Here is a 56,734-nt window from a genome sequence, read left to right on the forward strand (position 1 = left end):
ATTTGAATCTTCGGGGTATCGGCATATCGACATAAACTCAGATCAATTGTGGAGCCTATTTCCAGTGCAATTCAAACAAAATGAGGAGCTATCTATTTTTTCAAACCATCTCTTGCAGAAAGAAATTTTAAGTAAAAAGTATTACTCACCAAGTATGAGCAAAGGTTACAAGGGTAATGCAAAAATGCTACTTACTGATGACCTGCGAAATTCTGAAAATGCAGCAAATACGGTTCTTTGTTTACCGGTCTACTCGACTTTTACATCAGAAGAAACCGAGTACATCCGAGAAAGCGTTAAGGAAGCATTTGAAAAAGTAATGGATTTATGAATTCAATAAATAAACTTTCAATTGTTGTACCTATTGGTAAAATGGCAGGCAGGCTTGAGAATCTGGAACGAACCCTCAATTCAACCAAATCTAATGAGATAGAATGGCTACTCGTTCACGACCATTTCGAAAACAAAACGTGTATAGAGATAGATGAATTAATTCAAAGATGTAAACCATCTGGAGAAGTAGTTCGCCTAGAAACGAACCATAGAGGTGTGGGTAATGCCAGGAACACAGGACTGAGGGCCGCAAGTGGAAACTGGCTTTGTTTCGTAGATTCAGATGATGTTGCTGATATCTCTAAGTACTTGGAAATGCTTAATAAAGCTGCTCTGAATAGAATGGTGTTTGGAGTGGGTGGGTATATTCATGTTGAAATCAAAAGAGCCGAGTATAAAAGAATCATTGATGTCAAGAAATCTAACGCGAAAACGTTGAAGGAAATTGCAAAGCATCCAGGTCTCTGGCGCTGGATTGTTCGCCGTGATCGTATTGCAGAAACTGAATTCTACGATGTGCCAATGGGTGAAGATCTTCTTTTCATAAAAGATCTCAATCCAGATTTTAACGAGATTTTCTTTTCGCAAGACGTTATATACACGTATAAAGTTGGAGATCCAGAGCAGGCCACAAATAATGCTGCCTCACTGAAGTCAATTAGTTCAAGCCTCAGGATTGCTATCCAAAATGACAGACAAAATGGAGATCTCAAATACTTATCAAAGAGAATAACGTTTCGGATCGGTATATCTACATTGAAGAGAAATCCTGTGAGTTTGTTCAACTTGAAACTAATTTTGGAATCAACAATCAATTTGAAAAAATACCTATTCAAATGAGTCAACTAGAATCTTGCCGCGTTTTGCTATTTGGTGGTTTAGGAAATCAATTATTTCAAATAGCCGCTGGATTACACGCGGCTAATGGACGGCCATTGGTGATCGACACCTCCTTTATTGATAAAAAAAATAATAAGAATTGGTTTTACGAACATAGCAAATTTGCAAAGATTAATGAGGTAGTAATTGACAATTCGTCTTCATTAAACTGGTTTTCGAAAAGACTAATCGGATTAGCAATTAGAAGCAGTACCAGGGAGGTAATCTTCGACAAGCAAAAAGTTAAGCTACTTAATTCTAGAAGAGTTCTATCTAAGTTTCTTGGCAATTTAGTTTTCAGCAATTCAAAAGTATATATTGCAAATGGTATTGGTTTTGATTCAGAAGTTCCAACCAACTCGAAAAATGCAACCTTAATCGGATATTTTCAAAGTTATAGATGGATTGAATTAGATAAGAGAACTTTAACCACAATCCAAAAATTAATTGGCTATAGATCTGATCGTCAAAGAAGTTCAGGCGAAGTACTTTTGCAAGTAAGACTTGGAGACTTTGAATCTACACCGGGTTTTCAGGCAATAGACTTTTCGTATATTAACAATGCTATAAAACAAATTCGCGAAAACCTCGAAATAACATCTATCGTGGTGTACTCAGATGATTCTGTACGTGCAAAAAATCTATTACAAGATTGGCGAGATATAGAGTTAATCTTTGATGAATCTGATCAGTTGCATCCCTTGACTACTTTGAATGAAATGACTTCCTTTCAAAACCACGTTATCTCAAGTTCCACTTTTGGAATATGGTGCGCCTTCCTAGCGCCGGAAAGTCAAATTGTTGTAGCCCCGACTCCCTGGTTCCCTAAATCGGTTGAACCAAGAGACTTGTTACCTCCAACTTGGTTCAGAGTGGAAAGGTAAAAGTATGATTACATCATGCATATCTGTCGATGTATTTTGGAGCTGACCATTGAATAAATCAAAGTTGAAGAACAGCTCAATCTATAGATCCTTAAGGCTACTCAGCCGCAAAGAGATTAAGAAGTTGATCTATGTCTTGATAATTCAAGTATCTCTGGGCTTCTTAGATTTGATCGGGGTTGCTCTAATCGGTGTCCTAGGAGCACTTTCGGTTAGCGGAGTCCAATCAAAGCAACCAGGTAACCGAGTATCTCAAGTGCTGAACACTTTGTTTATAGGAGAACTTACGTTTCAACAGCAGGTAGCGATATTAGGAATACTGGCTGCGACGATTCTAATAATTAAAACTATTCTTTCGGTTATATTCACCAGGAAAATTCTGCATTTCTTAAGCCAACGTTCCTCAGCCATTACAAATCGACTGCTATCTAAATTTTTCAATCAAGATCTAGTGAAAATACAAACAAATTCGTCACAGGAGAATTTGTATTCAATGACTGTTGGCGTGCAATCAATAACCGTCGGATTAATTGGATCGACTATCTCTTTGTTGTCCGATTTTTCTATGTTGATGATTCTGTTTATTGGACTATTTGTCGTTGATGCTTATTTAGCAATCTCAACAGTTTTGCTCTTCGCGATAATTGGTTTTTTTCTTCACTATGTTATGCAGAAGAAAGCAAACAATTTGGGGCAGAGGAATTCTGAATTAACGATTGAAAGTAATATGAGAATTTTAGAGATAATCGAATCATTCAGGGAAATTTCAACCCGAGATAGATCTAAGTATTATACAAATCTCATTTCTAAATTACGCCAAGAACTAGCAAGTGTAAATGCTGAACTGATGTTTATGCCCAACGTAAGCAAGTATGTAATTGAGACTTCTCTGGTGATTGGTGCAATCGTAATTGGAGGTGTGCAATTCGCGACACAGGACGCCTCTCATGCGGTTGCAGCACTTTCGGTATTTCTTGCTGCTGGAAGCCGCATAGCGCCTGGAGTCCTTAGAATTCAACAAGGTTTCATCTACGCCAAATCAAGTTTGGGAGCTGCGAAACCGACGTTGTTATTGATTGAGTCGCTAGAGAGTTTTCCTGAGCTCGATGAAACAAAAGACCAACTAAATACATCCCATACAGGATTCGATGGAAGTTTGAAGATACATAAAGTTTCATTAAAATATCCAAATCGTGATACGAGGGCTGTTGACGATTTATATCTAGAAATAGATTCAGGAACAACGTTAGCGATAGTCGGACCATCCGGTGCAGGCAAAACTTCTCTAGTTGATTTGATACTAGGAGTTATTCAACCTTCAGAAGGCGAAATTATTTTATCTGGCTATAGCCCTCGAGAAGCCATTTCCAAATGGCCGGGTGCGGTTGCTTATGTTCCCCAAAATATTTCAATTATAAACGATTCAATTAGACAGAATATTCTTCTGGGTTTTCCACGTGACTCGCTAAACGATGATCAACTATTAGAAACACTTAGATTCGCTCACTTAGAGACAATGGTTCAAAACATAGATGGTGGGCTTAATGCCCTGGTCGGAGATAAAGGTTTAAAAATTAGTGGTGGTCAGCGCCAAAGATTGGGAATCGCTCGTGCGGTTGTAACCTCCCCAAAACTTTTAGTCTTAGATGAAGCGACGAGTGCGCTGGATGCTCAAACTGAGTTTGCGATAGCTGACTCAATTCAAAAGATGAAGGGCAAGGTTACTTTAGTAATTGTTGCACACCGACTTTCAACTGTAAAGAATTCTGATGTGGTTATTTACATGGATAAAGGAAAGATTATTGCTAAAGGAAGTTTTGATGAAGTTCGAACTTTAGTTCCTGACTTTGATCTTCAAGCGAAGCTTATGGGCCTCTAGTTTTCTAAAAATATAAAGAAATATCTGGCCTAGTTGGGTTACATGGAAAATTCGCCGGCGAAGAATAGTTTCGCACTAGCGAACTAGATTCAACGCTTGGCGAAAGGACTTCTTCGCGCTTAACGTAGGTTACTTCCAATACATCAGGTACGGGTACTCCATGAATCAATGAATATCTAGCCCAATTATTTGCATGGCGATTCACGATTTGATGTGTTGCCTTTAAATTTTTCAAGCTCCTCACCACTGAATCGAAAAAATCTTTATCATTTAACTGATGAAAATGATGCAATTCAAGAACAATTTGATCAAATCTTAATAAAGTAGACTCCGTTATGTTCTCAAGAATTTCCCATTCGAATCCCTCAATATCCATTTTCAGGATTAATGGTGAATTAGACGGAAATTGAGCGACCATTTCTTCCAATGTAATGAACGTTTCACTCGACTTTTTACCCAAGCCCTTATTGAAGAAAACTACATTTTGAGGCACGTCTGCCGGAAGGCCTGAAACTGTGTGGTCATATAGGTGAACCGTAGAGAGTCTCTTTGAAATATGAATGTCAAAACTTACATTTGTTCCTACTCCAACTGAGATGCAATTTGTACTTGGATGAATAATTGGGGAGATAGCGTAACCGCCATCGAACTTGTCGCCAACTCTAATTAAGTTGGGTTGGTTATCCTGCACCAATAAATGGCGAATTAGATCCAAATTTTCCCTTGATAATTTTGAGTACTCTAAGTCAACTGCGATCGGATATAACTTTTGAATAAAGCCGCCAAATTTAAATGCCGATAAGAAAAAAATAGCTAACTTACGCCTAAATGTCATCCCCATAGTGCAATAATAGCCTATGACGTCAGATAATCATTCGGATAATTTTCCCACTGAAACACGTAACAATAGACCTGATTGCTAGTTGAATAAAATGAATCGAATTAATGTCACATACGATAGAGAAATATTCTTGATACAAAAATATGGTGGGGTATCAAAGTATTTTTCCAATTTAATTTCGAAATTTTCAAACGATAGTTCGTTTGGAATAAAACCCCATATGACTTTTGACAGAACTGACAATTACCACCTAAAAAAAACTTTTTCAGTCTTTAAGCCTCAAAGAAAATTCTTGCAAGCGAATACTGGTTGGAGCACTTTATCCACTTTAGGTCCAGTGCGCGAATATTCTTCTCACTGGGCTGGAGGAAAGTGCAAAAGGGAACCATCTGAAATTTTCCATGCCACCTATTACCGGCCTACAAATACGGAAATGAAGTACGGGAAAAGACTTGTGGTCTCGGTTCATGACTTCATCCCTGAAAAATTAGGGTGGAACGGAGTAAGAAATCCACATATAGGGAAGGAAAAATTAGTTCGAAAATCCGACTTGGTAATCTGTGTTTCCAACGCCACCGCAAGCGACCTCATGAAATTCTACGGAATCAGCAATTCGAAAATCAGAGTAATTCACCACGGGGTGGATCTAGTAGAAACGGCGGCGGTCAAGTCTGTTCCAAGTAGGCCATCGATACTTTATGTAGGCAATCGAGGAGGTTATAAGAATTTTGAGGTTCTTGTTGAGGCGATGAAACGCGCAAAGGAATTAAATATAGATTTGCAACTGATTACAGCTGGGTCACCCTTGTCTAAATTAGAGGTTTTAGGTAATCGAGAGCTAATAGAAGGCAACCATTGGATACATTCAGACTATCCTTCAGAATCGGAACTAGGAATGCTTTATTCAAATAGCACTTTACATTGTGTGACTTCAAAAATGGAAGGCTTTGGTATGACAATTCTCGAATCTATGGCCCATGCTACACCGGTTGTTGTGAGCGATATTGATGTCTTTCGAGAAGTCGGCGGTGAAGCGGCTTGCTATTTCGACCCGAACTCCAGCGAAAACTTACTTGAGAAAATTTTATGGGCGTTAGGTGATAACACTTATAAATCTCTGAGCAACCGCGTACTCAAATACGCCGAACTAAATACTTGGGATAAAGCTGCGCAACTCCATGCGGCAGCTTACAAAAGCATCGTATGAAGAATCGAGTCTGAAAAATGGGTCTCTTAAGAAGAGTTTTGTATTTTTTTCGCGAAATTGGGGTCGATCCGTTTAAAACAGTTAATTCAGTGAAATTCTTTCCAAAATTTCTGAAAAACCTAATTCACTTTCTAATCCAATCAAGGCAGTTTAGAATTAAATTGTCTCCAGCGCTTAATGATTTTCAATCAGATTCAGGTACTGCGAAGGGCCATTACTTTTGGCAAGACTTGATTTGTGCAGGATGGATTTTTAATGAAAAACCAGATTTTCATTTTGATGTGGGATCTAGGGTTGATGGATTTATTGCTCACCTAACGGTATTCATGAAAGTTTCTCAATTAGATCTGAGGGGTTTGAATTCTAAAGTACCCAACTTGACGTTTCTCAAGGGTGATGCGCAGAAACCGCTGAGTCAATTTTGGAGGCAATTCGATTCCGTTTCCAGTTTACATTCAATTGAGCATTTTGGATTAGGACGTTATGGTGATGAAATTGACGTAAATGGTCACGTTCGAGGATTAGTTAACATTTCTGAATGTGTGAAGGCCAACGGTTTGCTTTATGTGAGCTTTCCAATCGGAAAACCGAATGTTGAGTTTAATTCCCAAAGAGTTATTCACCCAATGTGGCCGATAAATCTTCTAGAAGATTTTAAACTGGAAAAATTTATCCTTATTCCCTGGAGTGAAATTCCAATTAATGATGTGCTTCCAGGGGAAGTGAATCTTGATATAAAGGGCCAGGCGGGCTTGTATTGCTTCCGACGGGTTAGGTGACTTAACCCGAAGTTTCTAGCGGGGTCTGCGTCGACGCTCAGATGAGTTGGGACGTGGCTTTCTAGAACCTCGATTTGGGCCTTTGTTTTCAACAATTGGAGCAATATAGGGAATCCCTGAAGGTTCTTGCGCTCCCGTGATTCGCATCAAATCTTGATCTAGAGGTTTAACCCCAACAAACTTAGGCGTTACTCCCGCTCGTGACGTGAGCCCTCCAACAGATTTCTGTTGTTTTGTGGTCGCCAGAGTTACCACCGCTCCTGCTTCACCCGCGCGTGCTGTACGTCCTGAACGGTGTAAGTAATCTTTATGATCCGTTGGTGCATCAACGTGAACAACTAGTGAGATTCCATCGACGTGAATACCGCGAGCAGCAACATCTGTAGCTACTAGTGCTGCATTTGCTTGCTGCTTAAACAATGCAAGAGTACGCGTGCGAACTGCTTGTGATTTTCCACCGTGTAAAGCGCCTACTGGAACACCCGCATGTGCAAGTTTGTCAGCAAGGCGATCTGCACCGCGTTGTGTTTTTACGAAGAGAATTGTCTTTCCGTTACGAGCTGCAATTTGATTTGTGATGTCATCTTTATCGCCAGGGTGCATGACGAGTACATAGTGCTCCATTGTTGATACTGATGCGCGATCATTTTGGAGTGAATGTGTCTTTGGGTTATTTAGGTACTGGCGAACTAAAGCATCAACGCCGCGATCGAGAGTTGCAGAGAAGAGAAGGCGCTGGCCATTTGGCTTTGCTTGATCAAGGATTTCTTTAACGACAGGCAAGAAGCCCATATCTGCCATTTGATCGGCTTCATCAAGAACTGTGATCTCTAGATCATCAAGTTGTACTTCGCCCTTATTAAGCAAATCGATTAAACGTCCCGGTGTTGCAACAAGAATTGCTGTTGCTTTACGCATCGCCGTAATCTGCTTTGCGTAGGGCATTCCACCTGCGATAACTACAGAATCATGACCAATTGAACGTGCAAGAGGAGTTAGAACCTCATCAATTTGCTGTGCAAGTTCGCGTGTTGGAGTTAGAACTAAAGCCAGCGGCTTATGTGGTTTAGCCGCTTTTCCACTGATATTTGTGAGCAACGCAAGGCCGAAAGCAAGAGTTTTTCCTGATCCTGTTTGTCCGCGACCAAGGATGTCATGGCCAGCAAGGGCGTCAGGAAGTGTTGCGATTTGAATTGGGAATGGACTCGTAATGCCTTGTGCATTAAGTGCGTTGGCAAGTGCTGGCGCTATACCAAGGTCACGGAAAGTAGTTGTTACTTCGGATAATGGAGTTGCATCAATCAAATTTGCGTCAGCCAAGTTTGCTGAGATGTAATTGTCATCTACACCAAAATCCACCGCTGCATTGTTATGAGTCTTGAAAGCCTTGCGATCATCGCGAGCATAAGCAGGTGACTCGTTACGACGATCACGAACTGGCTTTGCAGGTCGCTCTGCACGGTAATTTGATGCTGAAACATCTGGTGCTGATTTATGTTTTACAAAAGTTTGCTTTGAAGGTGCACCTGGTTTGTATTTCTCGCGCTTGCCAGGGATAAAGTTTGGGCGACCATCATCTGTGCGAGCTACGCGTTCTTTAGCTGCATCACGACGAGTTGTCGGACGAGTATCTGGCTTTTTGAATTCTGGACGTGCTGTGCGTTCGTTGCGATCTGAAACAAATTTCTTTGCGCGCGATTCTGGCTTAACTATTTCGTCACGAACTTCGCGTGGCTTTGATGCTGTCTTTTCCTGATAACGCTTTGCACGCATCTTTGAACGCTCTGTTAAACGTGCATCCTTCTTAGAAAGAGTTGATGTATCGATATCTGAATAACGTTTTGTCGCTGGCTTGCTAGCTGGCTTTGAAGAAGCTGCTTTGAATGGCTTTGCCGCTGTGCCTTTACGTGCTGATTTTTCTGCACTTGTATGGCGTGGCTTTGAAACTGGTGTTCCAGCAGAAGACTTCTTTGCGCGGGGCTTACCGGCTTTGGCAGATGCTGCTCTGCGGGCTTTTCCGGGCGCGGTTGTACGTGGCTGTAAAGACATAGAAATGCATACCAATCGAGACGACAAGCGCGTCTCGGGTATGGCCTCGAATGGGCCAGGGCGTTGATAAGACTCGCAAGTAAGTGGCCACTCGGCTCACTTTGGGGGGAAGTTCATCGATGCGGGGTGCGTCGACCATCTTAGTTTATCAGGAATTTCCAAGAGCAACTACCAGCGGCCCATTTAACGCAATAGTTCTGATTTAAGGGCTCATTCGCGCGGGGGAAGTCAAACTCAAAATTAACGTTTATGGTTAGTCGTTATTGCGTAGTATCTGCGAATGAGCGTTAACATAAAGGAACTTAGATGCGACTCTCTGTATTAAAAAAGATTGTAATTAAATCATTTTCATGGTTGCGCCCAGCGATGAGTGGACAATTCATTAAATTGCATCAGCAAAGTATTGGATTCGGTTACGACTCAGGTATTGAAAATGAAGTTAAAGTTTTTTCGAATGAGCTTTCTAAATTAATGATTGAAGAAATAATAATTCTTGATGTTGGGGCCAATTCAGGAAATTGGACCCGAAACTTAAAAAATTATTTTCCTGATTCTGAAATCCATGCTTTTGAACCTTCAAAATCAACTTACGCCGTTCTTCTGGCTTCAACTAATAATTTAGAGAAGGTTTCTACCTATAATTTTGGCTTTGGAGATCTGGAACAATCGCAACAGCTTTTCTACGAGCAGGAGAAAAGCGGTATGGCAAGTTTATACAAAAGAGATTTAAGCCATATCTCAATAGACTTTAACAAGTTCGAAGAAGTTCATATTAAGCGTTTGGATAACTGGTTGACTGAATCAAAGGTTCGCGCAAATGTATTGAAAATAGATGTAGAAGGTCATGAGCTTGCCGTGCTGAAAGGTCTTGGGAGCTACTTAACCGAATTCAAAATGATCCAGTTTGAATTCGGTGGCACAGATATTGATTCCCGAACCTTCTTTCAAGACTTTTGGAACTTTTTTAAAGATACAAATTTCAGACTTTATAGATTAAGTCCACGTGGAAAAATCCCTATCCTGACGTACAAGGAGACGGACGAAGTCTTTAGTTTCACTACCTACTTCGCGATTGCTCAAAGATAGTAGTTTCATTTTCGCAAACTGTTCTGCGCTGAAGTTTGGCGCAACCGAACACCTGGATAATTGACATCCTTTGAGGGTGGGCAGTTGAGTGATTTCCCCTCTGGATGCTGCTAAGTTGCCATATTTGGCAAAATGTCCGTTTTGTTCCTTCCCCGCTACATCTGGGGCTAGGATTCGTAGAAGGTTATAGAGGCACCGACGGGTGTCGCTGAAGTACAAAACCGGTTAAGAAGGAAGTCCCAAAGTGGCATTTAAGAAGTCTGCAGCCTCTGCAGGTCCTCGCGTGTGGACCGTCGCAGAGCTCGGTGCTTTCTACACAGAGCACCGTTCAGAGCTTCTCGCCCACGCTAATCGCGTCCTAAAGGATTCCGCTAAGGCTGAAGAAATCACCCAAGATGCCTTGATTAAGTTCATGCTTGCAGCACCAGAGCTTGAATCAAATGATCATGCACTTTCTTATTTGCACCGCACTATCGAAAACCTCTGCATCGACTTGTTCCGCCTAGAAGGTCGTCGTCCTAACCTTGTGGTTATCGACGATGCCCAGGCTGAAGTTGAAGCTGCATGGCAGGTAGACGGTGATCACTCACAAGCACTTTCTGCTGCTGAAGATGCAGCAATTATTCGTCAAGCACTTGCACTTCTTTCTCCTGCAGAGCGCGCAGCGCTTGTTATGTGGGAAATGGAAGGCCGTTCAACCGAGGAAATCGCAGCAGAACTTGGCATCAAGGAATCTGCAGTGCGCCACACTGTTTCTCGCGCTCGCGCTTCCCTTCGCCGTGTTCTTTCAGAACTCGTTATCGACGAAGAGCGTGGCCTAACAGCGCTCGACATGCTTTCTACTACCTATAAGAAGGCAGCAGAGCTTGCTCAGAAATCTTCGAAGGTGGCTCTTTCTCTTCTTCTAGTTGTGACAGCTTTCCTTGGCTTTAACTCAATGACCGGCCGCGAAGGAGTAACAATTACTCCTTCTGCTCCATCAGAGATCGCATCAGGCCCAGTTGCTGGATCATCTGATGCCGTTGCTCCAGTTGAGGCAAGCACCCCAACACCTTCTATTTCAATGCCAGCTAAGAAGTCCAGCACCATGGTCTCTGGCGTGGCAATCAAGTCAGCCAAGCTTGTTTTCCCAGGCTTGGACGAAAAAGGCATCCCAACAGGTTTCACTGTTGCGAGCCAAGACGGCACCCCAGGCACCATCCGCGTTAATAAAAATACGCCGGTTGCCACTGAAGCCGGAACAGAGTTGACCACCCAGGCCATAACAGCGGTCGGTGGCCCAAATGTGATGATCTCTCAGAGCATCACAGTGGATGGCAACGGCACCACTTACCTCGTAAATGGGGTTTCAGCTGGTGTTGCAGGAAGCTGGACCCCTCTCAACCTAGGCGCCACAACTGCCGATTTTGAGCGGATGTCCAACGGGCAGTACCTTGTGACCGTTAGAATTCTCGTAGTCTCAACCCCAACTTCAGAGTTCTTTATCCCCGTGGGCAACCGCGGCTTCGACCTAACAGGTCCTATAAAGTCGATTACAACTCGACTAGTTCTCAATGCAGGCAAGACACAAATTTTGGCTCAGTCAGTACTTGTGACTGAAGACAAGAAGTAAAAGGTAAAACGGTGAAGCACGTGAAATTTCACCTAAATAGATTTCTCCGTCGCGTCCGGATACACGGCGGGGAATTTGATACATCAGCACGTGCGATGTATCGAGTGAGTGAAAAAGGCTCTCTCATGTCATATGAGAAGGCATTTAACACTCGAGCCGACCTACGGATCGTCCGTGGTTCGACTATCGAAAGGAAACAAATGTCTACAAAGACAACTTTCAAGCGCGTAGCGCTTGTAACTGTTGCTGCTTTGAGCTTCGGTACGATGGCATCAGTATCGCCAGCGTCTGCAGCTGGAGCAACAGTTCTTACAACAGTGAAAGTTTCTGACGCAACCGTTTACGGTTATGTTGGCGAAACTTTGACAGCAAAAGTATCGGTTACTGCAGTTGGTGCAACAGGTGGCGCACTATCAGCAGATGATTCAATTACTTTGACCGCTGCAATCACAAGCATTTCAGGTTCAGCAGTCGCTGCCCTTACAACCACAGGTGCAACACAATCTGTTGATTCTGTTAACGCAGATTCATCTACAGGAACAAGCCAGCTTGCGGTCGACAAGTTCCGTTTTGTTGAATCTACAACAGCCGGAATCTTGCTTTCTGAAGGATTTGCACCATCTGTAAAAACTTCTGTTAACTTGAGTGGACTTGATACGAAGACTGCATTCACTGCGGCTTCACTTCATTTCCGCCCATCAACAACAGGTACCTACAAAATCACAGTTACCCCAAGTAACCGCCAAGCTGGTGGATCAGTTACTCACACAGCAGGCGTAATCACATTCGTGGTTCTCTCAGCTGGTGCAGCTACATCTGATGGTGCCCTAGTTACTTCACGTGGCACTGCAAACGGTGTTGCTGGTGCAGGTAACTACAACCAGGTCAAGGTGACTGGTCAATCTGGCGCAACAGCGCTAGGAATGCGTGTTGTTGTAACTGGTTCAGTAATTGAAGCAGCAGCAGCAAACGGAACACTTTCAACCGATAAGACCACATTGACAATTCCTGGTGTTACATCAGGCGCGATCAACCAAGGTCTAATCAACGTTCTAACACCAACAGTAGGAACTGTCACAGTAAATACTTACCGCGAAACAGCAGTAGGTACTTACTCAGCTACAGCTGATTCAACTGTAACAATCACAGTTCGTGCAGCTGCACTTACAGGTACAGCAACAACTAGCACGACATACATGGCAGAAGGAGAAGCAACAGAACCTGATGAAGATACTGATGCTGCTGTTGTTGCTCTAACAACTGTGCCTTCAATCTCAAACACAGCTGATCTAACCGCTGCAGTGGCTCGTATTCAGGTAATTCAATACGATGCTCTCGAAGCAGTAGCTTCTTCATCAAAGACCTTGGCTGTTACAGCTGAAGTCACTGGTGCAGGACGTGTCGGTTCAACTGCTGATGCTGTAGGTGCGACTTCAGTTATCGCACACCCAGCAGGTACTTCAACAACTACTCAGGCTGCAACTAGAGACTTCTACGTCTTCGCAGACGGTCGTTCAGGTGAAGCCACAATCACAATCAAGGTTGGCGGAGTCACAACGTTGACTCGTAAGGTTGCGTTCTTCGGAGCAGCAACACAGTTGAAGCTAAAGGCCGCTACAGCAGCAGCTCCAAACCCTTCAAAGTCATACCTAGCAGTCGGCGGAACAATGACAATCTCTGTAGTTCCTTATGACGCTAATAACGTCAAGTTGTCTACAGTGGCTGTTACCGCAACAAGCGAAACAACAACAATCGCAACAGTAGTTGCTTCAGCTACAGCTGGAGACGTAACTGTTACAGGTGTTGCTGTCGGTAAGACAAACATCACTATCAAGAATTCAACTCTTGGTACTTTGGTTGTTCCAGTTGAAGTTACAAAGTCAACAGGTGTTGCAAAGCTAACACTTGACAAGACTTCAGCTCAGCCAGGCGAGAAGGTCACATGGACTATCACAGCTACAGACGTCAACGGACGCCCAGTTGCTGATGGAACAAGCATTGCGCTCTTCTCATCTATCACAGCAAACATGTCAGTTACAGGACTTCCAACAGGTAGCGAAACGCTTACCGGTGGAATTTCAACAGGTTCATTCTTTGCACCTACATCAGGTTCAGGAACACTGACAATCACTGCTACACAAGGCACAGCACATGACACATACATCGCAGGCCTAAAGGCTGCAACAGCTGCTGGTACTACATACACAGCTGTTAAGGATGTTGTGGAAATGTCTGTTGTTAACGCAGCAGTAGATGCAGCAGCAGCTGCAGCAGAAGAAGCAACAGCAGCAGCAAATGATGCTACTGATGCAGCTCTATCTGCAGCAGAGGCAGCAGAGGCAGCAACAGCTATGGCACAAGAGGCCGTAGATGCAGTTGCTGAGCTTTCAGCATCAGTCACTAAGTTGATCTCAGCACTTCGTGCACAGATCACTACATTGACTAACCTCGTAGTAAAGATCCAGAAGAAGGTAAAGGCTTAATTAGCCTTGATCTTCTAAAGATCTAGAACCGAAACCCGGCTCCCTCTTCGGAGGGGCCGGGTTTCGGCCTTTCTAGGCAAGTTTGTGGGTAATAAATAGTTAAGTAGAAAGTAAGATTGGGGTTATGTTGAAATTAGAAATTGAGAAACCAGTTGCTCGCCTATTAGCCTTTGGCGCGCCATTCATTTCGATATTCCTTCTGATCGACCAAGTATCTGATCCGGTCAACGTCACGAAGATGGCCGCCTTATCCGTAGTGGCATTTGGTCTGGCTGCGGCCGTGTTGGTGAAGTCTCCGCGAATGCTCTGGTCTGATGCAAAGTTACAGGTAATCGCTGCGCTCGGTTTCATAGTTTTCTCGATCAGCGCCGTATTAAATAGTGCATCTCCGTTGGGGCAAAACTTTTATGGAACCTACGGTAGAAATACTGGATTTCTAACTTATTTTTCTTTAACGCTAGTTTTTCTAGCGACGCTAGTTCTGCGCCGCGCTGAATCATTTAGAAATATCTTGTACGGGCTACTCGCTGCAGGATTGATAAATGTTGCATACGGCGCTTGGACGATTACTTTCGGCGATTTTGTCTCCTGGAACAATCCATATAACCGAATCCTTGGAACATTTGGAAATCCAAACTTTATCGGGGCATTCTTAGGAATTTTTGCATCAGTTCTGGTTGCATATCTATTAACCCCTGGTACCAAGATTGCGGTACGAATAGCTGGAATCGTGATTCTGATTGCCACATTCCTTGAAATTAAATCCTCACTTGCGGTTCAGGGCATAGTCGTGTCAGGTGGCGGAATTGCGCTAGTTATTTTTTATTATTTAAGATATAAATTTACAAAGTGGACGGTTCCATTTATCTACCTAGGATCCGTTGCCGTAGTGGGCATTTTTGCACTGATGGGTGCACTTCAAAAAGGACCACTAACCAGCCTTGTGTATAAGACTTCTGTCTCTTTGCGCGGTGAATATTGGCAAGCCGGAATCAACATGGGTAATTCACATCCGCTAACGGGTATTGGCATGGATTCATACGGTGATTGGTATCGCAGATCACGGGATGCCCAAGCTTTGATATTACCTGGACCAAATACGACCACGAACGCTGCGCATAACGTATTCCTTGATGTCTTTGCGTATGGCGGATACCCGCTGTTTATCGCATACATGGCTTTTTTTGTCATGAGTTTGATTGCCGCGATTAAGTTGACGTTTATTCAAAAGGAATTTAACTTCGTAAAGGTTGGACTAATTGTTGCTTGGATTTGTTATCAAGTTCAGGCTCTGATTAGTATCAATCAAATTGGACTCGCTGTTTGGGGTTGGGTCACAAGTGGCGCACTCATTGCCTATGAATTCTCGACTCGAATCGCCCAAAGTGAGTCAACTTCTAAAGTGAGCGCTCGGAAAACTGTCAAGAATAATCCTTTAATTTCACCACAGATGTTGATTGGGCTAGGCATGGTCGTGGGAATAATTATCGCAATTCCACCGCTAAGTGGAGACATCAAATGGAGGGAAGCGCTCAAAGCACAAAACGCCGATTTGGTGACTGTTGCCCTCACTCCTTCTTATATGAGTCCGTCTAGCAGCAATTTGTATATAAACGCTACCCAAATTTTTGAACAAAATAATCTTCCAGCTATGGCGTACAAATACGGCAAGCTGAATACCGAATATAACCCTAATTATTTCGATGCATGGCGTCTTTTATACGCTTTGAAAAACGCCACCCCCGAAGATCGAAAGCTAGCAAAAGAGAAGATGATTGAACTTGATCCACTAAATGAGGAATGGAAGAAACTTCCTTAATGGCCAAAGTTGCAATCATTGGTCAGGGCTACGTTGGTCTAACTATCGCGGCGTTCGCATCCAAGGCGAATGAAGTGGTGGGATTCGATAACAATCAAAGAGTCGTTGACCAGCTAAATCAAGGCATTTCGCATATCGAAGGCGTTGATAGCGCAGCGTTAAAGTCTGCGATTGCAGCCGGAAATTACCGAGCATCGACTAGCGGATCAGATATATCAGAGGCCGAAATAGTTGTGATTGCGGTTCCAACACCGCTTGATGCAGACCGAAAGCCAGATCTGGCGTTCATTGAGTCAGCATGCAAAACAATTGCAGAAAACATTACACATCCTGTTTTGGTGATTAATGAGTCAACTTCTTTTCCGGGCACGATTCGCAATTTTATTAAGCCGTTGATTGAGAAGTTATCGGCAAACAAAATTGAGCATTTATATGCGATTTCACCTGAGCGTGTAGATCCTGGCCGCGTAGATTGGGATCAGAAGAACACTCCTCGTTTGTATGCGGGTTTAACACCTGAGGCCTCGAAAAAGACTAGAGATTTTTATTCAACCTTTTGTGACAACCTGGTTGAAGTTTCATCGCCTGAAGTTGCAGAAGCGGCAAAGCTTTTTGAAAATACATTCAGACAGGTAAATATTGCCCTTGTAAATGAATTTGCTCAGATCGCACATGCCCTGGGTATTTCAGTCCACGAGACTTTGGAAGCCGCAAATACGAAGCCGTATGGATTTATGAAATTCAATCCAAGTGCAGGAGTTGGCGGCCATTGCATCCCGGTGGATCCTTCTTATCTTGCTCATGTCGCTGAAGGTTTAGGTGTGCCCGCGACATTTATTGAGCGCGCAAACGAAGTAAACCTCGAGATGCCTAAATATGTTGTCGCTCGAGTTGCTGCAGATAATGGTGGATCTTTAAATGGCAAGAACGTGCAAGTAATAGGTGTTGCCTATAAACCAAACGTGGCTGATACCCGCGAGACCCCAGCAGAGTTGGTTATTGAAGAACTCAAGCGCCAAGGAGCGAAAGTTACTTGGCATGATGCAGTTGTTGGCTCTTGGCACGGGGAAGAATCAACTGGTTTGGGTGGCTCAGAGATCGCAATAGTTGTTACTTTGCATGATGCGGTTGATAAGAAAGCCGTGCTTGCAAGTGCTCCGTATGTTTTTGATACAACCGGAAAGTTAACCGGCGCTAAAGGTTTGTAGTCTTACTTCTTCATCTCAGCAGCAACATCATCAATAATCGAATCCAGAGTATTTTCTGGTGACCAGCCGATTGCGTTTTTGATCTTGGTGATATCTGGAACGCGGCGCTGCATATCTTCATAGCCAGCGGTGTATGCCTGATCGTATGGAGTGTAGGTCAGCGTTGAATTTGAATTAGTGCGCTCAATAATTTTTTCAGCAAGTTGTTTGATTGTAGTTTCGCCAACTCCACCGATGTTGTAAACCTCACCGATTGTTGAATCCGTCTTTGCAATTGTGATGATTGCGCGCACAGCATCGGAAACGTGGCAGAAGACGCGAGATTGGGTTCCATCGCCGTAGATTGTGATTGGCTCGTTCTTAAGTGCTGATTGCACGAAGCGCGGCAGAACCATTCCGTAGCGGCCGGTTTGACGTGGACCAACCGTGTTAAAGAGGCGAATAGTTGTAACTTTGAGTTGCTTGGTTAGAAAGAGCGCGTGAGCGATCGCTTCTTCAAGCGCTTTGGCATCTGAATAAGTCCAGCGGATCTTTTGTGGAGGACCGACTACGCGGTCATCTGTTTCAGATAAAGGTTGCTTTGGATTCTTTCCGTAAATCTCAGATGTACTTGCGATGATGATTCGCTTTTTTAATTTGGTGGCAGCGTTTAGAACTACTTCAGAACCTGTGAAGTTGGTTGAAACTGATTCGATTGGGTTTTCAAGGATTGTGTTTACGCCAAGAGCTGCGGCCATGTGCAGAACGAGGTCGGCAGGGGCCATGGCTTTTTCGACGAGGGCGACATCGCGGATATCGCCTTGGTGGATTTCGATCTGATCTTTGATGTGGGCGATATTGGCTGCAGATCCCGTGGACATGTTGTCGAGGATCGAGACCTGGTGGCCTTCCTTGAGCAGGGCATCACATAGGTGAGAACCGATAAAACCGGCTCCACCGGTGATGAAAACGCGCATGAGGTGAAGTCTATCGGGGCAGGTGTGGAAATTTAGGGGCTGGCTCTCTGTAAGGGCTCAGATAGTTCACAGATAGATAGGGCAAGGTTTGGGTATGAAATCGGTTGCGGGCGTTCGTAAGTATTCGAGTGCAGGCACCGATTGGGCTGCCTGGTTGTTGGGTATTGGGTTGGGGCTCACCCTGGCGTTGCAGTTAACGACGATGAGCCATAGCGATATCACTTCGGTTTATGCAGTGATTGCTTCGGTGTCGCGGGCGGCAGCGCTGGTTGGTACTTACTTTGCGATTGTCGGCATTTTCTTGGTGGCGCGAATTCCGTGGGTAGAACGCGGGGTCGGGCACGATCGTTTGGTTACATGGCATCGCAAGTTGGGGCCATGGAGTTTGTATCTAATTGGTTTTCACGTGCTGTTTATAGTTTTGAGTTTTGCTGGGCAAGATCATGTGGCGTTGGCAGTTGAGATGTGGCGGATGCTCGGTAACTTCGAGTGGATGTGGTGGGCGCTCGCCGGATTTATTTTGATGGTGGCAGCTGGAGTTACGTCTTATAAGAAGGCGCGCGCCAAGATGAGTTATGAAACTTGGTGGACGGTTCACGTTCTTACTTATTCAGCGATTGCGGCATCGTTTATGCACCAGGTGATTAACGGGCAGATGTTTATCGATCATCCGCTTAATCGCGCGTACTGGACGTTTCTATATGTGGCGATGGGCTTTTCGATTTTATGGTGGCGTATCGGTATTCCTTTGGTGCGCTCGCTGCGCCATAACTTGCGCGTTGAGAAAGTTGTTGTTGAAGGACCTGGCGTTATCTCGGTTGTGATGAAGGGGCGCAAGCTCACTGAACTTGCAGCAGAAGGCGGACAGTTCTTTGGTTGGCGCTTTGCAGCTAAGGGACATTTCTTGATGTCGCATCCTTATTCTTTGTCGGCAGCTCCTACTGCGCATTACCTGCGAATCACCGTCAAAGATTTAGGTGATCATTCAAGATCACTTGCTTCGCTTAGTGCGGGGACGCGAGTCTTTGTGGAAGGGCCATATGGCGCCTTTACTGCAGGGCGCGCGACTATGCCGCATGTGGTGTTGGTGGGTGGCGGTGTTGGAATCACGCCGGTGCGCGCATTGATGGATGAGTTTAAGAACGGTGTGCAGATGGATGTTATCTATCGAGCATCGCGTAAAGAAGATTTGGTTTTAAAGGAAGAGCTCGACTATTTGGAGTATCACTCAAATGGTTCTATTCGGGTGCATTACTTAGTTGGGTCGCGTAAGGAGCATCCGATGGATGCCAAGGCGCTAAAGGCTTTGGTGCCGCGGATTGCTGATGCCGATATCTATATCTGTGGCCCTGGGCCGTTGGTGGAGGCGGTAAAGGCTGCAGCAGATGATCTGGGTGTGCCGAAGAATCGATTCCACGATGAAGCGTTTGCATTTCATAGTGAGTAAAAGTTTGGCGATAGTCGCAGTCGAAGTTGTGGCTTCGTTAAGGGTTTTCACAGGAGAGCACGGGAAGGTTTGCATATGAAACGCGCGATACTGATTGCAACCGGAACCGTTGGTGGGTTGGGTGCGGTCTTGGCGATTACGCCGCCGACATTTACATCTACTGAAAGTTCTTCGATGGCGCTGCCGGGGGCTGCGGTTGATCCTGCAAGCACTGCATCGACACCTGCTGCAACGCAGAGCGCTACGCCAACAATGTCTGCGACTGCCGCTGCGACTGCGAAAGCAACTCCAAGTAAATCTGCGGCGACGAATAATTCACAGAGCCAAACTTCGGCTGCGACTCCAACTAAGGTGGCAGCTGCACCGGCAGCGAAATTGGTTAGCGGAACATTTACTGGTGATTCAGTTGATGTGCGCTACGGATTTGTTCAGGTGAAGATAACTGTTGAAAACGGCAAGATCACTGATGCGCAGGCTGTCACGGCGCCATCAGGGCGTAATGATCGATGGACGCAGATGTCAGTGCCGGTACTGCGCCAGCGCACCTTGGCTGCGCAATCGGCGAATATTTCGGGAGTATCCGGTGCATCATTTACTTCATACGGTTGGTACACGTCGCTGGCTAGCGCGCTGGCAAAGGCGGGGATGTAAGTTAACGACGTGGTGCGTAAGCGATATGAGATAGACGTTTGGGGCACCGTTCTCTTTTTAGATTTGGGTTCGAGCAAAGTTGACGAGGCTGCGATTGATGCGGCGGTTGAGGGCGTTAAGAAATTTGTTCACGGGCTTGATGAGGATTTCTCGACCTATAAAGATGGTTCGTTTGTATCGCGTTTGCGACGTGGAGAAATCTCGATTGAGCAATGTCCGACTGATGTGCAAGAGGTTTGGCAGCTATGTGCGGTTGCGCGCGATTTAACGGGTGGGGCATTTGATCCGTGGGCGGTTGCGGGTGGTTTTGATCCATCTGGTTATGTGAAGGGATGGGCGGCAGATCGTGTTGCTTTGATGTTGATGGACGCGGGCTGCGAGAACGTGCAGGTAAATGCCGCTGGTGATTTAACGCTGCGTGGTGGTGTTGTTGAAAAGGGTGTGGCGGGGCCGTGGAAGATCGGTGTTGTTAATCCCGATAATCGCCAAGAAGTTCTGCGGATATTTGAGATAAATGATGGCGCGATTGCGACGAGCGGAACATACGAACGCGGGGCGCATATCTTCGATCCGCACTCCGGCACGATTGCAATCGGTGCGAAATCAGCGACGGTGCTTGGGCCAGATGGTGGGTTAACGGATGCGCTGGCTACGGCGTTGATGGTTGCAGGTGAAGATGGTGCGGGATGGTTTGGACAGCCCGAATTAGCGGAATATTCAGCGTGGGTTATCGATCGCCATAGCGGTGGCGCTTGGGGCGTAGGGCCAGCAATTAGATAGGGCAAGATAAGCCAATGGTCGAAACTACTGGGGGCTTTACCAGCGCAGGTCTTGCGCGAGAGGCCGAGGCTTTGGTTTTGCCGTCGTTGACGCAGGCGCAAGCGATTGAAATTGGCGAGATTGGTTTTGCTAAAGCTAGTGCACGGGCGTTGCCGATAATTGTGGAAGTTCGATTAGGTGACTGGACTGTTTTTAAAGTTGCCCTGCCGGGTTCTAAACCAGATAACGATTCTTGGGTGGCGCGTAAGGCGCGCGTTGTGATGGCGACAGGTAAGTCGACGATGCATGTACGAGTAGATGCTGAAGAACGTGGCGTTGATTGGTATTCAGAAACAGGTTTGAGCGAAGAGCTGCATGCTATTCACGGTGGTGGACTTGCTTTAAACGTTGCGGGTCAAGGTTTGGCAGGAATATTGCTGATTAGCGGTTTGCCGCAAGTTGAAGATCATTTATTAGGCGTTGAAGTAATTACCGAATACTTGGCACGTCAAGGAGAAAATGCATGAGCATCTGGGTTTGCGGAGAAGTTTTAATTGATTTGTTGCCGGGCACACCAGAGCGCATTGCTGTAGTTGGTGGCGGACCTGCAAATACCGCAAAGGCGCTGGCGCGACTTGGCCACGATGTTCACTTCATTGATGGAATCTCAACCGACGATTATGGAGTTTCTGCTCGCGCAGAACTATTGGCAGATGAAGTAAAACTAGATTTAGCTTTGACGAGTGATAAACCAACTTGTTTGGCGATTGTGTCAATCGGTGCCGATGGTGGTGCGACGTATGAATTTAAGATTGATGGCACATCAACATTTGATTTTGGTTTGAACTGGTTGCCTGATCCTTCAGTGCATAAGCCAAATGTGCTTCACATCGGCACTTTGGTAACGATTATTGAGCCTGGGGCAAGCGTTTTATACGATTGGGCGCTGCAGGTGGCTGAGTTTGCACCGATCGTCTTTGATCCAAATATTCGCCCATCTGTAATGGGAGATCGCGATCTTTATCAGGCAGCCGTTGAAAAATGGGCGGCAATCTCAAGTGTTATCAAGGTCAGCGATGATGATTTAGCTTGGTTATTTCCTGATCAGAAGTATGAAGATGTGGCCAAGCGCTGGGTTAAAGATGGTGCAGCACTCGTTGTGGTTACACGTGGTGCAAATGGTTCGATCGGCTTTACCGAAGGTGGAAGTGAAGAAGTACCTGGAGTGAAAGTTGATGTAGTTGACACTGTTGGTGCCGGTGACACTGTGGGTGCGATCATTGTTGAAGCGATGGTGCAAGATGGAATTTTATCTTTGCAGGGTGAAGGTCTAAAGAAAGTCTTGGCGCGCGCCGCAGCAGCTGCCGCGATCACGTGTTCTCGTGCGGGGGCGCAACCTCCTTACAAGCACGAGCTCGCAAAACTCTAAGAGGGTGTGCAATGCAATATATCGATGATGCAGAATTTCAAATCGCAATTGATCTAGATAACGGCGCGCGCATTACATCGATTACTTGGCGAGATATGCAATTTGCAGTTCCTTATCGTGGAGACCCACTAACTCATGGTTGGTATGCAATGGGTCCGTGGGCTGGGCGAATTCGTGACGGAATCATGTTTGGCGCAGATGGTGAAGAGATTCAATTACCAACAAATGTTGTGCCGCCGCATGCGATTCATGGTTATGGATTTACTTCTTCGTGGCAAGAAATTGGTCCGGGGCGTTCTTTGCTGCATCTACCAAAGCCTTACGGTGGCGCAACTATCGAACAAACCATTGAAGTTTTAGATGATGCTGTTCGTTGGTCACTTGAATATGACCCAGGTGATTGCAAGTTGCCGGCATGGCTTGGAATGCACCCTTGGTTTCCGCGCGATCTCGATCGTGGCGGCAGCGCAGAGATCGAATTTAAAGCTGCGAAGATGCTCAAGCGCGATGAAGATGGAATTCCCACCGGTGAATATGTTCCGCAACCTGTGGGTCCTTGGGATGATGCATTTACTGAAATTCAGGGCGTCCCAGCGATTGTCTGGGAAGACTGCGCGCGCATTGATGTTGAATCCGATGCGGCTTGGTGGGTTGTCTATAACGAAGATCCCGAAGGTGTTTGCGTAGAGCCACAGACGGCGCCACCTGATGCGCAGAACTTAGGCATAAGTGGTGAGCATTACATCGAAGCGCTCTTCGTATTTTCCGAAGCGTAAAAAGAGAAAACATAGGATTGGGTTATGTCTACACAAATCGATCGTGGCCGTTTAGCCGAGCTTCGCAAAGTTGAAGAAGAGCGCTTCTTAGCAAATCACAAGAAGAGCGCGGAAGCATTTGCTGATTCGCAGAAAGTGATGCACGAAGGTGTGCCAATGTCGTGGATGGCTAAGTGGCCAGGTGCGCATCCGGTTTTCGTAAAGGAAGCAAAGGGCGCGAAGTTCACCGATATTGATGGCAACACTTATATCGATTTCTGTTTAGGCGATACCGGTTCGATGACTGGTCACTCTCCAGATGCAACGATTGCTGCGATAAAGCGCCAGGCAGATATCGGAATCACTTCGATGTTGCCAACTCTTGATGCCGCTGTAGTTTCTAAGGAACTTGCCTCACGTTTTGGTCTGCCAAAGTGGCAATTCACAGTCACCGCAACCGATGCGAACCGCCACGTTATTCGTTACTGCCGCCTGATTACTGGGCGTAGCAAGATCATCGTTATCGATCGCTGCTATCACGGCAGCGTTGATGAAACTTTTGCAACTTTGGATGATGCAGGAAATACAGTAAAGCGCGAAGGAAACCTGGGCGCACCTGTAGATCTTGATGTAACAACTCGCGTAGTTGAATTCAATGATTTGGCTGGCATGGAAGCGGCGCTAAAGCACGGTGATGTTGCGGCAATTTTGATGGAACCTGCGATGACCAATGTCGGCATTGTTCTGCCTGAAGATGGCTATCTCTACGCGGTGCAGGATCTTGCCAAGAAGTACGGCGCACTGTTGATCATTGATGAGACTCACACAATTTCTGTTGGTCCTGGCGGAATGACGCTAGACCTTGGACTAAAGCCTGATTTCTTAACTATCGGCAAGGCCATTGCTGGCGGTATTCCAGTTGGCACATTTGGAATGACCGATGACGTCGCGAATTCAATTAAGAAGTTAGTTGAACTAGAAATTATTGACACTGGCGGAATTGGCAGCACCTTGGCAGGCAATGCAATGTCACTTGCTGCTATGCGTGCAACGTTGAGCGAAGTATTAACAGCTGCGGCATTTAAAGAGATGATCGCACTCGGTGATCGTTGGAGCGATGGTGTTGATGCTGCGATTGCCGAATTTGATTTGGATTGGCACTGCAACCGTTTAGGTGCGCGCGGTGAGTACATCTTTAAAGGTAAGGCGCCGCGCACTGGTCGCGATGCTGCTGAATCAGGAGATTTCGAACTCGAGCAATACATTCACTTGCGCTTGCTAAACGATGGTTTCTTGTTGACGCCATTTCACAATATGGCGCTGATGTCACCGGCAACAACCGCCGCTGACGTCGATGCGCATACTGCGGCATTTCGCGCCATGTGCGCTGAATTAGTCGGCTAGTTTCTCTAACAAAAGAGAAAGCCCCACATCACTGTGAGGCTTTCCCATCCCGCTTAAGTCATCTGATTCGCAGAATAAGACTTGAGCTTATTGATTCGAGCGATTTAGCTTTCGCCAGTGATCTCACTCCCGAACCGTTGAGAAAAGTATAAAGATCGGGGCTGTGGATCACAACCTAATTTTGTCTGTGGTGTGGACGAAGGTACGCGAATGGAAAAATTCTTAATTCGCTATAGCCAGACCTACATTTTGATTGGACAACTTGAATTGATTTTGCGTTCAAGGCTAGTTAAAACTCTCAGTACTTTTTCTGAAGAAAAAGGTTACGCAGAGTGGCATCAAGTCCTTGATTCAAAAACCACCTTCGATGTAAACAGCCCGAATCCAGGTTTTGGTCTTTGGAGAGATGTTTTATCTCAGCGAAATTTCACGCGCCTCTGGCTGCCATGCACCAGACACGCCTTCTTGGATCTGCCCTTCCCAGAATCCTTTAAGACTTATCAAAAGATCGATAACCGGATGCACTATGCGACCGGGACAAGAAATCGCGCTTGTCACTTCAATTTTGCGAATGCCCGCAACGTTAAACATGAAGAAGCCAATTTAAAGTGGTTAATAAATGCCCTGGGGTAGCGATTTCCCTAGCAATAGTGGTGCCGAGCGCATAAATTTAGCCTGAACTGGCGGACTACTGAGTAGTCATACTGAGAGGCGGAAATGAAGAAAAGTTGGAAGCTGATCCCAATCGTGGCTCTTGCCATTGGTTTGATCATTCCTGTTTCCGCACCTGCCGCTGAAGATACAGAGGCATTTTTTGCAGCGTCAATCACCAGAGAAAACCCTAGTGACAAGATATTTTCTATCAGCGATGATGTTGGAATCAATTTTTCGCAACTTGGTAACTGGCCTGACAAACTATGTAGTTCTACCAAGGATCCCAAGTGTAATTTCAACGCCGTCGATAACCGTGAAGAAAACAGAATATCTGCAACCCCAATGCTAGGCCTCTGTGAGGCAGCGGCTAATGATGACTGTATTGAAAGTATCGAAATTAGTAACGATGCAACATCATTTAGAAATCTAACTTTCGAAAGATATATGCCCGATGGATTTTCAAGTCCGCTAGATGGAAATACTTTTCCTTCTGATTATTCAAAGAACTTGCCGCGCGGTGCAAATGCATCAATCTGGGTTGATAAAGAAGATGTTTCGGTATCGCCACTGAAGTACATTGCTTACTTTTCTTACGGTATGAACTACTCACCCGCATCAGGAAAATTCGAGGTAACCGATGTAAATCTTGCGATTAGACCGTTTAAAGAGATCAACGGTTTTAGGTGGGATGCTCTTTGGACAGGTAGTGGGAAGAGTGGAATTCTTTTTGACTTTAAACCCAATTCGACATTTAGAGTGGCTGTTCACGTGTCGAATGAGACTTCAGGATGGTTTAAAGCAAGATTAAAAGACTTATCAATAGAAATCACGAAACTGAATCCTAGAAACAATCGCTTAGTAGTTGCCGGGACTTCCGTGACAGTTCCGAATTTTGGAGTCGCTCGTCAAGCGGAAGGCTTAGCAAGTAAAGAGGCTGAACTCGCGCAATATTTTGGCTATTTGAAAGGTGTAGTTAGCGCTGCACCAGGGAATGAAAGAATCTTTGAATATTTAGAGTATTGGCGTCCCATTCTGAAAGATATTGCTCCGAAGACAAACACTTTCTGGACCTTAAACTCGACGCGCTGGACGAGTTCGAATAAATGCCTGAGTGATAAAACGCGCGTCTTAGGTGTCGTATCAACCAACTCGATGGGTTATGACGGCAACGCCCCTAAGTTTGTTGACGGATTCCTAAACTATCGCGTTGCGGGACTTCACTTTGCAGCAGATGGAAAGACTCTAAATCTTGGCACCTATGACCTTGTCATGCGCAGTGATGCAGCTCGTTGTCTCTACGGATTTTCAAACGCTCCAGTTTCTGCAACAGTTTCAATTGCTGGGGCTGATGGCGCACAGAACGTTGCGACAACTGTTGTAACTGAAAAAGATGGCTGGCTAAAGATGAAAGCTGCCGGATTTACATTCAGCGAGAAGCAGATAAAGGTGAAGATAACTCAGGAGCCTTCTGCGGGTGCCACTCCTGCACCAGTTGCGTCTGCAGCCCCTGTTGCAGTTGCGAAGAAGAAATCCACGATCACTTGCGTTAAAGGCAAGACAACAAAGAAGGTAAGCGCTGTTTCGCCAAAGTGTCCGGCCGGATTTAAGAAGAAGGCTTAGTCGATGAAGAGAGCTTTGGCGGCAATAGTGATTGCCTTGTTTGCTTTGGCACATCCTACGGTTACGACCGCCGCGGGTGTTATTGATGAACAATATTCGCTTAACGGCCAAGGTGACAACAGAAATAAAGTTGGCGTGTTTTTTGAAGAAAGCGTCGATACGTTGCGTATGCCTACGTTGCTCTTCGCTAATGCTATGGATAAAGATAAACCTTCGCAGGGAATCGATTTCTGTTCAAGTTTGGAAGATCCAAAATGTAGCACTGCGCAATCTGTGCTTTATTACGCACTTCTACCGCCATGCAAATCACTTTTGGAAGCGGATTGCATCGAAAGTATTTATGCAATTGTTCCAGGTTCACCCGCTCGAATTAGGGGTGTATATCGCGAATCGGTACCAAATAAAGTTGCCAATCCATATAAGGCGGATCCTGAAAATGGTTTGCCCCAAGGTTCGGTTGCAGGTGTCTGGGAAATTCCAAATGTAAAACATGGTGGAAACACAGCAGATTATGTGGCAATAGTTTCCCGTGTAGGAGCGATTAAGCGCGAAGGAACAAAATGGGTTGCAACATCAAACGGGAAAATCTCCAGAGACGGAGATTTTAGAGCTGCGATTTTTCCAACAAAAATAATCAGAGATGCGCGCTATAAATCCAATACTGCAAAAATAAGTCCAAGGTTAGACGCCAACTTTAATAGCGTACAGATTGGCCATCCAAGTCAGCTCCCATTCGATGTATGCGCTGTAGTTGGAGATGGCGTTTGCGCAATGCGTCAAGCATTCCCAGGAAACATCAAATTTGGAATGGTAATTAGATTCTCAAAGGTGATTAATGGGTGGATGCATGGACGTATTGATTCACCTGAAATTGATTACGAACTGACTAGTTACGGAACTCGAATTGATATGAAAGGAGAAGCTACCCGAGTACCTATTTTAGCTGGTTGGGCTATTCCTAGTGATTTTTCTGAGTCTGACCGCCGCCAGCACTCATACCTAAACAATGCTGATGGTTCAGGTATTTATCCTGGCGCTAGCGGGGATTACTCAATGGATCAGTTAATCATCTGGTCGAAAGTATTGAAAGACAAGGCGGTAGCAAATCCAACACAATGGATTTTCTACGATCTTTCAGAACGTGATATTGCTAGTTCCAGCGCTTGTATAAAGTCTTCAAAAACGCTTGCAGGTTTTGTAACAACAAACTCAACGACTTATACAGCTACTCCACCGATTTATAACGAGCAAACCGGAACTCTGGACTACAAAGTAGCCTCTCCGCATTTTCTTGCCGATGGAAAAGTCTTCCAAGGAAAGTACAACCTGTATATCGATTCAAAGGTTGCACGTTGTATCTATAAATTTAGTAACGCCCCAATCTCAGCATCGGTGAGTATTACTTCCTCAGATGGAGGCCAGCAGAACGTAGCGACAACAGTTGTAAATGAAGATAACGGTTGGCTCCATTTAAGTGCGACAGGATTTACATTTTCATCACCGACTTTGAAAGTAAAGCTGACTCAAGATGGATCAATTGGAACGCCAACTCCACAACCGAGTGCGGAACCTTCGGCTAGCGCTGAACCTCAAGTAGCTGCGATTCCGGTGATGAAGAAATCCACGATCACTTGCGTCAAAGGTAAGACAACAAAGAAGGTAAGTGCTGTCTCGCCGAAGTGTCCAGCTGGATTTAAGAAGAAGGCTTAGTTAAAGCCCAGGCTTGTATAAAGCGCTAAACCTTTTTCGTTATCGGCATCGACGTAAAGCATCGAGTGCTTTAAGCCTTTTGCAACGAGGTAATTAATCGCAGCAACAGAAACTGCGCGGCCGATGCCTTGATGTGCATGATCTGGATCAACTCCGACAACGTAAAGCTCGCCAACTGGCTCTTGATTTACGAAATCTTGATGGATCTTGGTCCAGCAAAAGCCAACTACTTCTTCACCTTTTACCGCGAAGAAAAAGCCTTCGGGATCAAACCAATTTTCGGCCATGCGGTTTTCTAGATCCTGCATCGCCCAATTTCCCTGATCTGGGTGGTGGGCAAATATCTTGTTATTTAGGTCGAGCCAACGTTCTTTATCGAGTGCAGGATCAAAGGTGCGAAGTGCGTATTCGCGTTTTGCAGTTGGGAGTGGATCGGTTAACGAGCGGTGGATCTTGAGAATATGGCGCATGGTGGTTAGACCCGCTCAGTAATAGGGCTCTCTTTGCCACCGTTAGGAAGTGTGAAGCGATAACCAACGTTACGAACTGTTCCGATAATTGCTTCGAATTCTGGGCCGAGTTTGGAACGCAGGCGACGTATGTGAACGTCGACAGTGCGTGTGCCTCCGAAATAATCATAACCCCAAATTTCTTGCAACAACTGTGCGCGAGTAAATACGCGTCCTGGATGCTGTGCGAGATATTTAAGAAGTTCAAACTCTTTAAATGTTAAATCAAGTGAACGGCCCTTGATCTTTGCGGTGTAAGTGCTTTCATCAATTACAACATCGCCTGTGCGAATTTCACCGGCGGTTGGATCTGCTGCAGTTAGCGCGGCAAGGTGAGTACCAATACACATACGGATACGTGCATCGACTTCGGCAGGGCCTGCGGTATCGAGCATGACATCGTCGACGCCCCAGTCTGCGCTCATCGCAGATAGGCCACCTTCAGTTGTAATTGCAATTACAGGTGCACCAACGCCGGTTGATGTAAGTAAACGTGTGAGGTTCTTTGCAGCAGGCAGATCGCGACGCGCATCAACAAAGACGATATCCATAACTGGCGAATCGATTAGGACGCTGGCTTCAGCCGGCAAGATTTTTACTGTGTGCTGCAAGAGAGCAAGTGATGGAAGAACTTCCGCGCTCGCGCCATTGGTGTTTGTCAGTAACAACACCTTGGCCATGGGATCTAGACTACCTTTGTGAAAACATTCGTTCCACTTCTTATTGTGCTGGCTGGCGCCACTGGCTTTGGCATCTGGTTTCAGCGCACGCGTGGGGAATTTCGCAAGAAGAAGACGGTAAATGGGCCGAAGTTAACGGCTGCGATCGTGGGAACCGAGCTTGGGTCGCGGGCAACGATGGTGCAGTTTTCATCAGCGTTCTGTACTCCATGCCGGGCCACTAAGGCGTTGCTCGAAGATATGGTCAAAACGATGCCAGATGTTCGCTATGCCCACATCGATGCTGAATCGCACCTCGAATTGGTGCGTGAGTTAAATATCTTGTCGACGCCAACCACTTTGTTTCTAAATGGTGCAGGCGTTGAAGTTGGTCGCGCTATGGGCACGCCTAAGCGTGCACAAGTGCATACCGCGCTCGCTGCTATTCATTAACGCCAGTTATTGCGAAATATTCGCAAGTAGCGTTTAGCGCTGATGCTCTTTATCCTTAATGAATTCAAGTAAAGGAAGAGAATATGTCAGTACAAATAGATGCAAGAGGACCAAGATTTTCGGCGGCGATTACAACTGTGGTTTTAGCAGTCGCGCTAGTTACATCAAATATTTGGGTGGCTGCATTTCAAGCAGTTGTCTTTGCGATCGGTGCAATCCGTGGTCCGCAATTTACTCCTTACGCAGTTATCTTTAAGAAGTTAATTAAGCCGCGTCTAAAGTCAGAAACAACGTTTGAAGATGTGCGTCCTCCGCAATTTGCACAGAGCATTGGTCTTGCTTTTGCACTTGTTGCCGTGATCGCATCTGTGACCGGTGCCGATGGGCTCTTTACAATCGCAGTTGGATTTGCACTTGCCGCAGCGTTTTTAAATTCAGCATTTAACTTCTGCTTGGGCTGCCAGGTATATCTACTGCTCGTACGCGCACGCGTAGCCAAATAAATCACTTAGAAGGTAGGCTCTAGCCATGGCAGATCAACACGAACTCCGCGATAAAGGCTTGCGTTTAACACCTCAGCGCGAATTAGTTCTCTCTGCGGTACGCGAACTCGGACATGCAACTCCTGAAGAAGTTGCTGAAAAAGTCCGCACGACACATCCCGGTATCAATCTTTCAACTGTCTATCGCAACCTAGAAACCCTCGAAAACGTTGGACTTGTCCAGCACACTCACTTGGGCCACGGTGGCGCGACTTATCACGCAGCTGAAGAGTTAACTCACCTTCACTTGGTTTGCGGAACTTGCGGTTCTGTTGGCGATGCGCCAATCGATGTTGCCGCAAACTTTGTTCAGAATTTATCTGATGATTACGGCTTTAAGACAGATGTAACTCACTTTGCAATTTACGGCACCTGCGCAGCCTGCGTAAAATAACATGACTGCGGTATTTGTCGAAGATGGCGTCGATAAGGGCGCCATTTGGCATTTTGGCGAACCGAATAAAGAACAGAAGGCTCTGCTTGAAGGCAAAGCGTGGGCTGATCTTTCACACCTGCAAATAATCGCAGTCAGTGGCGTTGATCGCCTGAAGTGGTTACATGATTTAACAACCCAGCATTTATCTGAACTTCCGGTTGGCCAATGGACTTCAGCGCTGATCTTGGATCCGCAAGGCCACGTCGAATATCAATTTAACTTGGTTGATGATGGCGAAACATCTTGGTTGGTTTTAGATCCTGGTTACATCGAAACTTTGATTGCTTATCTGCAGAAGATGAAATTTATGTTGCGCGTTGATGTTCGCGATGCAACAAGTGAATACGTTGTTTTGCGCGCTCCCGGTTTGGTCAATGAAATTGGTGGACCGTTTGCACTTGTTCCACGTGCCGAACTTGGGCAGATGCAAGAAACTTTTGGTGCAACCGCGATGCAGGTTGGCACTTGGGCACTTGATGCCGAACGCGTTGCGGCAGGCCGACCACGAATTGCCTTTGAAACCGACCATAAATCAATTCCAAATGAGCTTGGCGTACTTAACAAATCAGTGCATATGAATAAAGGTTGCTACCGCGGCCAAGAAACTGTTGCGAAGATCTTTAACCTTGGAAACCCACCACGTCGTTTAGTTCTGCTGCATTTAGATGGCAGCCAAGTTGTTATGCCTGCGCCAGGAACGCCTGTTATAAATGGTGAAGTACAAGTAGGTTTTCTTGGCACAGTTGCGCGCCACTTTGAATTAGGGCCAATCGCTTTAGCAATTGTTAAGCGCAATACCCCGGTTGATGCGCAGTTAACTGTCGAGGGTGTGGCCGCTTCCCAACAAGTGATTGTGCCTGCGTAAATGGCCACGATTGCACAGGGTTTAGTTGTCTTCGCCGCGATGATGGTCATCATCTGGACGGTTAGCAAGCTTTAAAGGCCGTAAGATTAAGGCGTGGAAATCGTTAGCGCCGTCTTATTGGGTTTAATCTCATTAGCAATTGGCGTCGGACTTTTAATTTACGGTTTCCGAGGACGTCGCGAATCTCAAGCACGTGATTCGCGTACATATCGAAGGGGCAGACTCTAAGTGGCTTTTACAATTCCAGAAGGTCTGCATGCAGATTTAAATCCACTTGCCTGGTTGGTTGGCACTTGGCGCGGTAAAGGGCGCGGTGAATACCCAAATATTGAAGGCTTTGAATACGCACACGAAGTTGTCTTTAACCATGATGGTCGCCCATTTCTTAACTATTACTCACGCTCTTGGATCATCGATGCCGAAGGCGAAATCATTCGCCCGGCTGCATCTGAAACAGGTTTCTGGCGCGTTAAGCCAAACAATGTTCTAGAAGTTTTGATTTCACATAACACCGGAATCACCGAAGGTTGGGTCGGGCAGTTTGATGGTCCAAAGATTCAGTTAGTTCTTGATCAAGGTTATTCAGCGCCATCTGCAAAGATTGTTACAGCGGGCGTGCGTTTATACGGTCTTGTTGCTGGCGAACTCTTCTTTGCTTACGACATGGCCGCTGAAGGACAAGAACTTCAGGCACATATCTGGTCATCGCTCGAACGTCAGTCTGAGTAAACGGTAAATAAATTATGTTTAATGACGCTGTTTTGGCCGAATACGTTCGCGATGGATTTGTAGAGTCCGAACACCGCGGTTTCTTGGCGATGTTAAATTCTGATGGTTCACTCTTTAAATCATTGGGCGATATCGATACTCAGATCTTTCCGCGTTCGACAGTTAAATGCGCACAAGCATCAGCGATGGTGCGCCATGGTCTGCAGTTAGAACCACGTTTATTAGCACTTGCCGCGTCTAGCCATTCAGGCGCTGCAATGCACATCGAAGGTGCACGCGAAATTTTGGCGAGTGTTGGACTAGGTGAAAACGCACTGCAATGTGCACTCGATCGCCCACTTGGAGAAAACGAACGTCGTGCTTGGGGAGATAACCCACCAACTCGTATCGCCATGAACTGCAGCGGAAAACATGCGGCTATGTTGGCTACTTGTGTGAAAAATGGTTGGCCTATTGAAAGTTATTTAGAACAATCTCATCCGCTGCAAGTTGCAATCAAAGAAGAGCTTGAAAAACTAGCTGGGGAAAGAATTTCTTTTACTTCAACTGATGGCTGTGGTGCACCGTTGTTTATGCTTTCGGTAATTGGTTTAGCTCGCGCAATCCGTGCGATAACTATTTCAACGGATCCAATCCATCAAGATGTTATGGATGCAGCTCGCAAATTTCCAGAAATGGTTGGTGGCGCAGGTCGCCATAACACTGAGATGATGCAACAGGTGCCTGGCTTATTTATGAAAGATGGCGCAGAAGCGGTCAATGTCTGTTCATTGGCTGATGGGCGCACATTCGTATTTAAAGTAAGCGATGGCTCACTCCGTGCATTCCGAACGATCGTGCATGCCTGTTTAAATGAATTTGGAATCGATACACTGCTAACCCCAGAAAAAGTCATGGGCGGCCCGCGTGTAATCGGCACTATTCGCGCAACGATTTAACTAGCCATAACAAAGAGGCGTACCCTAGCAATTCCTTCGCTCGGCATACTGGCGTATCCTTCGAGTATGCAACGCCGCGTAGCCATGTTGATGGTTCACACCTGTCCGCTAGAACAAGCGGGAATTGGTGATGCCGGTGGCATGAATATTTATGTTGCTGAAAGTGCAGCACGTATGGCGGCGCAAGGTGTGGAAGTAGATATCTTCACGCGCCGCGATCACTTAGATCTTCCAGCAGTTGTTGAACTTTCACCCGGTGTAAATGTCCATCACCTAGATGCGGGCCATGATCTGCATTTAACTAAAGAGCAAGTTCCACAGTATTTTCCTGAGTTAAGCGCCGAGCTTAAGAAAGCGCTATCTGGCGATCGCCACTACGACCTGATCCATTCGCATTACTGGTTATCCGGAAAAGTTGCGATGCCAGTTGCTAAAGATTTAAAAATGCAGCTAGTGCACACCATGCACACTATGGCGCGCGTAAAGAATTTAAATCTCGCTGAAGGTGAAACGCCAGAGCCGATGATCCGCGTGCAAGGTGAAACACAGATCGTTGCTGCAGCAAATGCGTTAACGGCTAATACCGATGCAGAAGCAGCGAGCCTAGTTTCGCTCTATGAAGCTTGCCCTGACATTGTTCACGTGGTTACGCCAGGTGTGGATCTATATAACTTCACACCGGGTGCGGGTCGTCAGGATGCTCGCAAATCACTCGGGATTGATGCCGATGCCCAAGTAATCACTTTTGTTGGGCGTATCCAGCCACATAAGGGCCCTGAACTATTAATCCGTGCAACATCCGAGATGCTTTTGCACTCTCCACAGCTGCGTCCAAAGCTTCGCGTTTACATAGTTGGCGGAGCATCTGGTGCAAATGGCAGTGAAGTAGAACGTCTAAAGGAACTTGTTGTTTGGCTTGGAATTGATGATGTTGTGAGATTTAATCCACCAGTTCCACGCGCCGAACTAGCTAACTGGTATCGCGCCGCTGATTTAGTCTGCGTTCCAAGTTACTCTGAAAGTTTTGGACTAGTTGCACTTGAAGCACAAGCTTGTGGTACACCAGTTGTAGCAACTGCTGTTGGTGGACTTCGCACCGCAGTTGCCGACGGTATCTCTGGCGTACTTGTAGATGGCCACGATCCACGTGCTTGGTCATCTGTTTTAGCGCGTTTGCTGCAAGAACCACAGCGTCGCGTACTGCTATCTATGGGCGCGATTGAACATGCATCTCACTTCGGTTGGGATGCCACCGCTCGTGGCACTTTAGATATTTATGACCAAGTTATCTCTGATGCAGCTCGCTCTGCCAAGTCGATTGGTTAATAGTGGCTGCTATTGATCCACGGATTGTGATTGAAGAATTTCTTGATTCGCACGATCTCGAATTCGATCAGAAAGATGCCAATACCTTTCTGATAACGCTGCCAGGTGAGAAGAAGTTACAGACCCACTGTGCGCTAATTGTTGGTGATCATTCTTTAAGCATTAACGCATTTGTGATTCGCAAACCTGATGATAACGAGGCCGCAGTTCATGCTTGGTGCATGGCAAAGAATGCAGGAATGTACGGAATCGCATTTGCCACAAACGAGCTTGGCGATATCTTCTTAGTTGGGCGATTACCACTAGGTGCAGTAACCGATCGCGAGATTGATCGTTTAGTTGGCGCAGTGCTGCAGTATTCTGATTCTTCATTTAATCCACTGCTTGAACTTGGCTTTGCGACTGCCATCCGCCGCGAATGGGCATGGCGAGTAAATCGCGGTGAATCACTGGCAAATCTCGACGCCTTTAAGCATCTGATTTAAATATTTGCACGCAACATGGCAAGATAAGCGCCATGTCGAACTACGAATTAATCCTGCTGCGCCACGGTGAATCCGAATGGAACGCCAAGAATCTCTTCACCGGTTGGGTAGATGTGCGTTTATCTGCAGCAGGTGAAGCCGAAGCTGCTCGTGGCGGAAAGCTATTGGTAGAGCGCAACCTTCTGCCTGATGTAGTTCACACATCTCTTCTACGCCGTGCAATCCATACTTCACAGCTGGCACTTGATGCATGTGATCGCCACTGGATTCCGGTTCGTCGTTCTTGGCGTTTAAATGAACGTCACTACGGTGCTCTGCAAGGCAAGGATAAGAAAGAGACTCTCGCTAAATACGGCGAAGAACAATTCAAATTATGGCGCCGTTCTTACGATGTGCCGCCTCCGCCAATTGAAGCCAGTGATCCTTACAGCCAAGCAAACGATGCGCGTTACGCTGATTTAGGTTCAGATTTGCCTGCGACAGAGTGTCTAAAAGATGTAGTCACGCGCATGATGCCTTATTGGCAAGAGTCAATCGTTCCTGATCTAAAGGCTGGAAAGCGGGTACTTGTTACTGCGCACGGTAATTCACTGCGCGCACTAGTGATGCACCTAGATGGAATTTCACAGTCAGATATTGCTGAGCTAAATATTCCTACTGGAATTCCGCTGCTCTATAACTTGGATGCAGACTTTAAGCCCGTTAAAAAAGGCGGAGAGTATTTAGATCCAGATGCTGCGAAGGCTGCTATTGAAGCGGTTGCGAATCAGGGGAAGAAGTAGGCGCTGGCGTAGCAGCACCTGAAGTTACGTTTTTATAGTCATCGCGCTTGTCGCGAATGATTACTTCTGCGGTTACATAACCAGCGCGAGCAAAGCCAAGTGATAACTTCACATGGCGACCAGCAACAGGTGAAACACCGTAGAAGACCGCTTTAGCGTTTGCGGTATCGCCCTCAAAACGAATCGGTTGATTCTTCTTTAACGCGCTCTCGCCAGTTAAAACCGCTTGGTTTGAACCAACGGCAATTCCGAGCAACTTATCTTCAGTATCGCCTTGGTTAACAATTGTTCCAACAAGAACCGCGTCGCCTGTCTCAGTCGCAACTAGAAGCAAGTTCAATACTTCAATATCAACGCCATTATCTTTTAGCGAGAGTTCAACACCATCTGTTACTTGCTTAATCATGCGAGTTGGCGCATCTTGTCCTGGCCCACATGCAGCAAGTGTTAGCGCAAGAGAAATAGCAATAAGTGATGTAAGTGCTTTTTTAGTGCGAGGCATAGGGCATATTCTCTCATGCGTTTTAAGCGCTTATTCCCTTTGCTTTATTGGGGTTTTCTCACCTTAAAATGGCTGGTAGAATTGGTCGTCTAGCGAAGGGCAACACATGACATTTAAGGTCGGCGAAACCGTTGTTTATCCCCATCACGGAGCAGCTCTTATCGAAGCGATTGAAACTCGCATCATCAAGGGCGAAGAACGTACCTACCTAGTCTTGAAAGTTGCACAAGGAGATCTCACAGTTCGCGTTCCTGCAGACAATGTAGATCTAGTCGGAGTCCGCGATGTTGTAGACAGCGCCGGCCTTGATCGCGTATTTAACGTACTTCGTCAGCCTTACACCGAAGAGCCAACAAACTGGTCACGTCGTTACAAGGCCAATCTCGAAAAACTTGCATCAGGAGATGTCATTAAGGTCGCAGAAGTTGTGCGCGATCTTTACCGTCGCGATCTCGATCGTGGACTCTCTGCTGGTGAAAAGCGCATGCTCGCCAAGGCGAAGCAGATCCTTATCTCTGAGCTAGCTCTTGCTGAGCGCACAGATGAAGAAAAGGCTGCAGTTCTCCTTGACGAGGTTCTCGCTTCTTAAGTAACAAACTCTTCTCATGATCGCCGCAATCATTGCTGCTGCAGGTAGCGGCGAAAGATTTGGCGCAGCAATTCCTAAAGCCTTAATTCAACTTGGTGATCGCACCCTTATTGAGCATGCCGTTTCTGCTATCTCATCGGTTGCTAATCAAATAATTGTTACCGCACCTTCTGGGTATGAGAAAGAGATTCAAACCCTGGTTGGCGATGGCATAACAGTTGTAACTGGTGGAGCTACACGTTCTGAGAGCGTGCGCATTGGTTTATCGAAAGTTTCAGCAGGTGCTGAATACGTTTTGATCCACGATGCGGCTCGCGCACTTGCAACCCCTGACTTAGCAAAACGCGTTGTTGCAGCTCTTAAGAGCGGTGATGTTGCAGTTATTCCGGGCCTTGCTCAAACGGATACGGTAAAAATTGTTGATGCTAACGGAATTGTTACTTCAACTCCCGACCGCGCTGCGATGCGCCGCGTGCAAACTCCACAAGGTTTTACTTACGAATTAATTAGCCAAGCACACGCCCAATCTGGTGAAGCAACAGATGATGCAGCGCTCGTTGAATCACTTGGTAAACCAGTTCGAGTCATCGATGGCGAAGAACGGGCAATTAAAATTACAACACCTGCTGATATGGCAACAGCGTTGCAGTTCTTAGGAAAATCAACGAACTTTAAATCTGGTGTTGGCGTGGATGCTCATCACTTCGAAGCCGGACGTGAACTTTGGCTGGCAGGTCTGTTATGGCCAGATCAAGATGGCGTGGAAGGCCACTCTGATGGTGATGTTGCAGCACATGCAATTTGTGATGCTTTATTTGCCGCAAGCGGACTTGGTGATCTTGGTTCAAACTTCGGCACAAATAAACCTGAATACAAGGGTGCATCTGGAACAACGCTGCTAAAGGAAACTCTGGCACTTGTTGAAAAGAGTGGATACGCAATTTCGCATGTATCAGTGCAAGTAATCGGCAATCGTCCAAAGATCGGTTCGCGTCGCGCCGAAGCAATTGCATCGCTTTCGGCGGCTTTGGGTGGTGCAGAAGTCGCGCTACTTGCAACAACTACCGATGGAATGGGCCTAACTGGTGAAGGCAAGGGCATTGCAGCCATTGCATCTGCGCTGATTTATTCTAAATAAGCCTTGCAAGATAGACTTAGCCAATGAGTTCGCTATCTTTATATGACACGCTAACGCGAACCACATCCCCATTTGTTCCGCTAAAGGCTGGCGAAGTCGGTATTTATCTCTGCGGTGCAACCGTTCAGGCACCTCCTCATATCGGCCATGTGCGCTCTGGTGTCAACTTCGACATCTTGCGTCGCTGGTTAACCAAATCTGGTTACAACGTAACCTTCATTCGCAACGTCACCGATATTGATGACAAGATTTTGCATAAAGCCGTGCACGAAAAGGCGCCTTGGTGGGCAGTTGCGATGAAATACGAACGTGCTTTCACCGAAGCTTATGCAGCGCTAAATGTTGCACCCCCTACTTACGAACCACGCGCTACGGGGCACGTAACTCAGATGATCGAGTTAATGACTATTCTCATCGAACGTGGTGCGGCATATGCGCCGGGCAATGGTGATGTTTATCTAGAAGTTCGCAAACTCGAATCTTATTTAACGCTTTCTCGTCAGAAAGTTGATGATCTACAACCGGCTGCTGATGCAGATGAGACTTATAAGAAAGATCCACGCGACTTTGCGCTTTGGAAAGCGGCTAAGCCCGGAGACCCATCTTGGCCAACTCCGTGGGGTGCAGGTCGTCCCGGCTGGCATCTTGAATGTTCAGCGATGGCACATTCATACCTTGGTGAAGCATTTGATATTCACGGTGGCGGATTAGATCTGATCTTCCCGCATCACGAGAACGAGATCGCCCAATCAGAAGCTGCGGGTTATGCATTTTCAAAGCGCTGGATGCATAACGCTTGGGTGACTGCATCTGGTGAAAAAATGTCGAAGTCACTAGGTAATTCGCTACAGGTAGCCGAATTGTTAAAGACGGTGCGCGGTATTGAATTGCGTTGGTATTTGGGCAGTGCGCATTACCGTTCGATGCTTGAGTTCTCACACGAAGCACTTGCCGAATCTGCAACAGCTTTCCGTCGCATCGAAGGTTTCTTAACTCGCGCCGCTGAAATCCTTGGTGCGCAACCAACTCCGGTTATTTCACAAGGCTTTACCGATGCTATGAACGATGATTTAGCGGTGCCAACTGCACTTGCCGGTATCTCTGAAGCGCTTCGCTTAGGCAATAGCGCAATTACTTCAGGGGATAAGGCACAGATTTCACAGTCCGCAAATGAAATTCGTGGCGCACTAGAAATACTTGGTTGCGATCCCTTTGATCCAGTATTTGCGACAAGTAGTGGCGCTGATTTAACAGATGCGCTTGATGGCGTGATTCAATTGGCTTTGGCTCAGCGCACAGCAGCGCGTGAGCGAAAAGATTTTGCAGCATCAGATCAGATTCGCGATGGCCTTGCTGCACTTGGAATTACCATTGAAGACACAGCACAAGGGCCACGTTGGTCTATCTCACAGATAAGCGAGAAGTAAATGGCCGGCAGCGCAAAACCACGTGGAGCAGCACGCACGAGTTCTAAAAAGGGACCAACTGGCGGAACCGGTGGAAAAAATAAACGTCGCTTAGAAGGTAAAGGTCCAACGCCTAAGGCAGAAGATCGTCCGTACCACGCAGCGGCAAAGCGTAAGAAGGCTGCTGAAAAGAAAGCTGCACCTCGTACTCGCACTGGTCGTAGCGAAAAGCCAAAGGGTGAAATTGTTTCTGGTCGTAACGCAGTTCTAGAAGCGCTTCGCGCCAGCGTTCCGGCAACCGAGCTAATCGTTGCACGTAGTATTGATGTTGATGATCGCGTTGCTGAATCTTTGCAATTAGCGCTGCATCACCAACTTCCGATTCGCGAAGTACACCGTGCAGAACTTGAAGGCATCAACGCAAATAGCCAGGGAATTATCTTGGCAATTAAGCCTTATCAATACTCTTCATTCCAAGAAATTACCGAACGCGCAAACCACCCAATCTTGATCGTGGCACTTGATGGCGTAACTGATCCTCGTAACCTCGGTGCAATTGTGCGAAGCGCAGCAGCCTTTGGCGCAGCAGGTGTTGTTATGACCGAACGTCGTGCAGCAGCGATGACCGCATCTGCTTGGAAATCATCCGCAGGTGCAGCAGCGCGTCTGCCAGTTGCCCAAGTAACCAATATGGCGCGCACTATTGATGATGCCAAGAAGCTGGGCTGCTTTGTTATCGGCCTAGATGGCGAATCAGATGAAACTTTGAGCGGCATGAAGGTTGCGAAAGAGAATGTAATGATCGTTGTTGGCAGCGAAGGAAAAGGTCTTTCCCGCCTAGTGCGCGAAAAGTGCGATCTTGTTGTCTCAATCCCAATGCGCGCCACCACCGAATCACTAAACGCTAGCGTTGCAACTTCAATTGCGCTCTTCTGGGTAGACGAGCAACGTCGCAAGTAAAGGTAATAGGTCAGGGATAGATGAAGTACAAACGTTTAATTGTTTGCGGAGATTCGTACTCCGAAGGTATGTCCGATGAAATCATCGGTGGGCAATACCGCGGCTGGGCCGATCGCCTTGCAGATGTAATGGCGAAAGAGGTAGATGGTTTTAGTTACGCGAATTTAGCCATCCGTGGAAAGTTGTTAAAGCAGGTAATTGATGACCAACTTCCTGTGGCGCTTTCCTATGTAACAGGGCCAGAAACTTTGCTAACTTTTCACGCAGGTGCCAATGATGCGCTTCGTCCAAGTTACAAACCTGAAGTCGCGCAAGCTTTATATGCAGACGCTGTACGTCGCGCCGCCGCATCCGGTGCAACCCTCATGCTCTTTACAGTTCTAGAACGCACTGGCAATTCTGGACGTGGCTCAGATGTATGGGCAGCGCGCTTTAGTGAATTTAATAATGGAGTTCGAAAAGTTGGCGCTGAAGTTGGTGCAATAGTTGTTGACGCCAATCAAGAAACTTTCTTTAACGATAGCCGTTTCTTGGCATTTGATCGCCTGCATCTAAATGCTGAAGGCCACAATCGGGTAGCGCAAGCGTTATTAGAAAGACTTGGATATGGATTCAATCCTGCTTGGCGAATCCCACTTCCGCCTGCTGCTCCAACGCCGTGGTTAAAGAAGCGTGCGATTTCTATTATCTGGTTCTTTACCTTTGCACTTCCATGGATCTGGCGCCGACTTCGCGGAAAATCATCAGGCGATGGGCGCTCTGCTAAGTACCCAACCCCCACAAGCTGGCCCGTTTAGCCGCTGTCCACGCACCGATTACTCAAAATTCATCAAAGCAAGAGAGACTAGGAACATGCCAGAAGCAGCTCACCTAATTGATAGAGAGTTAAGTTGGCTCTCCTTTAACGAGCGCGTGCTCGAAATGGCGGAAGACCATTCAATTCCGCTTTTTGAACGAATTCGCTTCTTAACAATTTTCGCTTCAAATTTAGATGAGTTTTATATGGTCCGCGTAGCTTCGTTACTTAGCAAATTAGAGAGTAGCCCTGGATCAGTAAATTCTGCTGGGTTCACTCCCAACGAATTACTTGAAGCAATTTCGGTTCGAGTACGTGAGCTGGCACTTCGTCACGCAAATGTATTCAAAGACCAGATCATTGCAGAACTTGCAAAAGAAAAAATCGAAATCATCCGTTGGGATGGATTAAGCGATGATGAGCGCAACCATGTCTCACGAATATTCAGCGATCGCATCTTCCCTGTATTGACTCCTTTAGCGGTGGATCCTTCTCACCCGTTTCCATACATTTCAGGGCTCTCTCTAAATCTCGCCGTGATGGTTAAGAACCCTAAAACTTCAGAAGAGTATTTTGCAAGAGTAAAAGTTCCGCCGATACTTTCTCGCTTTATTCCAGTTAGTCCAGCACCTAATACCACTCGCTTCCTACCGCTCGAAGAGTTAATTGCTATCCACCTGCAAGAACTTTTCCCAGGAATGTTGATTGAAGATCACTACACATTCCGAATCACGAGAAACCAAGATATTGAACTTGAAGATGAAGATACCGAGAATCTACTAACTTCTATTGAACAAGAACTTGCTCGTCGTCGATTTGGACCACCGGTTCGTTTAGAAATTGAATCTGGGGTGGGCGAGAAGTTACGCAATAAGTTATGCGAACAGTTAAATATCAACCCAGCAAATGTGCTTTCGCTGCCAGCTCCGCTTAATCTCCGTGATCTTATGAAGATTGCAGATTTAGATATGCCCAAGCTTAATTTCCCCTCCTTCCGTTCCCGCACTGTTGCATCGCTAAGAGAAGTAGATGCTGAAGAACCAGATCTTTTCTTCGCTGCAATCCGCCAAGGCGAAATTTTGCTTCACCACCCTTATGAATCATTTACCTCTTCGGTAGTGCAGTTCTTGCAGCATGCAGCTCAAGATCCAGCCGTCTTGGCGATAAAGCAGACCCTCTATAGAACTTCAGGTGACTCACCGATTATCGAAGCGTTAATTGAGGCAGCAGAAGCGGGCAAGCAAGTACTTGCAGTTATCGAGCTTCGCGCGCGTTTTGATGAACAAGCAAATGTGCGATGGGCTCGCAAACTAGAGGCCGCTGGCGTCCACGTTGTGTACGGATTGATGGGTCTAAAGACGCATGCCAAGTTGTCTCTAGTCGTGCGCGATGAAGCGCAAGGATTACGTCTGTACTGTCATATGGGAACAGGTAATTACAATCCGAAGACAGCGCGCTTCTATGAAGATCTAGGAATCCTAAGTGCAGATCCTGTACTTACCGAGGATCTGACCAAGTTGTTTAATCAACTCTCTGGTTTTGCGCCGCATTCAGTTTATTCACGCTTGCTTGTAGCGCCACGAACATTGCGTGGAAGTTTGTTAGAGAAAATTGCGAATGAAACAGCGATGGCTAAAGCAGGTAGACCTTCGGGAATTCAGATAAAACTAAACTCACTACTGGATGAAGAATTCGTTGATGCGCTCTACGAAGCTTCTCAAGCGGGAGTGAAGGTAGACATAGTTGTCCGTGGAATATGCTCGTTACGTCCAGGAATCGCTGGTCTATCTGAGAACATCACTGTACGTTCGATCCTAGGTCGATTCCTTGAGCACTCACGCATCTATCACTTCTTAAATGGTGGGGAAGATGAATACTGGATTGGAAGTGCGGATTTAATGCACCGTAACTTAGATCGCCGAGTAGAAAGTTTGGTCCGCATAGAACGGCCAACTCATAAAACATCACTTCAAGAAATCTTTGACCTATCACTGAGCGATGAAACTTCAAGTTGGCGTCAGGATCAAGATTCCTGGAAGCGCGTTTCGAAGAGTTCAGCAGGAGAGCCTCTGCAAGATCTGCAGAGTCTCTACATCAAGCGATATAAGAAAGCCCACTAATGGTTAAAGAAACCGATAATCCGCTCATTCAAGCAGCGGGCGCAGTTTTATGGCGTAAATCTGATAATTCACAGATAGAAATAGCCGTCATTCACCGCCCTCGTTATGACGATTGGTCAATTCCTAAAGGCAAAGTTGAAAATAACGAATCACATATCGCAACTGCATACCGCGAAGTTTTAGAAGAGACTGGTTACACATCTACTTTCGGTCCTGAAATTGGCGTAGTTGTTTACAAACTGGAAGGTGCACCTAAAGAAGTGCGTTACTGGGCGGCGCAAGCAAGCGATATTCAAGAAGGATCTCCTAATCCAGAAGAGGTAGATCAACTCGAGTGGCTTTCACCAAAGCTAGCCAAAGAACGTCTGACAAATAAAGATGATCGAAAGATTGTTGATTATTTCTTGGAGTTTGGAACAGATACCTTCCCAATCATTTTGTTGCGCCATGCCAAAGCGTTAAAGCGCACCGAGTGGAGCGGCGATGATGGAGATCGCCCCCTTGAACACAAAGGTCAATTACAGGCAAAGCGCTTGCTCCCAATTTATCTTCCATACGGGATAAAAGAAGTTCACACCTCTGATGCTCTGCGCTGCACCGAAACGGTTCAGCCTATGACGCGCGCAATTGAGATAACTCCTATTTTTTCTGCAGATCTATCTGAATATGGATATGAAAAGGATAAAGAAGTCTCGCTTGATTACATCCAAGATTTAATGAATCGCGGTATTCCGGCCCTAGTCTGTAGCCATAATCCAATAATTCCGAAGTTAGTTAAGAAGTTAGTTGGCAAGAAGTACTTTAAATCAATGGATCGCGAACTTGAGCCAGCTCAAGCAATTATCTTGCATTGCCGTGCTGGAGAAGTTATTGCCTGTGATTGGATAGACGAGCCCATTGTTTAAATGATTCTAAAACAAGGTCTAAAAAAGTTAGCGTTCCATCCAGTCTAGCCAGCGTAAAACAATGCCTTCGCGCAGAGCCCAAGGGCAGATCTCAAGTTCATTGATATGCAAACGTTCCATGGTTGTTCGGGCAACAATTGCACCAGCGACAATCTGCCGTGCGCGGCTCTGAGAAACACCGGGCAGCTCAGCACGTTCCTTATTGGACATCGCCTGTAGCTTAGGAATCATTTTTGTGAGCGAGTTAATCTTTAAATATTTTGGATTGTCATCAAACCAATGTTCGCCAAGACGAGCCAATGTTCTAAAGGTTTTACTGGTTGCAACGAAATGATCTGCGATATGTTCCATAATATCTTCGGGTACCGAACTCTTCACTGCCTCAATTACATAATTTTCCAAAGACTTTATCTCTTTAGAAGTGTGTGGATCCGAAGACAGATATTCACGTGTCAGGCGTGATGCACCAAGTGGCAACGAAACAGTTGCTTCGGCGCTCTCGTCATCACCTACAGCAATTTCAAGCGATCCACCGCCAATATCTAAAACTAAAAGCCTCCCGCTCGACCAACCGAGCCAGCGGCGCACTGCTAAAAATGTCATTCGAGCTTCATCATCTCCGGAGAGCACTTGTAGATCTATATCGAACTTCTTATTGATCTGAAGCAATATTTCTTTTCCATTTTTAGCATCACGGATAGCAGATGTCGCAAATGCCAAGATTTCTTCAGTCTTAAACTCTTTAGCGTGTGAAATTGCATCGGCTATCGCAGTTTCAAGCAACTCAACGCCTTCGGGAGTTATCTCCCCAGAAATGTTTAAATACTCGTGAAGGCGTAGTTCAACTTTTTGATTAGTTGCTGGGCTTGGGCGTGCTCCTGGATGGGCATCAACTACTTGGAGGTGGACGGTATTAGAACCCACATCTAGAACGCCCAATCGCATGCGGCCAAACCTACCTGTCTAGCGCCCTAATCTCGTTGATTTTTACATTGCGCCAATAACTGCCATAATTACGCCCGTTGCCTTAATCGGTAGCAAGCCTCTCTAGCTCAGTGGTAGAGCAGCGCACTTGTAATGCGCAGGTCGTCAGTTCAATCCTGACGGGGGGCTCTGGAAAGTTTTGACCCGATAGAAGAAGGGGTAACGATGAAAGATTATTCGTTTCCTCACGAACAATTTGATGATCTGCTCGCCGCGAATGCTGAATACACAAAGTCGTTTCAATACTCCGAATTAACCGGTTCAGCGGCAAAAGGTTTAGCGATCGTAACCTGCATGGATTCTCGTATTAATCCATTGTCCGTTGTGGGTATGCGCTCTGGCGATGCCAAGATCCTACGCAACGCCGGGGCTCGAGTTACAGAGGACGTTATCCGCACCTTGGTGCTGGCTACATATCTTTTAAATGTAAAGCGCATCCTGGTTATGCCACATACCGATTGCGCGATGGCGCGTGGCGATGAAGCAGATATCCATGCGCTGATTGACGAGAAATTCGGCGTCGATACGCGCTCACTTGAATTTCGTACTACGCGTGATCAAAAGGCGGCGCTAGCGGTCGATGTAAACCGTATTCGCGCTTATCCACTTTTGCGTGATGGCGTCACCGTTGCCGGTGCAATTTATGATGTTAAGACCGGAACTATTGTTCCGGTTGATTGCTAACTCGCCGTATCGGCATCTTCGTTACTGGATAAGTTAAATCCGTTAAAAACTGATGCACTATCGCGCTAAATAAAGCGGGCTTCTCTTTTGGTGCTCCGTGAGATGTGCCTGGAATTATTGCTAGCTGCCCTAATTCAATGGCGCGGTACATCTCAATTGTGTGTTCATGCGAAATAACGTCATCATCGCCTGCAACAACCAGCGTAGGACACTGAATCTTTGCTAAATCACTTAGCGGGATATTTGGTTCTGTCTCCCAGATACGCAGCATCTTCTTTATCTTCTCAGTCAGCGTATGAGGAGCATCTGGCGATGTTGCAGCGTATTCAGCCTTGTCTTCATCACTTGGCTCAGTAAATGGAAGTTCAATCACAGTTCCTGAATGGTTGTAATTAGCACCGATTAAAATCAGCGATTTAACTAGTTCGGGGCGAGTGATCGCAATCGACATCGCAATGATTCCGCCATCTGACCAACCAATTAAATGTGCCGGTTCTTTCACGACATCTTCTAGATAGTCAATTGCTTCACGGATTTGAAAATCAAAATGAAAAGAACCTGCTTGATCGCCGGTGTAGCCATGTCCAGTGCGATCGTAAGCAAATAAATGAAAATCAGGTTCTAGATCAGGTGTTAAAACATAATCCCAGTGCGATGTCTGGCTTAGCCCACCATGCAGAAGCAAGACTGCTTCACCGTTGTTCTCCCATTCGTATGAATAGGTTTGGTGTCCACGTAAATCAATGTAGTCAGGCATGGTTGCTGCTTTGGCTACAGGCTATCCATGATGTGGCGATTGCCGCGGTCAAATGTTAAATAGTTCCAGGTCCAATCGGCGATAGTGCCGATCTTGTTGCGCCCGCCAAGTAAGTAGAACAAATGCAACCACAACCAGGCATACCAAGCTGGAATACCCGTGATTTGGATTCCCTTAAATTGCACAACTGCTTTGTGGCGACCGATCGTTGCCATTGAACCTTTATCCAAATACTTGAAATCTTGTAGCGCTTGTCCGCGTGCTGCGCGCATAATTTGTTTTGCAACCCAACGCCCTTGTTGCATCGCAACTGGTGCAACCATCGGCAAGAAACCACCATCTGCGCCCTTTGCGCTCGAGATATCACCGATCGCCCAAATATGTGGATAGTGATTTACCTGCAAGTTCTGCGCAACGCTGATGCGAGTTCCTTCAAGTGGCAAGTTAAGCAATCCACCGGTTGGTTCACCTTTAACACCGGCGGCCCAGATGGTTACCTCTGATGGAATTACAGATCCATCCTTAACAAGAATCTGACGTGGCTTTACTTGTTGCACAGCGGTATTGAGCAGAACCTTGACGCCAAGTTTCTCTAAATCTTTCTTAGCTCGCGCAGACAACTTTTCGCTAAACATCGGCAAGATTCTTGGCCCTGCTTCAATCAAGTAGATATCGATATGTTCTGCGGCATTTGCCTCATCGTTCTTAAGGGGACCACGTTTTAGCTCAGCAAGAGCACCAGCCATTTCAACGCCAGTTGGACCGCCGCCGACAACGCTAAGTGAAAGTCGGGTCTGATCTTCAAAGCGACAGAGATCTTCAAAACGGCGCATTACCTCAGCGCGAATACCAATTGCTTCATGCACGCTCTTCATACCAAGTGCATGCTCATTTACACCTGCAACTCCGAAATCTGCAGTTGCTGAACCGAGTGCAACGATTAAATGATCGAATTCAAGTACTTCTGATGAATCAAGCTTTACTGATTTATTTTTATGATCAACCGAGATTGGGGAACCCATTCGGAATTTCACGCCGCTCTTGCGCAGTGCGCCTCGGACTGGATGCGCCACATGGTCTGCAGCAAGGCCAGCAGTTGCTACCTGGTAGAGCAAAGGCAGAAATGTTTGAAAGTTGTGGCGATCAACAACGGTTACATCAGCATCTTTCGAGAGCGCCTTGGCTGCGGTTAGCCCGCCAAAGCCTGCGCCTAGAATTACGACGCGAGGTCGATTAGAAGAAGCCATGTGCAGAGTCTAGGCTCTCCACCATGAACTCGCAGAACTCAGGGCGTTTGATACTTGTAACTGGCGCATCGGGCTATGTCGGCGGCCGTTTGGTACGCGACCTCGTAAGCGATAAATGCGATGTGCGAATTTTGGTACGCGATGCGCAGAAAGTTGCCGATCAACCGTGGGCTAAAGATGTCAATATCGTTGAAGGCAACGCCACTGTAATTTCAGATTTAGATCGCGCTCTCAAAGGCGTGCATACCGCTTTCTATCTTTTGCACTCAATTAATTTAGGTAAAAATTTCGACGATATTGAATCTGAGATGGCGCGTAATTTTGCAGTTGCTGCAGAAAAGCAAGGCGTTAAGCAGATCGTTTACTTAGGTGGAATTGCTAACGATAAGAACCGTAGCCAGCATTTAGCATCTCGCATGAATACAGGTGCGCAGTTAGCATCAACATCTGTTCCTGTTTTAGAACTTCGCGCTGGAATCATTATCGGTTCGGGATCAGCTTCCTTTGAGATGTTGCGCCACTTAACTCACCGCTTGCCAATTATGACCACACCAAAATGGGTCTCGAATTTAACGCAACCAATTTCGATCCGCGATGCGCTGTATTACTTGCGTAAAGCTGCTTCGCTTGAAAAGCCGGTGGGCAAGGTTTGTGACATCGGCGGCAAAGAAGTTCTCTCTTACGCTGACATGATGCAGAAATTTGCCAAGTTATCGGGGCTTCGCAAACGCTGGATTGTTTCGGTTCCTGTTCTAACCCCAAAGCTCTCTTCGTTGTGGATCGGTTTTGTTACACCGGTTCCAACATCACTTGCTCGCCCACTAGTCGAATCTTTGATTAGCGAAGTAGTTGCAGATCCGGCAAAGAGTATTGATGCAATTATTCCGCCACCACCAGAAGGATTTATCGATGTCGAAGGTGCAATTACCTTGGCGCTTTCTCGTATTGCAGATCGCGATGTAATTACTCGTTGGTCAGATGCTGCATTTCCAACTGCGCCGTGGCAGAAAGCGCAAGGCGATCCCGAATGGGCGGGTGAAATGGTTCTGCGCGATCGTCGCGAATCAAATACTGAAGCAAGCGCAGCATCTATCTGGCAAGCAATTGAAAGTATTGGCGGCGAAAACGGTTACTACGGCGCAGATTTTCTCTGGTTCTTGCGCGGTTTGTTAGATCGCATCTTCGGTGGAGTCGGACTTCGTCGCGGTCGTCGTGATCCGCTAACTCTGCGCGTTGGTGACAGTTTAGATTTCTGGCGCGTTGAAGAGTTAGAACGCGGTAAGCGTTTAAAACTTTACGCTGAAATGGTTCTGCCAGGAAAAGCTTGGCTCGAATTTAGCGTTATCGATAACGGAACCAATCGCACTGTTGTGCAAGAAGCTAGCTTCTCGCCACGTGGTTTAGGCGGCCAGTTGTATTGGTACTTTGTACTTCCCTTCCACATCTTTGTTTTCCCAACGATGATGCGAAATCTGATTCGAAAGGCCAATCGCACCGACCATGCCAATTCACGCCTTTAATTCAGAGGTCGAATCCCTTGCCAAAGAGATCCTGGCATACAGCCTGCTGCGCTTAAAAGATGATCCACCGCTAGATGGTCCACGTACCGCTGAAGATTTATTTCAAGAAGTTGGCAACACCATTACCGCTAAAGGTTTAGGCGGACATGAAGCACTTGAAGTATTCACAAATGTTTTAGCAAAGGCCTGTATTTCAACAGATCACCCGCGCAACTTAGCCTTTATTCCATCTGCACCAACTGAATATTCAAATCTCTTCGACCTAGTTGTTGGCGCAAGTTCTCTTTATGGTGGATCTTGGCAAGAAGGTGCGGGCGCAGTCTTTGCCGAAAACCAAGCGCTGCGTTGGATCGCAGATTTAGCTGGACTTCCACAATCTGCCGGCGGCGTTTTTGTACAAGGCGGAACGATTGGAAATCTCTCTGCTCTAGTTGTTGCGCGTGCTGCGGCGCGAAAGAAATATCCGAATACATCACGATGGGCAATCGCTTGCAGCGAAGAAGCGCATTCATCAATTGCTAGCGCTGCACAAATCATGGATGTAGAACTTCTAAAGATTGAGCCAGGTGCTGATCGCAAGATGCACGGTGACGCACTTGGTGCGGCAATTGATCAATTGCATGCCACAACGCAAACCCGCGTCTTTGCAGTTGTCGCAACCGGCGGCACCACAAACCTCGGAATCATTGACGATCTAGCTACGATCGCCGAAGCAACACATGTTCGCGATATCTGGTTCCACGTTGACGGCGCTTACGGTCTTGCAGCGCTCTGTGCACCCTCTGTGCGCGCGAAGTTTAACGGCGTAGAACAAGCTGATTCCTTAATCGTTGATCCACATAAGTGGCTCTTTGCACCATTTGATGCCTGCGCACTTATCTATCGCAATCCAGATCTAGCAAAAGAAGTTCACACTCAACACGCTTCTTATTTGGAAACTCTCCATGATGACACTTGGTCGCCGGCAGATTATGCAATTCACTTAACTCGTCGCGTCCGCGGATTACCTTTTTGGTTCTCACTTGCCGCTCATGGCACCGATGCATATACCGAGGCGATGGAAGAAACTCTCACCGTGGCGCGTGATGCCGCCGAACTTGTTCGCCAACATCCCAATTTAGATTTGATTCACGAACCTGAACTTTCCATTGTTGCCTTTACTCGCAAAGGTTGGGCGCCAAGTGATTATCAAAAGTGGAGCGATAAATTATTAGCCGATCAGATCGGCTTTATTCCGCCATCATCAGATAAGGGCCAATCGATCTTGCGCTTTGCGATAGTTAACCCTTGGACGAAGATCACAGATATATCTATGATCTTGGATACTCTTTAAAATTTAGTAAGGTGTAAATCCCACAATTTCTGCTATTGCTGGTTTAAGATTTCACCCATGTCAGCGCTCGAAAATAATGATGTGCAGGGGTCTTCACTTTCCGACCTCGAAGTACGCATCCTTGATTTCGAGAGCAATTGGTGGCGCTTTGCCGGTGCGAAAGAGTCTGCAATTAAAGAGCTCTTCGACCTAACTGCTCCTCGTTACTACCAACTACTCAATGACCTGATCGACCGGGACGATGCCCTAGCGGCCTCTCCAATGCTCGTTAAGCGCCTGCGCCGCCTCCGTGAGGCTCGTATGAGTGCGCGTTCAGCCCGATAACAACCAATTCACCGCCCTCGTTTTGCGACAGGGAATAAGACCGTCTAGATTTGGCGTTAGCACTCTCGGGGTGTGAGTGATAAAACGCCCCCAAATGGCAGAAACTAAATGAGTTACAAACAAGGAGTAATTACATGGCAAAGATGATTGCCTTTAATGAAGAAGCCCGTCGCGGACTAGAACGCGGAATGAACGTTCTCGCCGATGCAGTCAAGGTAACCCTTGGACCTCGCGGACGTAACGTTGTTCTAGAGAAGAAGTGGGGCGCCCCAACAATCACCAACGATGGCGTTTCAATCGCAAAAGATATTGAACTCGATGATCCATGGGAAAAGATCGGCGCAGAACTCGTAAAGGAAGTTGCCAAGAAGACAGATGATGTCGCAGGCGACGGAACAACAACTGCAACTGTTCTAGCTCAAGCACTTGTGCGCGAGGGTCTGCGCAACGTTGCTGCCGGCTCAAACCCAATGGCGCTAAAGCGCGGCATCGAAAAGGCTGTTGCAGCGATCGTTGCAGAACTTGCCTCAATGGCTAAGAGCGTTGATTCAAAAGAGCAGATCGCAGCTACTGCATCTATCTCAGCAGCCGATGTAACTATCGGTGACATGATCGCTGAAGCGATGGATAAGGTCGGTAAAGAAGGCGTTATCACCGTTGAAGAGTCAAACACTTTCGGTCTCGAACTCGAGCTAACTGAAGGTATGCGCTTTGATAAGGGTTACATCTCTCCATATTTCGTAACCGACCAAGATCGCATGGAAGCAGTTCTTGAAGATGCTTACGTGTTGATCGTTAACTCAAAGATTTCAAATATCAAGGATCTCGTACCGGTTCTTGAAAAGGTTATGCAATCAGGTAAGCCACTTGCAATCATCGCTGAAGATGTTGAAGGCGAAGCGCTTGCTACTTTGGTTGTAAACAAGATTCGCGGAATCTTCCGCGCAGCAGCAGTTAAGGCACCTGGCTTTGGAGATCGTCGCAAGGCGATGTTGCAAGATATTGCAATCCTTACTGGGGCCACAGTTATCTCTGAAGAAGTTGGCTTGAAGCTCGAAACAGCTGGCCTAGAACTTCTTGGTCGCGCTCGCAAGGTTGTTATCAGCAAGGAAGAGACAACCATTGTTGAAGGCGGCGGAGATGACGCACAGATCAAGGGCCGCGTTGCTCAGATCCGTTCTGAAATCGAGAAGTCTGATTCAGATTACGACCGCGAGAAGCTGCAAGAACGTCTTGCCAAGCTCGCAGGTGGCGTTGCTGTAATCAAGGCAGGCGCTGCAACTGAGGTAGAACTCAAAGAGCGCAAGCACCGCATCGAAGATGCAGTACGTAACGCAAAGGCTGCAGTTGAAGAAGGCATCGTCGCTGGTGGTGGCGTCGCGCTCTTGCAGGCTGCAACACAAGCATTCAAAAAGCTAAAGCTAGAAGGCGAAGAAGCAGTCGGTGCAAAGATCGTAGAACTTTCGATCGAAGCTCCACTAAAGCAGATCGCAATCAACGCCGGCCTTGAAGGCGGAGTCGTTGTAGAGAAGGTACGTCACCTAGAAGTAGGTTTCGGACTTAACGCTGCAACTGGCGAATACGTCGACATGATCAAATCTGGAATCATTGATCCTGCAAAGGTAACTCGCTCTGCGTTGCAGAATGCGGCATCAATCGCTGCGCTCTTCATCACAACGGAGGCGGTAATCACCGATAAGCCAGAGAACAAGCCAGCTGCCCCAATGGGTGGCGACGGCGGCGGAATGGATTTCTAAACTAAATGAAAAAAGGGTTCGACGCTCAAGAGATTGCAAGAAGTGCTGCACTTGGCGATGCCGAAAAGCCATCGCAAGTCGGTAACTTCATCTCTGTCGAATTCGATGACGAAGATCGCGTTGCAAGTTATTTATTCGACGCAGATATTCAGGGTTATAAAGGTTGGCGCTGGTGCGTCACTGTTGCAAAGGTAGATGCATCAGCGCAACCAACCGTTTGTGATGTTGTTGTTCTTCCTGGTCCAGATTCACTTATGGCGCCAGAATGGATCGAATATAAAGATCGCATCTTGCCTGAAGATATTCAGCCAGGTGTGATTGTGCCAAGCGTTCTAGATGACACTCGTTTAGTTCCTGGTGCAAACGCACTTATTCAGGATGAAGATTTAGATGCTGCGCAGATTTACGAACTTGGTTTAGCTCGTCCACGTGTACTTTCAATTGAAGGTCGCGATCAAGCAAGTAAGCGTTGGTACACAGGCGATCGCGGACCAAATACCCCGTTGGCACAGAACGCACCAAAGCCTTGCCAATCTTGCGGCTTCTTTATTCCAATCGCAGGTTCACTACGCGCTTCATTTGGCGTATGTGCAAATGCGATCGCACCAGATGATGCCCGCGTAGTTTCAGTCGATCACGGCTGTGGCGCGCACTCTGAGGCCACGCTCCCTAATTAATAGGGGTTCCCGCCCCTCTTTGCTTGCGATAAACTTGCCACCTGCCCGCATCCCCGCGGCTACACGAGTACTGAAATTCTTATAAGGAGAACGCCATGCCTACAGGTCGCGTTAAATGGTTTAGCCTCGAAAAGGGTTTCGGATTTATCTCAAATGATGAAGGCGAAGATGTTTATCTTGCTGCATCATCTCTTCCAGAAGGCGTTCCTTCGGTAAAGCCTGGCACAAAGGTTGAGTTCAGCATTATCGATAGCCGTAAAGGTCCACAAGCGATGTCGATTCATATCGTTGAGGCACCGGTTTCACTCGCGGAAAATTCACGAGTCAATAACGATGACCTTGCTGCGATGATCGAAGACACAATTAAGATTTTGGATAAAGTCGGAAATGGTTTGCGCCATGGACGTCATCCATCTGGCACCGATGCAGAACGCCTTGGTCGCGTTTTGCGCGGTATTGCTAGCCAGCTCGAAGCTTAAATACTTCTGATCTAAATGCCGCTGCGCGCTGCGCGGCGCTTTGAGTAACGAATACCCCATGCACCAAGTGCTGCACCTGCAACACAGGTCCAGATTAATTTGCTTTCTGCACCTGTGATCGCAAAATATAAACCTGCGATAACCCACGCAATAGTGCCTAAAGTGATTAGAGTTACGACAGATTTGATTTCCGAATTATTGTTTGAACTCACGAAGGAAGCATACAAGCGATGGCGGTAAAAGCAGACGGTAACTGGCGTTCTTTTCGCCACCGTAATTACCGCATTCTCTTTCCGGCAAATGCCGCATCCAACATCGGAACTTGGGCGCAACGTATCGCTCAAGATTGGTTGATTCTGCAGTTAACCGGCAATAGTGGAACCTATCTCGGCCTTGTTACCGCAGTTCAATTTACTCCGGTTCTCTTCTTCTCACTGCACGGTGGCGTACTTGCCGATCGAGTAAATAAACGCAAACTTCTTATTGCAACTAACTTTATCGGCGCACTTTCTTCCCTTGGTTTAGGAATTCTTGTTCTGCTCGGCCAAGTACAGATCTGGCATGTTTTTTTCTTTGCCTTAGCCCTGGGAATTTCTTCAGCGCTAGATGCGCCTATTCGCCAATCATTTACCTCAGAGATCGTTGGCCATTCCGATATCGCCAACGCGGTCAGCTTAAACTCAGCCAATTTCAATGCTGGACGCCTAGTTGGCCCTGCGCTATCTGGCTTTCTTATTGCGCGCTTTGATACTGGTCCTTCATTCATAATCAACGCCGGTACCTATGTATTTGTGATTCTTGCACTACTGCGAATGCGCGAATCCGAATTTTTTATCCTAGAGAAGAAAGAGACGCTAGGCACCGTGCGAGAAGGCGTTAATTATGCTCTGGCTCGCCCTGACTTATACGTTGTAATGATTGTAGTTTTCTTCGTTGCAACATTCGGATTGAACTTTCAGATCTTTAACGCCCTAATGGCAACTATAGAATTTGGAAAAGGGCCAGCCTCATTTGGACTACTTGGAACATACATCGCACTTGGTTCACTTTCTGGCGCTCTTTTCTCCGCACGATTAGAGAAACATCGCCGCACAAACTTTGTTATTAAAGCGGGAGTGGCATTTTCCACTGCAATCTGTTTACTTTCTCTGGCACCTACTTACACGTGGTACTCAATCTGGTTGCCGTTCTGCGGTTTCAGCGCTCTTACGATGCTGATTACTGCTAACTCGCTGATTCAAGTCAACTCAGATCCAGCGATCCGCGGTCGCGTTAGTGGAATTTACTTACTTATATTTATGGGTGGAACGCCCTTTGGTTCGCCACTTATTGGCTTCCTTGCTGAAGCCATTGGCGTTCGCCAAACAATTGCGCTCTGCGGTTTGATCTCACTTGGCGCTTGTCTGACTATCTGGGTGTTGTTCCACAACAAGGTAAAGCTTCCGAAAGATATTTCGGTTGAAGGCGTATTACCTGCCGCCTATGACGATCAGCGCTAATAAACTTATTAAAGTTAAAACTGTGATTAGTCTACGAGTGCGGTAGTTCATTTAAATATTATTCGCGCCCAAATGCTTTGATGGTGAGAGCGTAACCATAAGAAAACCAAGTGCGATAAGCACTGGAACCATGATGTACGCACGTGAAATTCCGAAGTTATCGCCCAAGATTCCGAGCAATAGCGGAGAACAAGCAATGGCGATGCCTGCTGCAATTGAGCTCTTACCAATAGATAAATCAGGACGGCCTTCGCTAAATGCAACCATACGCAAGGTAAATAGTGGGAATTGAACTGAAATTCCAAGTCCAACAAAGAATAAAGTTACAAGGCAGAGCACCAGATTGTGCGAAGACCAGAAGAATCCAAATGCTATAAATTGCAGTGTAAGTGCGATCTTCAACTGCTCATCGGCGTGGAAACGTTTTAAGACGCGACCGGCATACCAACGTCCAGTACCAACTCCTGTACCAAAGGCGATTACTGCCAGAGTCGAAATAGCTGCACTTGCATCGGTGCGATCACTAATCAACGATGCTGACCAGAAAGATGTTGCAAACTCGGCGCTGATCGAGATGAAGAATCCAGTAAATGAGAACCAGAATCCGCGCGAGAGTTTTCCGCGTTGTGGACCATCTTCATCAGGGATATGAGAATCTGGTTCGAACTTACGTCCCTTGATAAACAGCGCCAAGATAAAGGGAATGGTGATCAACATTCCTACGCGCCATTGATCGCGGACAATATTTGCCGTTGATCCAATAACAAAGTTTCCAGTCACAAATCCTGCGATAGCAACAGCGTTGATCTGTGCAACAGCAGTATGTGAACGTTCTGCAAATGCATGAGACCCAGCGGTATTTACGTTATTGATAACAACTGAGATTCCC

At 46.4% G+C, this 56,734-nt stretch carries 56 protein-coding genes and 1 tRNA gene (2 of these 57 only partly in view); 46 read left to right on the forward strand and 11 right to left on the reverse strand.

Annotated elements, in window-relative coordinates:
• The 4 genes in view from A1sIIB106_RS00260 to A1sIIB106_RS00275 are tightly spaced (at most 49 nt apart) and all read left to right on the forward strand, a layout consistent with a single transcriptional unit that may run on beyond the window.
• Positions 1 to 331 carry the final stretch of a DegT/DnrJ/EryC1/StrS family aminotransferase gene (locus A1sIIB106_RS00260; RefSeq protein WP_095676935.1) on the forward strand. The gene continues 773 nt to the left of window position 1, outside the view, so the window shows 331 of its 1,104 coding nt (coding positions 774–1,104); the start codon falls outside the window, past its left edge; its stop codon occupies positions 329 to 331.
• A complete protein-coding gene (locus A1sIIB106_RS00265) occupies positions 328 to 1,173 on the forward strand; it encodes a glycosyltransferase family 2 protein (protein ID WP_095676936.1) in 846 nt (281 codons plus the stop codon). The genes A1sIIB106_RS00260 and A1sIIB106_RS00265 overlap by 4 nt, the downstream gene beginning before the upstream one ends.
• Positions 1,170 to 2,096, forward strand: coding sequence for an alpha-1,2-fucosyltransferase (locus A1sIIB106_RS00270; protein ID WP_095676937.1), 927 nt, complete (start codon positions 1,170 to 1,172; stop codon positions 2,094 to 2,096). Before A1sIIB106_RS00265 ends, A1sIIB106_RS00270 begins: the two co-directional genes overlap by 4 nt.
• Positions 2,097 to 2,145: 49 nt before the next feature.
• Entirely contained in the window at positions 2,146 to 3,975 is a 1,830-nt protein-coding gene (locus A1sIIB106_RS00275) for an ABC transporter ATP-binding protein (RefSeq protein ID WP_095676938.1), read from the forward strand.
• Between the two features lie 4 nt (positions 3,976 to 3,979).
• Here the strand turns inward: A1sIIB106_RS00275 and A1sIIB106_RS00280 are convergent, their stop codons facing one another.
• A complete protein-coding gene (locus A1sIIB106_RS00280; protein ID WP_095676939.1) occupies positions 3,980 to 4,816 on the reverse strand; it encodes an FkbM family methyltransferase in 837 nt (278 codons plus the stop codon).
• Between the two features lie 91 nt (positions 4,817 to 4,907).
• Here A1sIIB106_RS00280 and A1sIIB106_RS00285 point away from each other — a divergent pair, with 91 nt between their 5' ends.
• Together A1sIIB106_RS00285 and A1sIIB106_RS00290 are read left to right on the forward strand one after the other, a co-directional pair.
• Positions 4,908 to 6,023 (forward strand): glycosyltransferase family 4 protein, encoded by a 1,116-nt coding sequence (locus A1sIIB106_RS00285; RefSeq protein WP_095676940.1) that lies wholly within the window; start codon positions 4,908 to 4,910, stop codon positions 6,021 to 6,023.
• A 161-nt stretch (positions 6,024 to 6,184) separates the two neighbouring features.
• Positions 6,185 to 6,802, forward strand: a complete 618-nt coding sequence (locus A1sIIB106_RS00290; protein WP_190277178.1) for a DUF268 domain-containing protein — start codon at positions 6,185 to 6,187, stop codon at positions 6,800 to 6,802.
• A 15-nt stretch (positions 6,803 to 6,817) separates the two neighbouring features.
• Here A1sIIB106_RS00290 and A1sIIB106_RS07100 read toward each other — a convergent pair whose 3' ends face one another.
• Entirely contained in the window at positions 6,818 to 8,851 is a 2,034-nt protein-coding gene (locus tag A1sIIB106_RS07100; RefSeq protein WP_190277179.1) for a DEAD/DEAH box helicase, read from the reverse strand.
• Between the two features lie 306 nt (positions 8,852 to 9,157).
• Between A1sIIB106_RS07100 and A1sIIB106_RS00300 the strand changes: the two genes are divergently transcribed.
• The 5 genes from A1sIIB106_RS00300 (at position 9,158) to A1sIIB106_RS00320 (ending at position 17,059) form a co-directional block, all read left to right on the forward strand.
• Positions 9,158 to 9,937, forward strand: coding sequence for an FkbM family methyltransferase (locus A1sIIB106_RS00300; protein WP_095676942.1), 780 nt, complete (start codon positions 9,158 to 9,160; stop codon positions 9,935 to 9,937).
• Between the two features lie 244 nt (positions 9,938 to 10,181).
• Positions 10,182 to 11,549, forward strand: coding sequence for an RNA polymerase sigma factor (locus tag A1sIIB106_RS00305; protein ID WP_223299491.1), 1,368 nt, complete (start codon positions 10,182 to 10,184; stop codon positions 11,547 to 11,549).
• Between the two features lie 125 nt (positions 11,550 to 11,674).
• Positions 11,675 to 14,032 (forward strand): beta strand repeat-containing protein, encoded by a 2,358-nt coding sequence (locus tag A1sIIB106_RS00310; protein ID WP_125932733.1) that lies wholly within the window; start codon positions 11,675 to 11,677, stop codon positions 14,030 to 14,032.
• A 124-nt stretch (positions 14,033 to 14,156) separates the two neighbouring features.
• Positions 14,157 to 15,851, forward strand: a complete 1,695-nt coding sequence (locus A1sIIB106_RS00315; protein ID WP_095676944.1) for an O-antigen ligase family protein — start codon at positions 14,157 to 14,159, stop codon at positions 15,849 to 15,851.
• On the forward strand, positions 15,851 to 17,059 hold the full coding sequence (locus A1sIIB106_RS00320; protein WP_095677822.1) for a nucleotide sugar dehydrogenase: 1,209 nt from the start codon (positions 15,851 to 15,853) through the stop codon (positions 17,057 to 17,059). Before A1sIIB106_RS00315 ends, A1sIIB106_RS00320 begins: the two co-directional genes overlap by 1 nt.
• 2 nt (positions 17,060 to 17,061) lie before the next feature.
• On the opposite strand, the gene A1sIIB106_RS00325 is transcribed toward A1sIIB106_RS00320, so the two are convergent.
• Positions 17,062 to 18,015 carry an NAD-dependent epimerase/dehydratase family protein gene (locus tag A1sIIB106_RS00325; RefSeq protein WP_095676945.1) on the reverse strand — a complete coding sequence of 318 codons (954 nt, stop codon included), beginning with the start codon at positions 18,013 to 18,015 and terminating at the stop codon, positions 17,062 to 17,064.
• A 94-nt stretch (positions 18,016 to 18,109) separates the two neighbouring features.
• Between A1sIIB106_RS00325 and A1sIIB106_RS00330 the strand changes: the two genes are divergently transcribed.
• From A1sIIB106_RS00330 to A1sIIB106_RS00375, 10 genes are all read left to right on the forward strand, one after another.
• Entirely contained in the window at positions 18,110 to 19,462 is a 1,353-nt protein-coding gene (locus tag A1sIIB106_RS00330) for a ferredoxin reductase family protein (RefSeq protein WP_190277180.1), read from the forward strand.
• A gap of 75 nt (positions 19,463 to 19,537) precedes the next feature.
• A complete protein-coding gene (locus tag A1sIIB106_RS00335) occupies positions 19,538 to 20,113 on the forward strand; it encodes an FMN-binding protein (RefSeq protein ID WP_095676946.1) in 576 nt (191 codons plus the stop codon).
• A gap of 9 nt (positions 20,114 to 20,122) precedes the next feature.
• Entirely contained in the window at positions 20,123 to 20,893 is a 771-nt protein-coding gene (locus tag A1sIIB106_RS00340) for an FAD:protein FMN transferase (RefSeq protein ID WP_223299492.1), read from the forward strand.
• Positions 20,894 to 20,907: 14 nt separating this feature from the next.
• A complete protein-coding gene (locus A1sIIB106_RS00345; RefSeq protein WP_095676948.1) occupies positions 20,908 to 21,399 on the forward strand; it encodes a heme-degrading domain-containing protein in 492 nt (163 codons plus the stop codon).
• The gene (locus A1sIIB106_RS00350) at positions 21,396 to 22,301 is read left to right on the forward strand and encodes a carbohydrate kinase family protein (RefSeq protein ID WP_095676949.1); all 906 of its coding nucleotides are present in this window, start codon (positions 21,396 to 21,398) and stop codon (positions 22,299 to 22,301) included. The genes A1sIIB106_RS00345 and A1sIIB106_RS00350 overlap by 4 nt, the downstream gene beginning before the upstream one ends.
• Positions 22,302 to 22,312: 11 nt before the next feature.
• Positions 22,313 to 23,077: an aldose 1-epimerase gene (locus A1sIIB106_RS00355; protein WP_095676950.1), complete on the forward strand. Its 765-nt coding sequence runs from the start codon at positions 22,313 to 22,315 to the stop codon at positions 23,075 to 23,077.
• Positions 23,078 to 23,101: 24 nt separating this feature from the next.
• On the forward strand, positions 23,102 to 24,460 hold the full coding sequence (locus tag A1sIIB106_RS00360) for a transaminase (RefSeq protein ID WP_095676951.1): 1,359 nt from the start codon (positions 23,102 to 23,104) through the stop codon (positions 24,458 to 24,460).
• A gap of 210 nt (positions 24,461 to 24,670) precedes the next feature.
• Positions 24,671 to 25,093, forward strand: coding sequence for a hypothetical protein (locus A1sIIB106_RS00365; protein WP_095670546.1), 423 nt, complete (start codon positions 24,671 to 24,673; stop codon positions 25,091 to 25,093).
• A gap of 84 nt (positions 25,094 to 25,177) precedes the next feature.
• Positions 25,178 to 26,734, forward strand: a complete 1,557-nt coding sequence (locus A1sIIB106_RS00370; protein ID WP_095670547.1) for a hypothetical protein — start codon at positions 25,178 to 25,180, stop codon at positions 26,732 to 26,734.
• A gap of 3 nt (positions 26,735 to 26,737) precedes the next feature.
• A complete protein-coding gene (locus A1sIIB106_RS00375; RefSeq protein WP_095670548.1) occupies positions 26,738 to 28,444 on the forward strand; it encodes a hypothetical protein in 1,707 nt (568 codons plus the stop codon).
• Here the strand turns inward: A1sIIB106_RS00375 and A1sIIB106_RS00380 are convergent.
• A complete protein-coding gene (locus A1sIIB106_RS00380; RefSeq protein ID WP_095670549.1) occupies positions 28,441 to 28,914 on the reverse strand; it encodes a GNAT family N-acetyltransferase in 474 nt (157 codons plus the stop codon). The two genes, A1sIIB106_RS00375 and A1sIIB106_RS00380, sit on opposite strands and share 4 nt — an antisense overlap.
• A 5-nt stretch (positions 28,915 to 28,919) precedes the next feature.
• The gene (locus A1sIIB106_RS00385; protein ID WP_095670550.1) at positions 28,920 to 29,633 is read right to left on the reverse strand and encodes a response regulator transcription factor; all 714 of its coding nucleotides are present in this window, start codon (positions 29,631 to 29,633) and stop codon (positions 28,920 to 28,922) included.
• An 18-nt stretch (positions 29,634 to 29,651) separates the two neighbouring features.
• On the opposite strand from A1sIIB106_RS00385, the gene A1sIIB106_RS00390 reads away from it, so the two are divergent.
• The 9 genes from A1sIIB106_RS00390 to A1sIIB106_RS00430 all read left to right on the forward strand — a co-directional run bounded on the left by A1sIIB106_RS00390 (position 29,652) and on the right by A1sIIB106_RS00430 (position 36,168).
• A complete protein-coding gene (locus tag A1sIIB106_RS00390) occupies positions 29,652 to 30,065 on the forward strand; it encodes a thioredoxin family protein (protein ID WP_095676952.1) in 414 nt (137 codons plus the stop codon).
• Between the two features lie 83 nt (positions 30,066 to 30,148).
• Positions 30,149 to 30,568, forward strand: a complete 420-nt coding sequence (locus tag A1sIIB106_RS00395) for a DUF4395 domain-containing protein (RefSeq protein ID WP_095670552.1) — start codon at positions 30,149 to 30,151, stop codon at positions 30,566 to 30,568.
• A gap of 25 nt (positions 30,569 to 30,593) precedes the next feature.
• On the forward strand, positions 30,594 to 31,001 hold the full coding sequence (locus A1sIIB106_RS00400) for a Fur family transcriptional regulator (protein WP_095670553.1): 408 nt from the start codon (positions 30,594 to 30,596) through the stop codon (positions 30,999 to 31,001).
• Position 31,002: 1 nt separating this feature from the next.
• Complete coding sequence (gene ygfZ, locus A1sIIB106_RS00405; RefSeq protein WP_095670554.1) at positions 31,003 to 31,908, forward strand: CAF17-like 4Fe-4S cluster assembly/insertion protein YgfZ; 906 nt, start codon at positions 31,003 to 31,005, stop codon at positions 31,906 to 31,908.
• Between the two features lie 228 nt (positions 31,909 to 32,136).
• Positions 32,137 to 32,637 carry a heme-binding beta-barrel domain-containing protein gene (locus A1sIIB106_RS00410; RefSeq protein WP_095670555.1) on the forward strand — a complete coding sequence of 167 codons (501 nt, stop codon included), beginning with the start codon at positions 32,137 to 32,139 and terminating at the stop codon, positions 32,635 to 32,637.
• A 14-nt stretch (positions 32,638 to 32,651) separates the two neighbouring features.
• Positions 32,652 to 33,575: an asparaginase gene (locus tag A1sIIB106_RS00415; protein WP_095670556.1), complete on the forward strand. Its 924-nt coding sequence runs from the start codon at positions 32,652 to 32,654 to the stop codon at positions 33,573 to 33,575.
• Between the two features lie 66 nt (positions 33,576 to 33,641).
• The gene (gene mshA, locus A1sIIB106_RS00420; protein ID WP_223299493.1) at positions 33,642 to 34,901 is read left to right on the forward strand and encodes a D-inositol-3-phosphate glycosyltransferase; all 1,260 of its coding nucleotides are present in this window, start codon (positions 33,642 to 33,644) and stop codon (positions 34,899 to 34,901) included.
• A 2-nt stretch (positions 34,902 to 34,903) separates the two neighbouring features.
• Positions 34,904 to 35,386, forward strand: a complete 483-nt coding sequence (locus tag A1sIIB106_RS00425) for a type III secretion system chaperone family protein (RefSeq protein WP_095676953.1) — start codon at positions 34,904 to 34,906, stop codon at positions 35,384 to 35,386.
• 32 nt (positions 35,387 to 35,418) lie between these two features.
• Positions 35,419 to 36,168 carry a phosphoglyceromutase gene (locus tag A1sIIB106_RS00430; protein WP_095676954.1) on the forward strand — a complete coding sequence of 250 codons (750 nt, stop codon included), beginning with the start codon at positions 35,419 to 35,421 and terminating at the stop codon, positions 36,166 to 36,168.
• On the opposite strand, the gene A1sIIB106_RS00435 is transcribed toward A1sIIB106_RS00430, so the two are convergent.
• Complete coding sequence (locus A1sIIB106_RS00435; protein WP_095676955.1) at positions 36,134 to 36,670, reverse strand: hypothetical protein; 537 nt, start codon at positions 36,668 to 36,670, stop codon at positions 36,134 to 36,136. The two genes, A1sIIB106_RS00430 and A1sIIB106_RS00435, sit on opposite strands and share 35 nt — an antisense overlap.
• Positions 36,671 to 36,776: 106 nt before the next feature.
• On the opposite strand from A1sIIB106_RS00435, the gene A1sIIB106_RS00440 reads away from it, so the two are divergent.
• The 7 genes from A1sIIB106_RS00440 to A1sIIB106_RS00470 are packed head-to-tail and all read left to right on the forward strand — an operon-like array spanning position 36,777 to position 44,584.
• Positions 36,777 to 37,259, forward strand: coding sequence for a CarD family transcriptional regulator (locus A1sIIB106_RS00440; RefSeq protein ID WP_095670560.1), 483 nt, complete (start codon positions 36,777 to 36,779; stop codon positions 37,257 to 37,259).
• Positions 37,260 to 37,275: 16 nt separating this feature from the next.
• Positions 37,276 to 38,397, forward strand: coding sequence for a 2-C-methyl-D-erythritol 4-phosphate cytidylyltransferase (gene ispD / locus A1sIIB106_RS00445; RefSeq protein ID WP_095676956.1), 1,122 nt, complete (start codon positions 37,276 to 37,278; stop codon positions 38,395 to 38,397).
• A gap of 23 nt (positions 38,398 to 38,420) precedes the next feature.
• Positions 38,421 to 39,824: a cysteine--tRNA ligase gene (cysS, locus tag A1sIIB106_RS00450; RefSeq protein WP_095676957.1), complete on the forward strand. Its 1,404-nt coding sequence runs from the start codon at positions 38,421 to 38,423 to the stop codon at positions 39,822 to 39,824.
• On the forward strand, positions 39,825 to 40,763 hold the full coding sequence (rlmB, locus tag A1sIIB106_RS00455) for a 23S rRNA (guanosine(2251)-2'-O)-methyltransferase RlmB (protein WP_095676958.1): 939 nt from the start codon (positions 39,825 to 39,827) through the stop codon (positions 40,761 to 40,763).
• Positions 40,764 to 40,783: 20 nt separating this feature from the next.
• The gene (locus A1sIIB106_RS00460) at positions 40,784 to 41,560 is read left to right on the forward strand and encodes an SGNH/GDSL hydrolase family protein (RefSeq protein ID WP_095676959.1); all 777 of its coding nucleotides are present in this window, start codon (positions 40,784 to 40,786) and stop codon (positions 41,558 to 41,560) included.
• On the forward strand, positions 41,514 to 43,679 hold the full coding sequence (locus tag A1sIIB106_RS00465) for an RNA degradosome polyphosphate kinase (protein WP_257789639.1): 2,166 nt from the start codon (positions 41,514 to 41,516) through the stop codon (positions 43,677 to 43,679). The genes A1sIIB106_RS00460 and A1sIIB106_RS00465 overlap by 47 nt, the downstream gene beginning before the upstream one ends.
• Positions 43,679 to 44,584 carry an NUDIX hydrolase gene (locus A1sIIB106_RS00470; protein ID WP_095676961.1) on the forward strand — a complete coding sequence of 302 codons (906 nt, stop codon included), beginning with the start codon at positions 43,679 to 43,681 and terminating at the stop codon, positions 44,582 to 44,584. Before A1sIIB106_RS00465 ends, A1sIIB106_RS00470 begins: the two co-directional genes overlap by 1 nt.
• A gap of 27 nt (positions 44,585 to 44,611) precedes the next feature.
• Here the strand turns inward: A1sIIB106_RS00470 and A1sIIB106_RS00475 are convergent, their stop codons facing one another.
• The gene (locus A1sIIB106_RS00475) at positions 44,612 to 45,529 is read right to left on the reverse strand and encodes a Ppx/GppA family phosphatase (RefSeq protein ID WP_095676962.1); all 918 of its coding nucleotides are present in this window, start codon (positions 45,527 to 45,529) and stop codon (positions 44,612 to 44,614) included.
• A 96-nt stretch (positions 45,530 to 45,625) separates the two neighbouring features.
• Here A1sIIB106_RS00475 and A1sIIB106_RS00480 point away from each other — a divergent pair.
• Together A1sIIB106_RS00480 and A1sIIB106_RS00485 are read left to right on the forward strand one after the other, a co-directional pair.
• Positions 45,626 to 45,697: transfer RNA gene (locus A1sIIB106_RS00480), tRNA-Thr, on the forward strand.
• Positions 45,698 to 45,733: 36 nt separating this feature from the next.
• Positions 45,734 to 46,252, forward strand: coding sequence for a beta-class carbonic anhydrase (locus A1sIIB106_RS00485; RefSeq protein ID WP_095670568.1), 519 nt, complete (start codon positions 45,734 to 45,736; stop codon positions 46,250 to 46,252).
• Here A1sIIB106_RS00485 and A1sIIB106_RS00490 read toward each other — a convergent pair.
• A complete protein-coding gene (locus A1sIIB106_RS00490) occupies positions 46,230 to 47,009 on the reverse strand; it encodes an alpha/beta fold hydrolase (protein ID WP_095676963.1) in 780 nt (259 codons plus the stop codon). The genes A1sIIB106_RS00485 and A1sIIB106_RS00490 overlap by 23 nt on opposite strands.
• A gap of 14 nt (positions 47,010 to 47,023) precedes the next feature.
• The gene (locus A1sIIB106_RS00495; RefSeq protein WP_095676964.1) at positions 47,024 to 48,256 is read right to left on the reverse strand and encodes an NAD(P)/FAD-dependent oxidoreductase; all 1,233 of its coding nucleotides are present in this window, start codon (positions 48,254 to 48,256) and stop codon (positions 47,024 to 47,026) included.
• Positions 48,257 to 48,279: 23 nt separating this feature from the next.
• On the opposite strand from A1sIIB106_RS00495, the gene A1sIIB106_RS00500 reads away from it, so the two are divergent.
• The 6 genes from A1sIIB106_RS00500 (at position 48,280) to A1sIIB106_RS00525 (ending at position 54,346) form a co-directional block, all read left to right on the forward strand.
• Complete coding sequence (locus tag A1sIIB106_RS00500) at positions 48,280 to 49,776, forward strand: SDR family oxidoreductase (protein WP_095676965.1); 1,497 nt, start codon at positions 48,280 to 48,282, stop codon at positions 49,774 to 49,776.
• Complete coding sequence (locus tag A1sIIB106_RS00505) at positions 49,763 to 51,109, forward strand: pyridoxal phosphate-dependent decarboxylase family protein (RefSeq protein ID WP_095677825.1); 1,347 nt, start codon at positions 49,763 to 49,765, stop codon at positions 51,107 to 51,109. The genes A1sIIB106_RS00500 and A1sIIB106_RS00505 overlap by 14 nt, the downstream gene beginning before the upstream one ends.
• Positions 51,110 to 51,166: 57 nt before the next feature.
• Positions 51,167 to 51,433 (forward strand): DUF3263 domain-containing protein, encoded by a 267-nt coding sequence (locus A1sIIB106_RS00510; RefSeq protein ID WP_095670572.1) that lies wholly within the window; start codon positions 51,167 to 51,169, stop codon positions 51,431 to 51,433.
• 134 nt (positions 51,434 to 51,567) lie between these two features.
• Positions 51,568 to 53,190, forward strand: a complete 1,623-nt coding sequence (gene groL, locus A1sIIB106_RS00515; RefSeq protein ID WP_095676966.1) for a chaperonin GroEL — start codon at positions 51,568 to 51,570, stop codon at positions 53,188 to 53,190.
• A gap of 5 nt (positions 53,191 to 53,195) precedes the next feature.
• Complete coding sequence (locus tag A1sIIB106_RS00520) at positions 53,196 to 53,867, forward strand: DUF3027 domain-containing protein (protein WP_095676967.1); 672 nt, start codon at positions 53,196 to 53,198, stop codon at positions 53,865 to 53,867.
• Between the two features lie 95 nt (positions 53,868 to 53,962).
• Entirely contained in the window at positions 53,963 to 54,346 is a 384-nt protein-coding gene (locus tag A1sIIB106_RS00525) for a cold-shock protein (protein ID WP_095670575.1), read from the forward strand.
• A gap of 11 nt (positions 54,347 to 54,357) precedes the next feature.
• Here A1sIIB106_RS00525 and A1sIIB106_RS00530 read toward each other — a convergent pair whose 3' ends face one another.
• On the reverse strand, positions 54,358 to 54,558 hold the full coding sequence (locus A1sIIB106_RS00530) for a DUF2530 domain-containing protein (protein ID WP_095676968.1): 201 nt from the start codon (positions 54,556 to 54,558) through the stop codon (positions 54,358 to 54,360).
• An 18-nt stretch (positions 54,559 to 54,576) separates the two neighbouring features.
• Between A1sIIB106_RS00530 and A1sIIB106_RS00535 the strand changes: the two genes are divergently transcribed.
• Complete coding sequence (locus A1sIIB106_RS00535) at positions 54,577 to 55,845, forward strand: MFS transporter (RefSeq protein ID WP_095676969.1); 1,269 nt, start codon at positions 54,577 to 54,579, stop codon at positions 55,843 to 55,845.
• Positions 55,846 to 55,896: 51 nt separating this feature from the next.
• Here A1sIIB106_RS00535 and A1sIIB106_RS00540 read toward each other — a convergent pair whose 3' ends face one another.
• Positions 55,897 to 56,734: the 3' portion of an MFS transporter gene (locus A1sIIB106_RS00540; protein ID WP_095676970.1), read on the reverse strand. It continues 326 nt past the right edge of the window; 838 of the gene's 1,164 nt are visible here — the last part of the coding sequence; its start codon lies beyond the right edge, outside the window — the gene reads right to left on this strand; its stop codon occupies positions 55,897 to 55,899.

The organism is Candidatus Planktophila lacus, from assembly GCF_002288325.1.
Taxonomy (GTDB): Bacteria; Actinomycetota; Actinomycetes; order Nanopelagicales; family Nanopelagicaceae; genus Planktophila; species Planktophila lacus.

What these genes read in the sequence shown, in the direction of transcription:
- A1sIIB106_RS00265 (WP_095676936.1), top strand. Translation starts at nt 328, where the DNA reads ATGAATTCAATAAATAAACTTTCAATTGTTGTACCTATTGGTAAAATG.
- A1sIIB106_RS00270 (WP_095676937.1), top strand. Translation starts at nt 1,170, where the DNA reads ATGAGTCAACTAGAATCTTGCCGCGTTTTGCTATTTGGTGGTTTAGGA.
- A1sIIB106_RS00280 (WP_095676939.1), bottom strand. Translation starts at nt 4,816, where the DNA reads ATGGGGATGACATTTAGGCGTAAGTTAGCTATTTTTTTCTTATCGGCA.
- A1sIIB106_RS00285 (WP_095676940.1), top strand. Translation starts at nt 4,908, where the DNA reads ATGAATCGAATTAATGTCACATACGATAGAGAAATATTCTTGATACAA.
- A1sIIB106_RS07100 (WP_190277179.1), bottom strand. Translation starts at nt 8,851, where the DNA reads ATGTCTTTACAGCCACGTACAACCGCGCCCGGAAAAGCCCGCAGAGCA.
- A1sIIB106_RS00300 (WP_095676942.1), top strand. Translation starts at nt 9,158, where the DNA reads ATGCGACTCTCTGTATTAAAAAAGATTGTAATTAAATCATTTTCATGG.
- A1sIIB106_RS00310 (WP_125932733.1), top strand. Translation starts at nt 11,675, where the DNA reads ATGTCATATGAGAAGGCATTTAACACTCGAGCCGACCTACGGATCGTC.
- A1sIIB106_RS00315 (WP_095676944.1), top strand. Translation starts at nt 14,157, where the DNA reads ATGTTGAAATTAGAAATTGAGAAACCAGTTGCTCGCCTATTAGCCTTT.
- A1sIIB106_RS00320 (WP_095677822.1), top strand. Translation starts at nt 15,851, where the DNA reads ATGGCCAAAGTTGCAATCATTGGTCAGGGCTACGTTGGTCTAACTATC.
- A1sIIB106_RS00325 (WP_095676945.1), bottom strand. Translation starts at nt 18,015, where the DNA reads ATGCGCGTTTTCATCACCGGTGGAGCCGGTTTTATCGGTTCTCACCTA.
- A1sIIB106_RS00330 (WP_190277180.1), top strand. Translation starts at nt 18,110, where the DNA reads ATGAAATCGGTTGCGGGCGTTCGTAAGTATTCGAGTGCAGGCACCGAT.
- A1sIIB106_RS00335 (WP_095676946.1), top strand. Translation starts at nt 19,538, where the DNA reads ATGAAACGCGCGATACTGATTGCAACCGGAACCGTTGGTGGGTTGGGT.
- A1sIIB106_RS00345 (WP_095676948.1), top strand. Translation starts at nt 20,908, where the DNA reads ATGGTCGAAACTACTGGGGGCTTTACCAGCGCAGGTCTTGCGCGAGAG.
- A1sIIB106_RS00350 (WP_095676949.1), top strand. Translation starts at nt 21,396, where the DNA reads ATGAGCATCTGGGTTTGCGGAGAAGTTTTAATTGATTTGTTGCCGGGC.
- A1sIIB106_RS00355 (WP_095676950.1), top strand. Translation starts at nt 22,313, where the DNA reads ATGCAATATATCGATGATGCAGAATTTCAAATCGCAATTGATCTAGAT.
- A1sIIB106_RS00360 (WP_095676951.1), top strand. Translation starts at nt 23,102, where the DNA reads ATGTCTACACAAATCGATCGTGGCCGTTTAGCCGAGCTTCGCAAAGTT.
- A1sIIB106_RS00365 (WP_095670546.1), top strand. Translation starts at nt 24,671, where the DNA reads ATGGAAAAATTCTTAATTCGCTATAGCCAGACCTACATTTTGATTGGA.
- A1sIIB106_RS00370 (WP_095670547.1), top strand. Translation starts at nt 25,178, where the DNA reads ATGAAGAAAAGTTGGAAGCTGATCCCAATCGTGGCTCTTGCCATTGGT.
- A1sIIB106_RS00375 (WP_095670548.1), top strand. Translation starts at nt 26,738, where the DNA reads ATGAAGAGAGCTTTGGCGGCAATAGTGATTGCCTTGTTTGCTTTGGCA.
- A1sIIB106_RS00380 (WP_095670549.1), bottom strand. Translation starts at nt 28,914, where the DNA reads ATGCGCCATATTCTCAAGATCCACCGCTCGTTAACCGATCCACTCCCA.
- A1sIIB106_RS00385 (WP_095670550.1), bottom strand. Translation starts at nt 29,633, where the DNA reads ATGGCCAAGGTGTTGTTACTGACAAACACCAATGGCGCGAGCGCGGAA.
- A1sIIB106_RS00395 (WP_095670552.1), top strand. Translation starts at nt 30,149, where the DNA reads ATGTCAGTACAAATAGATGCAAGAGGACCAAGATTTTCGGCGGCGATT.
- A1sIIB106_RS00400 (WP_095670553.1), top strand. Translation starts at nt 30,594, where the DNA reads ATGGCAGATCAACACGAACTCCGCGATAAAGGCTTGCGTTTAACACCT.
- ygfZ (WP_095670554.1), top strand. Translation starts at nt 31,003, where the DNA reads ATGACTGCGGTATTTGTCGAAGATGGCGTCGATAAGGGCGCCATTTGG.
- A1sIIB106_RS00415 (WP_095670556.1), top strand. Translation starts at nt 32,652, where the DNA reads ATGTTTAATGACGCTGTTTTGGCCGAATACGTTCGCGATGGATTTGTA.
- mshA (WP_223299493.1), top strand. Translation starts at nt 33,642, where the DNA reads ATGCAACGCCGCGTAGCCATGTTGATGGTTCACACCTGTCCGCTAGAA.
- A1sIIB106_RS00430 (WP_095676954.1), top strand. Translation starts at nt 35,419, where the DNA reads ATGTCGAACTACGAATTAATCCTGCTGCGCCACGGTGAATCCGAATGG.
- A1sIIB106_RS00435 (WP_095676955.1), bottom strand. Translation starts at nt 36,670, where the DNA reads ATGCCTCGCACTAAAAAAGCACTTACATCACTTATTGCTATTTCTCTT.
- A1sIIB106_RS00440 (WP_095670560.1), top strand. Translation starts at nt 36,777, where the DNA reads ATGACATTTAAGGTCGGCGAAACCGTTGTTTATCCCCATCACGGAGCA.
- ispD (WP_095676956.1), top strand. Translation starts at nt 37,276, where the DNA reads ATGATCGCCGCAATCATTGCTGCTGCAGGTAGCGGCGAAAGATTTGGC.
- cysS (WP_095676957.1), top strand. Translation starts at nt 38,421, where the DNA reads ATGAGTTCGCTATCTTTATATGACACGCTAACGCGAACCACATCCCCA.
- rlmB (WP_095676958.1), top strand. Translation starts at nt 39,825, where the DNA reads ATGGCCGGCAGCGCAAAACCACGTGGAGCAGCACGCACGAGTTCTAAA.
- A1sIIB106_RS00460 (WP_095676959.1), top strand. Translation starts at nt 40,784, where the DNA reads ATGAAGTACAAACGTTTAATTGTTTGCGGAGATTCGTACTCCGAAGGT.
- A1sIIB106_RS00465 (WP_257789639.1), top strand. Translation starts at nt 41,514, where the DNA reads ATGGGCGCTCTGCTAAGTACCCAACCCCCACAAGCTGGCCCGTTTAGC.
- A1sIIB106_RS00470 (WP_095676961.1), top strand. Translation starts at nt 43,679, where the DNA reads ATGGTTAAAGAAACCGATAATCCGCTCATTCAAGCAGCGGGCGCAGTT.
- A1sIIB106_RS00475 (WP_095676962.1), bottom strand. Translation starts at nt 45,529, where the DNA reads ATGCGATTGGGCGTTCTAGATGTGGGTTCTAATACCGTCCACCTCCAA.
- A1sIIB106_RS00485 (WP_095670568.1), top strand. Translation starts at nt 45,734, where the DNA reads ATGAAAGATTATTCGTTTCCTCACGAACAATTTGATGATCTGCTCGCC.
- A1sIIB106_RS00490 (WP_095676963.1), bottom strand. Translation starts at nt 47,009, where the DNA reads ATGCCTGACTACATTGATTTACGTGGACACCAAACCTATTCATACGAA.
- A1sIIB106_RS00495 (WP_095676964.1), bottom strand. Translation starts at nt 48,256, where the DNA reads ATGGCTTCTTCTAATCGACCTCGCGTCGTAATTCTAGGCGCAGGCTTT.
- A1sIIB106_RS00500 (WP_095676965.1), top strand. Translation starts at nt 48,280, where the DNA reads ATGAACTCGCAGAACTCAGGGCGTTTGATACTTGTAACTGGCGCATCG.
- A1sIIB106_RS00510 (WP_095670572.1), top strand. Translation starts at nt 51,167, where the DNA reads ATGTCAGCGCTCGAAAATAATGATGTGCAGGGGTCTTCACTTTCCGAC.
- groL (WP_095676966.1), top strand. Translation starts at nt 51,568, where the DNA reads ATGGCAAAGATGATTGCCTTTAATGAAGAAGCCCGTCGCGGACTAGAA.
- A1sIIB106_RS00520 (WP_095676967.1), top strand. Translation starts at nt 53,196, where the DNA reads ATGAAAAAAGGGTTCGACGCTCAAGAGATTGCAAGAAGTGCTGCACTT.
- A1sIIB106_RS00525 (WP_095670575.1), top strand. Translation starts at nt 53,963, where the DNA reads ATGCCTACAGGTCGCGTTAAATGGTTTAGCCTCGAAAAGGGTTTCGGA.
- A1sIIB106_RS00535 (WP_095676969.1), top strand. Translation starts at nt 54,577, where the DNA reads ATGGCGGTAAAAGCAGACGGTAACTGGCGTTCTTTTCGCCACCGTAAT.